The organism is Stenotrophomonas sp. STEN046 (assembly GCF_056759755.1).
In genome coordinates this window covers 1-41623 of sequence record NZ_JBRRDR010000041.1, presented here as the reverse complement: position 1 = coordinate 41623, position 41623 = coordinate 1, and the positions used below count along the sequence as shown (strand labels likewise).

The following is a 41623-nucleotide window of genomic DNA, read 5'->3' as shown; positions in this document are numbered from 1 at the left end:
CCCCCCCCCCCCCCCCCCCCCCCCCCCCCCCCCCCCCCCCCCCCCCCCCCCCCCGGGGGCGGCCCGCGGCCGGCGCGCGCCCCCCCCCCCCCCCCCCCCCGGCCCAACCCAGCACGTAGAAACACCGAGCCATGACCCGCTGTTGCTGTTGCTGTTGCTTCAGGCGTTGCTCGTCAGCAGTAGCGGCCGCAGGCCGCGCGGAACCTACAAATGCCGCAGTTCCTGCTTCAGCGTCGCCACGCACCGACGACTGACTTCCAGCGGCTGCTTGCCATGCCGCAGTACCGCCTGCACCTGGCCACCCGTGCCCCGTCGCAGCTCCACCAGCTCGTGCCGCGCCACCAGGCAGTTGCGATGGATGCGCACGAAGCGGCTGGCGAATTCTTCCTCCAGCGATTTCAGCGATTCCTCGATCAGGTCTTCGCCGCGTGCGTGGTGCACCACCACGTACTTTTCCTCGGCCTGCAGGTAGTGGATGTCATCCAGCGGAATCAGGCGCAGGCTGCCGCGCAACCGCGCGCACAGCATGCTGCGGGCCTGGCCGCCGGTGTGCTGCGGTTGGCCATCACGGCCGGCCAGGAAGGTGCGCGCACGCGCAATGGCAGCGGCCAGGCGTTCGGCGCGTACCGGCTTCATCAGATAGTCGATGGCCGCCGCCTCGAACGCGGACAGCGCATGTGCATCGTAGGCGGTGCAGAACACCACCGCCGGGCGCGGCTCGAAGCTGGCCAGGTGGCGCGCGGCCTCCAGTCCATCCAGGCCGGGCATGGCGATGTCCAGCAGGACCAGATCCGGCTGCAGCTCGGCGCAGGCATGCAGGGCCTGCTCGCCGTTGCCGGCCTCGGCCACCACGTCCACGCCGTCCTGCGCGGCCAGCAGGCTGCGCAGGCGCTCGCGCGCCAACGGTTCGTCATCGGCGATGACTACCCTCACGATCATTCCCTCACTGGATCGGCACCGTCACCTGGCAGGCATAGTAGCCCTCGCTCCAGCCAGCCGTCATCCGTGCGGCACGACCGAAGCGCCAGGCCAGGCGATGGCCGATGCTGTGCTGTGCATGGCCGGCGCCCTGCGCCAGGGCAAGCCCGGGCACCTGCGGGTCCGGCGCGGGATTGCGCACCCGGATCAGCAGCTCATTGCCCACGCAGGCCAGCTGCAGTTCGATGATGCCGCCTTCGGGCAGCCGCGAGATGCCGTGCAGCACCGCGTTTTCCACCAGCGGCTGCAGCACCAGGCGCGGCATCGGCAGGCCCCACGGCAGCGGCTCGTCACGCTGCCAGCGCACCTGCAGGCGCTCGCCCAGGCGCAGCGATTCAATGGACAGGTAGCGCTCGGCCAGTTCGCATTCGTCGCGCAGGGTGGAATCGCCTTCGCCTGCACCCAATGCAGCGCGGAACAGATCGGACAGGTCGAGCACGGCGCGCTCGGCCACCGCTGGATCGCGATGCAGCAGGCTGGCGATCAGGTTCATGCTGTTGAACAGGAAATGCGGGCGGATGCGCGCCTGCAGGGCGTCGGCCTGCGCACGCGCATTGGCCTGCACCTGTGCCGCCCAGCGATCGCTTACGTAGAAGTAGCGCAGCGCCAACGCGGTGATCAGCGCCGTGGTGGCGGCACTGCCCAGGGTGAACCGCCAGAAGCCGATGCCGCGTGCGAAGTTGTCACCCAGCACCGCATACAAGGCATGGATGATGCCGGCACACAGCACCGCGATCAGCGCAGCAAGGCCCACCGCGGCCAGGGCGCCAAGCGCCTGCGGCAGCGTCGACAGTGCCCGCCGCAGCAGGCACAGGCTGGCGGTGACAGCCAGCGCCAGCCACAGCGCGAAGCCGCTGGCCGATGCCAGTTCGCCCACGGTCCAGTGACGGCTGCCATCGGGTGCCAACGCCAGCACCACCACCACCAGTTCGGCCAGGCCAAACATCGCCGCCAACCGTGGCAGGCGGCACAGTTCCGGCATCCACGGGGTGGCGGTGCCTGCAGTCATGGCTCAGGCGGTGCCCAGCCGCGCCTGCAACCAGTCACCCAGTGCCTGGATCTCCTCGGCACAGACCTGGTGGGCCATCGGGTAGCTCTGCCACTGCACATCCAGGCCCAGGTTGCGCAGCACCTCGGCACTGTGTGCGGCCACGGCCTGCGGAATCACCGGGTCGCCGCTGCCGTGGGCCATGAACACCGGCACCTGCACGGCACCGTCAACGCGGGTGGCGCGCTCGGCGTCGGGCAGGTAGGTGGACAGTGCGATCAGGCCCGCCAGCGGCGCAGTACGCGCCAGTGCCGCGCTGAGGATCACCGCCCCGCCCTGCGAGAAGCCCGCCAGGAAGATCTGCTCGGCGGCGACACCGCGTTCGATCTCGCGTGCGATCAATGCATCCAGCTGTGCGACCGACTCCTGCACGCCGGCCATGTCGGCGCGCGAGCGGAAGTCCATGCCGACGATGTCGTACCAGCCGCGCATCGGTACGCCGTTGTTGATCGTGATCGGCCGCACCGGTGCGTGCGGGAAGACGAAGCGCAGCGCCGGCCAGTGCGGGCGCACCAGTTCGGGCACGATCGGCGCGAAGTCATGGCCGTCGGCGCCCAGCCCGTGCAGCCAGATCACCGACCACTGCGGCGAGGCGCCGGTCTCCTGTTCCACCGTTTGCAACATGTTGCGGCTCCTGTACGTTCGAGCCGCATTATGCCGCTGGCACGCCGCAATCAGTACATCGGCGGCTGCTCGGCCGCTTCCCGGCGCAGCTGCGCAGCACGCACCAGCACCGGCGGCGGGATGTTCTCTTCGGGGATATCGAGCAGGCCAAGGCGATGCAGGAAGGCGCCCGGCCCACGCAGCGAGGTCAGCGCCACCACCGGCACCGCCAGCACCATGCCGATCACCACCGGCGCCATCCAGGCCGCCAGCGACGGCGACACCGCCCACGCCAGCAGCCCCATGAAGGCACCAAACACGCCCAGGCCGCCGTAGCCGCGCAACAGGGCCATCCAGGAGATGCCACCGTCGTCGCGCTGCTGCGCATCCCAGCCCGAATCGCGGCCGGACAGCACCTCGGCCACGCCGCGCGACTGCACGTACATCACCACCGGTGCCATCAGCGCGGCCAGCACCGTTTCCACCAGCATCGACAGAAATGCGCGCACGGCGCCACCGCAACCGCGGCGTTCGACCGGGTCGAGCAGCATCGCAAGGTAGCCCAGCACCTTGGGCATCAGCAGTACGGCCATGGTGGCGGCGAACAGGCGCACCACCTGCTCTTCGTCCTGTGCGCGCCAATACACGCTGGGCGACAGATGCAGCAGCGCGTTGAAATCGATGCCTTCCTGGAACAGCGGAATGGCGATGCCGATCAGCATCAGCATTGCCCACATCGGGGCGGTGAAGTAGTGGCCGATGCCGATCAGCATGTGCACGCGGCTGATCCAGTGCAGGCCACGGCTGCCGACCACCTTGCCGTGCTGCAGGTTGCCCTGGCACCAGCGGCGGTCACGCACCAGCAGATCGGTCAGGGTCGGCGGGCCTTCTTCGTAGCTGCCCCCCAGGTACGGCACCATGTGCGCGGCCCAGCCACCGCGGCGCATCAGCGCCGCTTCCACGAAATCATGGCTCAGCACGTGGCCGCCGAACGGCTTGCGCCCCGGCAGTTCCGGCAGGCCGGCGTGGTCGGCGAAGGCCCGGGTGCGGATGATCGCGTTGTGCCCCCAGTAGTTGCTTTCGGCACCATGCCACCAGGCCACGCCACGGGCGATCACCGGCCCGTAGACGCGCCCGCCGAACTGCTGCATGCGCGAGAACAGGGTGCGGCCGCCAATCACCGATGGCAGGGTCTGGATCAGGCCGACGTCGGCGTTGTGCTCCATGCCGGCCACCAGGCGCACGATGCTGTCGCCGGTCATCAGGCTGTCGGCATCCAGGATCAGCATCTGCGGGTAGGCGCCACCGAAGCGGCGTACCCAGTCGGCGATGTTGCCGGCCTTGCGTGCGCTGTTGTCGCCACGCCTGCGGTAGAACAGCCGCGCCCGCCCATCGGGCACCAGCTCGCGCAGTTCGGCGAACACCTGCTCTTCGGCGCGGGCGATGTCTTCCCGCCGGGTGTCGCTGAGCACGAAGAAATCGAAGCGCTGCAGTTGCCCGGTGGCGGCCACCGACTCGTAGATCGCGCGCAGGCCGGCCAGCAGCCGCCGCGGGTCTTCGTTGTAGGTGGGCATCAGCAGCGCGGTGCGGCTGTGCACGGTGGGCAGCGGCTTGTCCGGGTCGATGCCCAGACGGTAGCCACGGTCGAACACGGCCGTCAGGAAGCCGGCCACGGCACTGGCAAAGGACAGCGCGATCCAGGCGAACAGGCCGACGAACAGCACCAGCAGGCAGGCTTCCAGCACGCTGATGCCATTGCCGGACAGCACCCGCCACATCATGCGGGTGGCCACGGCGGTCATCGCCACGGTGCCCCCCAGGATGTACAGGCGGCGCAGGCCGATCATGCGCGGCGAGGTGCGATGGCGGCGCACCTTCAGGCGGCCTTCGCGCAACGTCTGTTCCGGCATCACCAGCGGTGATTCGGCCGGTAGCAGGGCCCAGCCCGCGTCAGGACCGGTCGCAGCCGGTCCCGCGTCGGTCGGGTCCGCGTCGATGGTTTGATTCCCCATGGCCGCCTATTCCGCGCAGGCCGCAGGACCGGCCATCCGGGCCGGGCTGCATGCGCCAAGGTTCCTGGCACGCATTCCCGGCGTCCGCACTTGTCCTGTCTGCCACGGCGTCATGCCGCGCAGTCGATGTCTGTCACTACCGGAACCCACACGATCTCCAACGGGGCGGAATCGAAAAATGCGGCTCAGTCTATGGGGCTGAATGTAAGCCGGGTGCGAAGGTCTACGCCGGGAATTGTCCCCATTCAGCAATCAGCAGGCGAACCGCGTCACGGGCGTGGCGGATGTCGCTTGATCGCAGGAAGTACTGGATCGTAACAAACGAGAACGGTTATCATTCCGTTAACCAGGCAGGTCAACGCGCGCAGCGCTGCGGACCCACCCAGCTGCGCCGGACCGTCCGCGCGCCCGACGACCCAGGGAAGGGGGGGCTGCCTGCTGTCTGCGTGCGCCTGCTGCTTCCCCCGGGTCTCTCCTCTCCCTTGGAAGCCGTCATGTCCCCTCTCCGTTCCGCGCGCCTGTCGCGCACCCGCCTGGCCAGTGCCCTGGCCACCGCCTGCCTGCTGGCACTGCCCGCCCTCGCTGCCGCTGAAGCCAGCGCCGATGCCTCGACCAAGGACCTGGACACCGTGGTGGTTACCGCCTCGGGCAACCAGCAGTGGATCAAGGATGCCCCGGCCAGCATCAGCGTGATCAGCCGCGAAGACATCGAACGCCAGCCGGTGCACGACCTGGCTGCCCTGCTCAGCCGCATTCCCGGTGTTACCGGCGGGCTCAGCGCCAGCGGCGAGCAGTCCAAGATCAAGCTGCGCGGCATGCCGTCCAACTACACGCTGGTGCTGGTGGACGGCAAGCGCATGGGCAGTTCGGCCTCGACCAACTACCGCCCCGACCTGGGCCGGCAGGACCTGAACTGGATCGCCCCGGACCAGATCGAGCGCATTGAAGTGGTGCGCGGCCCGATGTCTTCGCTGTACGGCTCGGACGCGATGGGCGGTGTGATCAACATCATCACCAAGCGCATCGGCGATACCTGGAACGGCAGCGCCACCCACAGCTACACCCGCCCGCAGGATGGCAAGCGCGGTGATACCCAGCAGATCGGCGCGACGTTCTCCGGCCCGCTGGGCGAACGCTTCGGCCTGCGCATCGGCGCCAACAGCATGCGCCGCGACTCTGACCGCGACAACGGCGGGGTGTATGGCAACGCCTACGCCGGCGAGAAGGACCGCAACGTCGATGCACTGCTGAACTGGAAGCTGAGCGAGGCGCAGGAGGTTTCGCTGGAAGCCGGCCACGGCGTGCAGCAGGCCTTCATCGCCAAGGCACTGGAAAACCAGGACGAGGGCGCGTGGGGCGCCAGCGAGCTCAAGCGCAGTTCGCTGGCGTTGAACCACGATGGCAAGTGGGACTTCGGTACCTCCAAGTTGAGCGCGTACTGGACCGAGTACAAGAACGATATCGGTGCCACCGGCCGTTCCGAAGCCACCGATACCATCATCGAGGGCAGCCTGAGCACGCCGTTCACCCTGGGCGTTGACCACCAGTTCGCGGTGGGCGGCCAGTGGAAGCGCCAGGAGCTGACCAACACCGACACCATCGGCCAGGCACCGATCGACTACGCTGGCAAGCCGGTGGTCGGTTCCAGCCTGGAAGTGGATACCTGGGCCCTGTTCGTGGAGGACGAGCTGAAGCTGCACAGCACGCTGGCCCTGACCCTGGGTGCCCGCCTGGACCACCATGAGCAGTTCGGCAGCCATGTCAGTCCGCGCGCCTACCTGGTCTGGCACCCGGGCGAGCAGTGGACGATCCGTGGCGGTGTATCCAAGGGCTTCCGCGCCCCCAGCCTGACCGAGAACTCGCCCAGCGCGGCGACCCAGTCCGGCGGCCGCGGCTGCACCTCGCTGATCCCGCTGGGCTACACCCGCGGCGGCTGCTACATGGCCGGCAACCCCGACCTGGCCCCGGAAACCAGCACCAACCGCGAGATCGGCGTCAGCTTCGACAATGATCTGGTCGATGCCGGGCTGACCTACTTCCATACCGACTTCAAGAACAAGATCGAGTACGAAGCACTCGGCTTCTTCAACGGTTACTGGTGGACGCGCATGAGCAACGTGCAGCGCGCGCGCACCAGCGGCATGGAAGGCAACCTCAACTTCCGCTTCGGTGATCACTGGCGCTGGCGCACCTCGGCCACCTGGATGAAGGAGGCCAAGAACCTGACCACCGGCCGCAACCTGATCGACACACCGGAATTCTCCGGCTATTCGTCGCTGGACTGGACGCCGAACACGGTGTTTTCCAGCAGCCTGTCGGCGCAGTACACCGGCAAGCAGACCGGCATGGTCAACACCTTCCTGAAGGCATACACGCTGTATGACCTGACCGCTGCCTGGAACGTCAACGAGGTGCTGACCCTGCGCGGCGGTGTCAGCAACCTGGCCGACAAGAAGCTGTACGCCGAGGGCTCCACCGACTACTTCGTGGCCGGGCGCAGCTACTTCCTCAGCATGACCGCACGCTTCTGACGCGCACTGCGATCGCGCTGGCGACCGGCCAGCGCGATCGTGGGACCGTCGGGTTCAGTCGTTTTCCAGCACGGCCGGCGCGGCATCGCGGCTGGCCGCCTTGCGTGCACGGTCCATCGCCACCGCCAGTTGCTGGCGGGCGAGCAGTTGTTGTGCCTGCACCACTTCGGGTGTTGGCAGGAGCACCGGTCCGGGTGCGTTTTCCGGTGTAGCTGGTGTGGTCATGCAACCTCCATGGACATTCCGCCGTTGCCCGTAAAGCGCGTGGGGCGGCGGCGGACTGCGCACCCTATCCTAAAAAGAAGACGGGTGGGTGACGTGCGACGCCCGGACGCAAGCCCCTGTCCGTAGATCCGTCACATTTTTGACGGTCGGGACTGGAAGGCTGAATGCGGCACATTTATCATGTAAACGTTTTCCCACAGGGACGTCCCTACCTACATGAACGCCGTCGACCTTTCCCGTTTCAGCCCCAAGTGGCAGTTCCGCTTCAATTTCTTCCAGCAGCACGGCGCCCCCAAGGAGCCGGGTTTCAAGCAGGCCTGGAAGGCGCTGTCCTTCGGCGACCGCCTGAAGATCAACCTCAACTTCTTCGCCTTCTTCTTCGGCGCGATCTACCTGTTCATCCTGGGCATGTGGCGCAAGGCCCTGGTGGTGATCGGCATCAACATCGCGCTGGTCGTGGTCACCATGTTCCTGCCGGACATCGTCGCCCGCGCGCTGTTCATTGCCATGAACTTCCTGGTGGCCTCCAGCACCAACTACGCCTATTACCTGGAACAGGTGAAGGGCAACACCAGCTGGAACCCCTTCGAAGGCATGTTCTAAGCCTGCCTGGCTGCCGGGCATTGCCCGGCAGTACCAGCGGTTGCCCGTTGCATCGACGCCCGGCCCTGGCCGGGCGTCGTCATTTGCAGCGTGGCTCAGGCCGCGCGCAATGCCGCCGGCGCCGTTGACTCGGCCTGCAGGCGGAAACGCGACACCGCGATCGCCAGCTGCTCGGCCTGCTCTTCCATCGCCCGCGCGGCGGCCGTTGCTTCTTCCACCAGTGCCGCGTTCTGCTGGGTGGTCTCGTCCATCTGCACCACGGTCTGGTTGACCTGCTCGATGCCGGCCGACTGTTCGCGCGAGGCCGCCGAAATTTCGGCCATGATCTCGTTGACCCGGCCGACCTGGCCGACGATTTCCTGCATCGTGCGCCCGGCACCATGCACCAGCTGCGCACCGGCACCGACATGGCCGACCGACGCGTCGATCAGTTCCTTGATCTCCTTGGCCGCTGCCGCCGAGCGCTGTGCCAGCGCGCGTACTTCGCTGGCAACCACGGCAAACCCACGGCCCTGCTCGCCCGCACGCGCCGCTTCCACGGCTGCGTTCAGCGCCAGGATGTTGGTCTGGAAGGCGATGCCATCGATCACCGAGATGATCTCGGCAATACGCTGCGAGGAGGTCTCGATCTGCTCCATGGTCTGCACCACCTGGCTGACCACCTGCCCGCCCTCGCTGGCCACGCCTGCAGCCGATGCCGCCAGCTTGTTGGCCTGCAGGGCATGATCGGCGTTCTGGCGCACGGTGGAGGTGAGCTCCTCCATCGATGCGGCGGTTTCTTCCAGGTTGGCGGCCTGCTGCTCGGTGCGGCGCGACAGATCGCTGTTGCCCGAGGCGATTTCACCGGCCGCCAGGCGGATGCTGGATGCCGATTGCTGGATCTGGCCGACGATCTGGGTCAACTGCTGCACGGTGCTGTTGGCATCATCACGCATCACCGCAAACACGCCGTGGAAATCACCGTGCATGCGCGTGCTCAGGTCACCGGCGGCGATGGCCCGCAGCAGCGTCGACAGGGCCGCCAGGTTGTGATCGCTGACCTGCATCATGGTGTTGAGCGTTTCCACCATGCGGCGGAAATCATGTTCGAAGCGCTGCGCATCGCCGCGCACGGCGAAGTCACCTGCGGCGGCCGCGGCGGCCAGCTGCTGGATCTGCTCGTTGATGGCCGCCAGGTTGGTCTTGGTGGTCGCCATGGCGGCGGTGAACACGGCCTTTTCGCCCGGCAGCGCTTCCATGTCCACGCTGAGGTCACCCACCGCATAACGCTGCATGACCTCGACCAGGCGCTGGGTGACCGCCGTACTGCCGGCCACCAGCTGGTTGCTGTCGGCCACCATCCGCCCATACTCGCCCGGGAACACCGAGGCATCCATGCGGTAGCTGATCTCGCCGGCATCATGGCGCCGCGCCATCTCCGCCTGCGCCAGCATCACCGCCTGCAGCTGTCCGCGCATACCCTGCATGGCCTCCAGCAGGCGGCCCACTTCGTCGTTGCCCAGCGCGGGCATTGCCGTATCCAGCTTGCCAGCCGCCACGTCGCCGGCGATACGCACCGCCTGCGCCAACGGTCGCACCGCCAGCCGCTGCAGCAGCAGGTAAACGCCACCACTGAGCACCAGTGCGGCCACCACGCCCACCAGCAGGATGATCCACAGCAGTTCGCGGGCCTGGGCCACGATCACTGCGTGCGGCACCACCACACCCAGTGCGAAACGCTGCGGGGCATCGCCCACCTGCAACGGCACATACAGGCGCACATTGCCTGCCGCGTCGGGTTCAAAGGCTTCGAATGTCCGGTCCGCCGCGATCTGCGCCAGCATGCCGACAGTGGCCGCATCGGTGCGCGGCTTGCCGATCTCGGCGGCGTCGGCCGAGGCCAGCACCACGCCCTTGGGCGAGAGCAGCTCAACGCGCCCGGCCCCCATCGGCTTCAGCGTGGCCAGATGCTTCTGCAGCGCAGCCAGCGAGAAGTCCACGGTGAACACGCCCAGGAACGTGCCGTTTTCCACGATCGGCGTGCTCAGCGTGCTCATCAGCACCTGCTGCCCGCCGATATCGTAGGCGTAGGGCTCGCTGACCATCGGCAGCTTGTCGCGGCTGGGCTGCATGTACCAGTTGCCCGACCCGCTGGCCGTGTCGGTGTAATCGGTCATCGGCGACTGCTGCGGCTTGCCGTCCTGCCAGGCCCAGTAGCTCATGTAGCGGCCGGTGGCGTCGTGCGCTTCGGTGTCGACGAACGCGGCGTCCTTGCCGTCAAAGGCATCGGCCTCCCACATGGTGCTCTTGCCCAGCCATTCCGGATGCGCATGCAGCTGCTGGCCGATGACGTTGGCCAGGGCGGCGCGATCCGGGGCGTCGCCACGGGCGCGCTGGGCCAGCACGGTTTCCACCATCGCATCGTTGCTGGCGAAGGCGGTGCCCAGATCGGCAGCCACCTGGCGCGCTTCGGCGCGGGCTTCGCTGGCCATGGTCTGCCGCGAGGATGACACCAGCGCCGAACTGGCCTGGTGGTAGATCAGGAACGCAGTGGCACCAAAGCACAGCAAGGCGATCAGTGCGGTGCCCAGCATCAGCTTATGGGCGATGCTGCCGGGGCGGCGGGCAGCGACGGAACGGGAAGAAGACATGGCAGGATCCGCAGGCAGTTCAGGTCGACCGGCGCCACGACGGCACCGCGCAGATGCGCGATCCGTCGCGCGGGCCGCCTGTCCCACCGGTTCGGAAGCCGGCACGGAAAAGGCGCGCACCGGGTTAGCGGCCGCTGCCGGACGAGGTTGAGGCGCGGAACCCGCACAAAACTGAACCGGCTCAGCTGCCGATCACTCCGTATCGGGCACCACGGCACGCTCGAACACACGCTCACCGATCCACGGCGTACGCGGCAGCACTTCGATGCTGCCGGCCGCGTACTGCTGCAGCACGCCTTCCGGGCCGAAGCGCGGTTGCCAGCCCAGCGTCTGCCGCATCCGGCTGCTGTCGTAGACCCGATCGATGCTGAGCGGCAGCGGCCAGCCGCGGCGTTCGAACTCGGCCAGCAGCTGCGGCGCACGCCGGGCCAGCACCTGGCGTGGGTCGGCGGCCAGCTGCAGGCAGTCGCTGCGCTGGAACGGCGTCGGTGCGCAGGCGATGAAGCGCTGGAACGCCGGGCCGACGTCGTCCACCAGCGCGGCGTGCGCGCTGGCCACGTCGCGTGCGTCGATGCCCCGGTGCAGGCGGAACATGGCCATCCGCTCCGGCGCTTCGGGAAAGCAGCGCGCCATGCGCAGCACGCGCACCTGGAACGCATCGCAGGCAGCGCCCTCGGCCAGCGCTTCGGCCTGCAGCTTGGTGCGGTGATAGATGGTGCGCGGCAGCGGCTCGGTGTCCTCGTCGATCCAGCGGCAGCCACCCGATACCACGGCGTGGCCATACAGCGCGGTGGTACTGGTCAGCACGAAACGCTTCACGCCGGCCTCGCGTGCCAGCTGCAGCAGGTTCGCAGTGGCATCCACGTTGATCTGCTGGAACACCGCGTCGGGTACCAGGTCCACGTGCGGCGCATGCAGCGCAGCGGTGTGGATCACCGCATCCACACCCTGTACCGCGCGCTGCAGCGCCTGGCGGTTGGTCACATCGGCAATGATGCGGGTGGTGGCGAACGGGCTGCGGTCCAGGCCCAGCACTTCATGATCGGCCGCCAGCGCGCCGAAGATGGCACGGCCGATCCGCCCGGAACTTCCGGTCAACAGAATCTTCATTGAATCCATTCACTCGACAACGCCCGGGAGCTACCGGGATGCTTCGATTCTAGGCATGCAACGTGGCGACGGCGATAGGAATCGGCCGCAATCCCGGGTTCAACGTGACGGACGTGGCGTTGCCAACAACTGGCGGGCGACGAACAACGGATCATCGCCTCCCGCCACATCCGGAATGACACCACTGCGTTCCCAGTTGCCTCCGGTGGTCAGGTTCAGCGGCCGCCGATCAGGAATGCTGATCTGATAGCCGCCCGGCAGTGGCACCGGATCGCCGAACATGTGGGCTGCACCGCCGCTGCGGCTGCCTACCACGCGGGCGCGACCGAGCGCCTGCAGCGAATAGGCGACGAACTCCGCAGCCGAACCGGTGCGGCGGTCCACCAGTACCACCAGCGGCTGCGTGTAGGCCGGCAGGCCCGGGGGAGGCAGCAGCACCGGCGTGCGCGTACCGCGCTGCTCGAGTTGCTGCACCGAGGTGATCCTGGGGTCCAGGAAGGCGCGCACCAGCAGATCCGCGCTGCCATCATCGCCGCCGCCGTTCTGGCGCAGGTCCAGCACCAGCCCCGCCGTGTCATCGAGCAGGGTGAACGCTGCCGCCAGCTTCTGCCGTGTCAGCTGCAACGGATAGAAGGTGCTCAGGCGCAGGTAACCGATGTTGCCCTCCAGCACCCGCACCTCGCGCACGCCGGCGCCGTTGCTGCGCGCATCATTGCGCCAGGCCATCAACCAGTCTTCCTGTCCGGCGGACGCCTCCACGTGCTCGACGTGGAAGTGGCCATCGAACACCCCCAGGTCCTGGTTGAGGCGCGCGGCGAAGGCCGAAGGCGTGCTGCAGCTGTCGGCATAGCGCCGTTGCTGTGACCAGGACTGCACCGCATCGGCGATGCGCGCGCCCTCAGCCACATCCAGGTACTGCGTGCGAACGGCCTCTGCAGCCGCCTGCAGTACCGGCTGCTGCGCCGGGCATGCCGCCGCCAGCACTGCCCCCCATAGCCAGGAAACCGCCATGACTGCCCTCGTCTTGTAGATATATAAGCACTTATATATCATCGCCCGCATGGATCTCCAACATGCGACCCTCGGCACCCTGCTGCGCGCCCTGCTCGACCAGCTCGATCCCGCCGTCGAACAGGCCTATCGCGGTCTGCAACTGGACTACCGGCCGCGTTATACCCCGGTGCTGCGCACGTTGATGGCGCAGGGGCCCTGCCGGATCAAGGATCTGGCCGAGGCCTGTGGCTTGAGCCATTCCGCACTGAGCCAGACCGTGGCGACGATGGTGCGCGAGGGCTGGCTGCTGGCTGGCAGCGGCGAGGATGGCCGCGAGCGGATCCTGCAATTGAGTGAGCGTGCCGAGCAGGCGTTGCCGGCGCTGCAGGCGCAGTGGCAGGCGACGGCGGCGGCCGCACGGAGTCTCGACGCCGACCTGGGGCAGCCGTTGGCACCGGTGCTGAGGCAAGCGCTGCAGGCACTGCAGCAACGCCCGTTCGCGCAGCGCCTGCAGCAGGCGCGCGGCGGCTGAGGGGGACGCAACGATCAGCCGTCGCTGCGGGCCGACACCAGACGCAGGAAAGCGTCGTGCTGGTAGCGGCTCATCCGCAGCTGCTGGCCATTGTCCAGGGTCAGCACGTGGTGGCCATTGAACCAGGGATGCAGGGTCTTGACCCGTGCGATGTTGACGATCGCCGAGCGGTGCACGCGTGCAAAGTGACGCGGGTCAAGTCGCTCGGCCAGGCTGTTCATGGTTTCCCGCAGTTCGTGCACCCGATCGGCCAGGTGCAGCAGCACGGTGTTGCGGTTGGCGCGCACCCAGAGGATGTCCTCCACCGGCAGCAGCAGCACCGCTTCACCGTCGCGCACGGCGATCCGCTGCAGGTAGTCTTCGCGCTTGCGCAGCACATCCAGTGCTTGCAGAAGACGGCTGTTGTCGGCCGCTCCGGCGGCCTGTGCCAGCCGCGTCTTGGCCCGCTGCAGGGTGGCCGCAAAGCGCTCGCGACTGAACGGCTTGACCAGGTAATCCACCGCATTCGATTCGAAGGCACGCACCGCATAGTGCTCGTAGGCCGTAACGAATACCGTGGCCGGCATGCGGGCCGCGCCGATGGTGGCCAGTACATCCAGACCGGTGATACCGGGCATCTGCACATCCAGAAAAACCAGGTCCGGTGACTGCGCGCGTATCGCCGCCACCGCCGACACACCGTCGCCACATTCGGCCACGCTGTCGATGTCAGGATCACCCTGCAACAGGCGCAGCACCGCGCGGCGCGCGATCGGCTCGTCGTCCACCACCAGCACGCTGAGCTTCATGGCATGCCGCCGTGCGCGACGAATTCGGGTGCCTCATCGGCATCCTCCAGCGCGCGGAACGGCAGCCGCACCCGGCAGGCCACGCCCTGCGGCCACAGCAGTTCCAGCCGGACTTCGGCCGCGTCTCCATACAGCTCGCGCAGGCGCAGGCGGGTATTGGACAGGCCGATGCCGTGACCACCGGATGCACCGGGCTGCTGCAACGTACTGTTGTGGTTGCGCACCTCGATACACAGCACATCACCGTCGCGCCGCGCTTCGATCTCCAGAATGTCCTGCCCGACGTTGCGGCCGATGCCGTGACGCAATGCGTTCTCCACCAGCGGCTGCAGGATCAGGCTCGGCACGGCACCATCCAGCAGTTCCGGCGCCACGTAGATGCGGCTCTGCAGGCGATCCTTGAAGCGCGTGCGCTGGATACCCAGGTACAGCTCGATCAGGTCCAGCTCCTGGCGCAGGGTGATTTCCTGGCCGTCGTAGTCCTCAAGGAAGGCGCGCAGCAGTTCGCTCAGGCGTAGCAGCATGTCTTCGGCGCCGGCTTTGTCCTCATCCAGCAGGGTGACGATGGCGTGCAGCGTGTTGAACAGGAAATGCGGCTGCAACTGCGATTTCAGCGCCAGCAGCCGCGACTGCGCCAGCTCGGTTGCCAGACGGCCCGCTTCCACCTCGCGCCGGGTCTTTTCCTGCTGGAAGTGCAGCGCCTGCTGGATCGCAAACAGCGCCCAGTAGGTCAGCAGGCCGATGGCGAAATGCTGGGCGATGAAGTACCAAAACTGTTCACCGAAGCCGCTCGGTTCGAACACGGTGGAAACCATTGCGCCCAGCACCATTGCCAGCAGGGTGACGGCGAAACTTGCAAGCAGCTGCATGCCCAGCCCCCCCAGCCTGCGCTGCGGCTGCAGTGGATAGCGCTCGCCCAGACGGAACACCAGCGGTGCCAGTGCGGCCCAGGTGAACCACTGGATCAATGCCCAGCGCAGGTAGTCCTCGAAGGGAAAACTGGCACCCGTCAGGCTGTGGGTCAGCACCCGTTGCAGGGTGAAGGCCACGGCCACCGCCAGCCACAGCAGCAGATAACGGAACACATCGATATGGGTGCTGCCAAGGCGGATCTTCATCGGAGCATCCGAAGCGCCCGGACCGGGCCTGCGCCATCTTAGGCAGAGGCCGGCGACGAGAGAAGCACGGCGTAGGCGCAGTGCGATTGGTCCCGCCGCCACGACGATTGGTCCCGGATCGGTTGCCGGCCAGGAGCCGTCACGCACAGATGGCGTGTCCCCAACACAAGGCCCGACCATGCATCCGCTCACCCGAATGGCGACTGCCGCCCTGCTCTGCCTTGCCCCCACCACACAGGCCGCGCCGCTGCATTACCTCACCCTGATCAACCGTGCGCACGCCGCGGCTTCCACAGTGGAGGTCGCAGAGCACGGTAGCGAGGACTTCCATGCACTGGTGCTGGCGGGGCCCATCGAGGGTGGCGGCGGCCAGGCCACGGTCGCCCTGCGCGAAACCGGCTGCCGCCTTGATCTACGATTCCAGTTCAGTGATGGACGGCGTGCGCGGTATAGCGACACCAATGTATGTCGCGGCGATGCACTGGTGATTGCACCATTGCCTGCCCGGTAATCCAGCGTCAAGCGCGCGCGCAGGCCGGGTGATTGGCTGCCGTCGATTGTCGACCCGGCGTTAGCGGGGCGCGTGCAGCATGGACCCGTCGTCGTCGTCGACGGCGAGGCACATTCCTGCAGACGGAGATCCGACATGGCCAACCCACGCCCAGACAGCCGCCGCCGCGGCTTTGCCGCGATGGACGAAGACAGGCAGCGCGAGATAGCGGCCAAGGGCGGGCGCGCCGCGCACGCTTCGGGCAATGCCCACGAGTTCAGTTCCGCCGAAGCACGGCTGGCAGGTCGCAAGGGCGGCGAGGCCATCAGCAGGGATCGACAGCATATGGCCACGATCGGTCGTGAAGGTGGACACGCGCGCCACGCCAATGCTCAACAACAGCAACAGCAACAGCAACAGCAACAGCCTGCCGCAGTGCCGCGCGGGCGCGGGCAGCAACACTGAGTTGCAGCACGACTCAGCGCGCCTGCTGGCGATGCAGTGCCAGCGCGGTAAGCTTTGCCAAGCCGCCGGCAACCGCCACGCGTGGGGGCTAGGCGTGGGCGAGGATATTGAGCAGGCGTCCAAAGGGATCGCGTACGAAGAAGCGTCGCACGCCCCATGGTTCATCGACCGGGCCATACTCCAGCGCGATGCCGGCCCGCTGCAGACGCGCCAGTACCTCATCCAGGTTGTCCACCTCGATCGAGAGGTCCGGCACCGGCGTGCCGGAGCCGCCTTGGCTGGCGATGCTGAGCTGCGCCAGCGCCGTGCCTGCGCCGCCGTAGGTCACGATCCAGCCGTGGTCCATCACGATCTCCATGCCAAGGACCCCGGCGTAGAACGCGGCCGCCTTTGCAGGGTCGGTACTGGCGATATTGGCAACAATGCGTTTGACGGCCATGCGGACTCCAGGCGATCAAGGCTGCTGTCGGGCAGCCTCAGGGCAAGGGAAGCATCTCGACGCGACGGGACGGTGTCTGCCGTACCTGCTCGATGAGCCGGCGTACCACCGGCGACGTCTCCTGTTTACGGTACAGCGCAGCGAGGGTCGAGGCGATGATCGGCCCGGCGATCGGCAGATAGACCACGCCCGGCAGGATCAGTGTCTGCTGCAGCACCGAAGGCACGATCGCCACCACGTCATCGCCCACCGAAACCTGCGCGAGCACGGCAGCAAGAGAGCCGGGACGGAAGCGGACGTCAGGTACGAATTCGCCCCGGCGGGCGACTTCCAATGCTCCGGCAGGCTGCTCGGGCATGACGAACGCCGCCTTCGCCAGCTGTGCCGGTTGCACCGGCAACGCCGCACGGGCCAGTGGATGCAACGCCGGCAGCGCCACGCAGAACGGGTCTTCAACCAGGATGTGCGAGCCCAGCGCATCGGGAACCTGCATCGGCAGCCGGCAGAACGCAACATCCACGCGCCCCTCCAGCAACAGCTCCGGCAGGTCGGTCATCGGCCATTCGCCAACCTGCAGATCGACATCGGGCCAGGCACTGCGGAACCGCTGCAGCTGCTCCTGCAATGCACCGGCATAGACCGCCGAGCCCACGTACCCGATCTCGATCCTGCCGATCTCACCGCGCCCGGCGCGCCGTCCCACTGCTTCGGCCTGGTCGAACTGGCGCAGCACGCTGCGCGCTTCGGCCAGGAAAATCGAACCGGCCGAGGTCAACGTCACTTCACGCCGGCTGCGATCGAACAATGGCGTGCCCAGGCGCCGCTCGATGTCCTGGATCTGCACGCTCAACGTCGGCGTGGCGATCCCCAGGCGCAGCGCGGCACGTCCGAAATGCAGCTCCTCGGCCAGCGTCACGTAGTACTGCAGGTGTCGACGGTCCATGCACGCCCCTTCGTTAGCTTCAACCTAACGTACTGAAAAAACACCGGCAATGAAACAAACACGACGAGTTGCTTGAATGAGTGCCCCTCCCTCACCCGAGCCGCCGGTGCCCGCCTCTCCCTCCCGCCGCCGTACCCCGCCCAACTGGATCCTGATCATCGCCTCGCTGGGCTGCACGATGACGGTGCTGGAAACCAATGCCGTGGCCGTTGCATTGCCCTCCATTGCACGCGATCTGCACGCTGACTTTGCCGACATTGAATGGGTCATCAGCTGTTACATCCTGTCCTTCACCTCGCTGCTTCTGCCTGCCGGTGCCGTGGCCGATCGTCACGGCCGGCGGCGCGTGCTGCTGGTGGGCATCGCACTGTTCGCCATCGCATCGCTGACCTGCGCGCTGGCGCCCACGGCCAGCGCCCTGTATGTCGCCCGGGCCTTCCAGGGCATCGGTGCGGCCTTCCTGCTGGCACCGTCGCTGTCGATCATCGGCCACGCATTCCACGAAGGCCAGGAGCGGGACAACGCGTGGGCCTTCTGGGGAACGGCCATGGGCATGATGATGGTGCTCTCGCCGCTGATCGGAGGCCTGCTGTCCTCACTGTGGGGATGGCGCTCGGTGTTCATCGCGATCCTGCCGTTCCTCGCCTTCCTGGCCTACGGGGCGATCCGCTGGGTGCCAGATTCCGCAGACAGTGTCGTCCGTCCGCTGGATCCACCCGGCATCATCACTTTCAGCCTGGCGATCTTCGGCGTTGTGTTCTTCCTCGTGGAAGGCCTCGCCGAAGGATGGGGTTCGGCGGTGGCACTGGCCGGGCTCGGCCTGGGCATCGCGATGGGCGTGCTGTTTGCCTGCATTGAACTGAAGCGCCAGCATCCGATGGTCGACCTTCGCCTGCTGGCCAGTCCACGCTTTGTCGGCGCACTCATCGCCATGACCGGCTACGCGGTCAGCGCACAGGTGATGGCCTCGATGCTGCCGCAGTACCTGCAGAACGGCGTCGGCCTGAGCGCCTTGGCCACGGGCGCCGGCATGCTGCCCTTCGCTGCTGCCATGCTGCTGTTCCCCCGGGTCGGCAGGCGCCTGGGCCGCCACTTCAGCAGCGGGAACGTGCTGGCCATCGGCCTGTGCATCACCGCCGTCGGCAATGCGCTGGCCGGTTTCGGTGCCTGGCACAACAGGCCAGGGGTGGCGCTGCTGGCGATGGTCATCATCGGCGCGGGAGGAGGCATCCTCAACGGCGAGACATCCAAGGCCATCATCGGATCGGCGCCGCGCGACCGTGCGGGGATGGCCTCAGGCATCAGTGCGACAACCCGCTTCGTGGGCATCCTGCTCGGATTCACCCTGCTCTCCGGCGCGTTGACCGTCGGCATCCGCGCCGGCCTGTCGGCGCAGATGCCCGGTGCAGACGTGATGCGTCTGGCCGATGGTATTGCTACCGGCGCGTTGAACCATGGAACCCCGGCTGCACTGGCGCGGATGATCTACAGCCAGGGTTTTGCCGCATCACTGTGGATGGCGGCCGCGGCAGCGACGCTGGCGAGCTTCACTGTTGCCGTGCTCAGCCGACGTGCACCGCTACTACGTCAGGCCCACGCAGGTGACCGCAAATAGACAGTCGGACGCAGAAACGCCCGGGGCAGCTCAAGGCTGCCCCGGGCGCGGCGATGTGGGGGAATCGCCAGATGCGATCAGGCAGCCTTCATCGCATGCTTGCGAGCGCGCATCACGTTGTGGCATTCCTGCACTTCCGGCAGCCACTGGGTCACTTCCTGGCGAACGGCCGGCGGCAGGTCGTTGTCGTTCAAAACGTCCTTGAAGGCGGCCAGCAGGCGATCCTCGGACTCCTCCAGCTCGGCCACGTAGCCGTAGTTGGTATCACCGAAGGCAGCGCGTACCTTGCCGTAGAACTGCTGCATGGAACCGACCATGGTGCCGTGCTCGGCCGGCTTGCCGCCGGTGGCCGCCACCGACGTACTGAGCGAGGACACGATGCGTGCCTTCACCCCGGCAATGCGGGTGAACAGCGCCGAGAGCTCGACATCCTTCACCTTGGTCGCGGCTTCTTCGTAGAACGACTTGCCGTCGCGGGCGATTTCGATCAGATCGTTGAGGCGGTGTTCGATGGTGGACTGGGTGCTCATGGATAGTCTCCTCAGTGGGAAAGGGACAACAGTGATATCCGTTGTCTGCGAACCCAGACTGACCAACCCGGTGTGGTTCGCGGGTGAGCACCGATTGATGCCGCACTCATGCAACCCAACGACACCCTACCCGCTCACACCGGGCAGGCAATCTCTTCACTGCACGTGAATCCCGCGGCCGTCGCGCGGCCTTGTGGCAACGCTCAATCCACCGCTACCCGCACGACATGGCTGATGCCACGATGGAACATCTTCGCGTAGGGGCACACACGCTCGGTAGTGCGCACCAGTTCGGCCGCACGTATCCGGTCCATGCCGGGCAGGCACACCACGATCTCGGCCGACAGCAGATAAAAACCGTCCACCGGATCGCGTGCGAACGTAACGGCCACTTCGATGCTGGGATCGACAAGTACCAGCCCAGCGCGTGCGGCCACCAGCACCATCGCGCCATGGAAGCAGCCTGCGTAGCCTGCCGCCAGCAGCTGTTCGGGGTTGGTGCCACCACCGGCGCCGCCCAGTTCGTTGGGCAACCGCAGATCCACTGCCAGCGCACCGTCATCGGATCGCACCACACCGGACGCACGCCCATGCTGCGCCTGCCCGCCACTGACGCGCACCCGACCGGTGTACAGCGGCCGCGCCTGATCGCCGTGGTACTTGTCCAGCACGCTGGGCGGCGGGGGCTGCAGCCCGGTCATCGCAGACACCTGCAGGAAGCAGGGGGCATCGGAGGTGCCGCTGCCATCGATCAGGCCGACTGGCCCTGACGCAGTCCCGACTGCTGCAGCCAGCGCTCGAACCCCACCGTGCCCAGCCATGCCTGCCCTGCCGGCACCAGGGTGTCCTGCTGCAGCTGCGCACCGAAGTAGCCTGCCTGCGCATCGCCGATCACCTCGCGCGCGTCGCCGGTTTCCTGCAGGAAGCGCTGCGCCAGTACGGCCATCGATTCACGTTCCGGGCCGGCAATTTCCACCACGCCATTGGCCGGTGCCTGCAGCGCGATGCGGGCAACCGCGTCGGCCACATCCTCGGCGGCGATCGGTTGTACTGCTGCGGTCGGCAGATGCAGTGTCTGCCCGTCGCCTGCCGACTGGATGATGCCCGGCAGGAACTCGAAGAACTGCGTGGAGTGGATGATCGTGTAAGCCAGGCCGGAATCACGGATCAAGCGCTCCTGTGCGATCTTGCCGCGGAAGTAGCCGCTGGCGGCCAGCTTGTCGGTGCCTACCACCGACAGCGCGACGTGATGGCGCACGCCGGCCTGTGCGGCGGCGGCCAGGATGTTGTGGCCGGCAACCATGAAGAACGACAACACGGCCGCGTCTTCGAACGAAGGTGAGTTGGCCAGGTCCACCACCACCTCGGTGCCGGCCATCGCCGCAGACAGCCCCTCGCCACTGAGCACATCGATGCCGGTCGACGGCGCAGCGACGACAATCTCATGGCCTGCCGCCCGCAGCCGGTCAACCACCTTGCTGCCGATGCGGCCGGTGCCGCCAATCACAAGGATCTTCATGACATGTCTCCTGAAACGTGGAAGGAAGGGCAATGGCCGCATCCTAGGCAGGGGCTGTCGGCCGCAGTAGATCCGCAGCGGTACGCGCACTGTTGCCGCAACGGCACCAATGCGCTCAGGCCCATGCCAGCGCCACGTTCTGCTGCGCGGCCTGCTGCCGGGCTTCCCAGTGCGAGAACACGTCCAGATCAAGTGCCCGCACGCGCTGGGTGCTGAAATCGATGAAGGCGCGGATCCGCTTGGGCAACTGGCGCCGGCTGAGATAGCACAGGTAGTGGCCCCGATCATGCGGCGCATGGTGGTCCAGGCAGGTCAGTACCGTGCCGGCGCGCAACGCCCCGCTCACCTGGTAGCTGGGCAACTGGGCGATGCCCATGCCGTCGATCACCGCCTGCAGCACCAGGTCGGCGTCGTTGAACACCACGCCTGCCGGCGGCTGCGCACTCGCTTCTTCCCCATCCACGCGGAAATCCCAGCGCTGCAGGCGGCCGCCGGGCAGGCGTTGGCCGATGCAGGCATGCGCGGACAGCGCCTCGACGGTCTGCGGCCGGCCATGCAGCTGCAGATACCCCGGCGATGCGCAGCAGACCAGCTGCATCGGCACCAGTTGCTTGGCGATCACCTGGCTGTCTTCCAGCACGCCATCGCGGAAGGCCACATCGATACGATCAGCGGCGAGGTCCGGCGCCTGCTCGTCCAGCAGCAGCTCCACCGATACCTGCGGATATTCAGCGCGGAACGACGACAGCAAGGGTGCGATCACACGCCGGCCGAAGCCATGCGTGGCGCTGATCCGCAGGTGCCCGCGCGGTGGCCCCTCGCGCAGATCACGCATCTCATCCAGCGCCTGCAGAATGCGGGTGACGCCCGGGCTGCACCCCTCCAGGAACAACTCGCCCTCGCTTGTAAGCGTGGTGGAGCGCGTGGTGCGCAGGAACAAGCGCACGCCCAGCTGGCCCTCCAGCTTCTGCACACTGCGGCTGACGGCCGAGCGGCCGATGCCAAGTCGATCACCGGCGCGTGCAAAGCTGCCTTCAGCGGCCACGGCGATGAACGCCAGCACGCCGGCATAGCTGGAGGAAAAGGATGCATTGAGTGAATCGCGCCCGTCGCGAGCCAGGCAGGACGGCGGCAGGGCATTCATGGTGTTCCAGACTCCAGAGGGTCGCTTCGCGCGAGCAGGTGGGCGCGCGCCATTTCCAGGCGCTGCCGGCAGGCCGGCAGGTCCAGTCCCAGCAGCGGCACGATGTCGTCCAGTCCGGCCCCCAGCACGTCGTGCAGCAACAGCACCGCCCGCGCATCCGCTGGCAGTTCACGCAGCGCGGCAAGAAAGGCCTGCCAGACCCGCTCACTGGCGGCACAGGGTGCATTGCGCGGGTTGGATGAGGTGTCCATGCCCGGCAGACGGCCGAGCGTCGGCGCCTGTGACAGGCCATTGGTGTTTTTCGCGCAACACCGTGCGGCCCCGCCCTCGCCTACCGGCCTGCACGGGGCGGACGTAGCCTCGCTGCGTCCCTCAACCACCTTCGGAAACCCCATCATGAGCCAACGTCTGGATTACGCCGCACAGTCACCCGAGCTGTTCCGGAAGCTCGGTACGTTCTCCCACGCCGTGCACAACAGCGCGATCGAAGCGTCAATCATCCATCTGGTCAACATCCGTGCCTCGCAGCTGAATGGCTGTGGCTTCTGCCTGGACATGCACGTAAAGCAGGCCGCGATCAGTGGCGAGCGTGCGTTGCGCCTGCACCACCTTGCCGCGTGGCGTGAGTCCAACCTGTTCAGCCCACGCGAGCGTGCCTGCCTGGCATGGACCGACGTACTGACCCAGCTGCCCGCACAGGGTGTTCCCGATGACCTCTACGAACGCGTGCGGGGACAGCTGTCCGAACAGGAAATCGTCGACCTGACCTATGCGGTGATGGCCATCAATGCATGGAACCGCGCCAACGTGGCCTTCCGTACGATCCCCGGCACCCAGGACAAGGCATTCGGCCTGGACAAGGCCGGCCTGTCCTGAGCATCCGCCACGTGCTTCACTACTGGAGACCTGCCATGCGTTCCCTCTGCTCCCTGGTTCTGGTCGCGCTGATGCCATTGGTCAGCAGTGCCGCCACACCCCCTGCCAACGCGCCTGAACCCATCGTGCGCGACGTCATGCGCCGGCCGCTGCCGGAACAACCCGGCAAGGAGGCACTGATCCTGACCGTACAGTACCCGCCGGGCGGCGCCGACCCGGTACACCGTCACGATGCGCATGGCTTTGTCTATGTGCTGGAAGGCCACATCGTGATGGGCGTGGCTGGCGGGCCGGAGGTTAACCTCGGCCCCGGTGAAGCCTTCCACGAAGGCCCCGAGGACCTGCATACGGTGGGTCGCAACGCCAGCCAGACCGAGCCGGCGAAATTCGTGGTGTTCCTGATCAAGGACATCGGCAAGCCCGCCGTGCTGCCCCCGCACTGATCGCCCACGGCAGCGATGCAGGCCACACGGCAGGTTCCCCGGTGTCACAATCGGGGAACCTGTCCCGTCTCTGCTGGCATGGACGATCCCACCGCACTGTTCACCCAACTCCGTCCGCGCCTGTTCGGCGTGGCCTACCGCATGCTCGGTTCCTCGCACGAGGCCGAGGATGTCGTGCAGGACGTGTGGCTGCGCTGGCATGGCACCGACCAGCAGCAGATCGAGAACCCCGAGGCCTGGCTGGTCGCGGCAACCACCCGGCGCGCCATCGATGGGTTGCGCCTGGCGCGGCGCACGCGCGAGCACTATGTCGGCATGTGGCTGCCCGAACCGTTGCTCACCGATGACACCGCCACGCCGGAATACCTGCTGGAAAGCGCCAGCGATCTGTCGGTCGCCTTTCTCAACGTGCTGGAGCGCCTGGCGCCCGACGCGCGCGCCGCGTTCCTGCTGCACGATGTGTTCGACCAGGACTACGACGTCGTTGCACGCACACTGGGCAAGAGCGAGGCCGCGTGCCGCCAGATCGTGCACCGGGCACGCCTGCAGTTGCGGCAGGAACGCCCGCGCTACAACGTGCCGCAGGACGTTCACCAGAAACTGATGCGACGCTTTGCCGAAGCCATCTCAAACGGTGATTTCAGAACCATGAAGACGCTGATGGCCGAGTCGGCGGTGCTGATCGGCGACGGCGGCGGCATCGTCACCAGCTTCCCGAAACCGATGGTGGGCGGTGCCCGCATCGCACAGCTGCTGTATGCCCCGAATCTACGCCGCCGGGACCAGCTGCGCATGGTGCCGACCATGATCAACGGCCGGTTGGGACTGCTGCGCTACTTCGATGGCGTGCTTGAAGCAGCGATGGCACTGGACACCAATGGCGAACAGATCATCGAGATCCTGGTGCAGCGCAATCCGCACAAGCTGCAGGGCCTGGCGCAGCAGGCCCGTATCCAGTAGCTCCACACCCTGCGTGGGTGCGGTCAACCTCACTGCTGCAGGAACGCCAGCAGGTCCTGGTTGACCTTGTCCTTGTGGGTCTCGGTCAGGCCATGCGGTGCACCCGGGTACACGATCAATCGGGCGCCCTTGATCAGCTTGGCGGACATCCGCCCGGCAACATCAATGGGCACGATCTGATCATCGTCGCCGTGGATCACCAGCGTCGGCACATCGAACTTCTTCAGGTCATCGCGGAAATCGGTAGCCGAGAACGCGGCGATCGAGTCATAGGTGTTCTTCTGCCCACCCAGCATGCCCTGCGCCCACCACGCGTCAACCATGGCCTGGTTGAGCTTCGCGCCGGGGCGGTTGAAGCCATAGAACGGGCCCGACGGAATGTCCTTGTACAGCTGCGAACGATTCTCCAGCTGTGCCTTGCGCAGGCCATCGAACACCGCGATCGGCACGCCACCGGGGTTGTCGGCGGTCTTCAGCATGAACGGCGGCACTGAGCTGATCAGCACGGCCTTCTTCACCCGGCCGGTACCATGGCGGCCGATGTAGCGCGCCACTTCACCGCCGCCGGTGGAGAAGCCCACCAGGGTCACTTCATGCAGGTCCAGCGTGTTGATCACCGTCGCCAGGTCGTCGGCGTAGTGGTCCATGTCGTTGCCTTCCCACGGCTGGCTTGAGCGGCCATGGCCCCGACGGTCGTGCGCGATCACGCGGTAACCGTGGTCGGCCAGGAACATCATCTGCGATTCCCAGCTGTCCGAATCCAGTGGCCAGCCATGGCTGAAGGTCACCACCGGTCCATTCTTCGGGCCCCAGTCCTTGTAGTACAGCTGCACGCCATCGGCGGTGGTGATCGTGCTGGCGGTGCGCGCGATGGCCGCATGCGGGGCCGGGTGCGCCGTCTCGGCGGCCTGGACAGGCAGGCCTGCCTGCACCGACAACGCCAGGACAGTGGCAGCGAGCGTACGGGTAACGGTATTCATGGGGGAAGCTCCTGAGCAGAGGTGGATGGTTTCGACAGGGGCTACTGTGCGCCCCTGGCGAAGACCCCTGGTGACGTCAAATCCTGAAAACTTGATCAGAAATCCCAGAACGCAGGCACCCAGCGGTAGGCGTCACCCTCGCGCGATACCCGGCCCACCGAGGGGAACGGCAGATGGGTGGCCACCAGCATTTCGCCGGTACCGGCCAGCTCGTCCAGCAGCTTGATGCGCACGCGCGCCGACTCTTCCGGGTCGTGCTCGAAGCCGTTGTGCCAGTTCGGCTGATCAAAGCCCACCGCGAACACCGCATCACCGGCGAAGGTCAGCGCCTGGTCGCCGGAGGCTACCCGCACCACGCAGTGGCCCGGTGTGTGGCCGCCGGTGCGACGTGCGGTCACGCCCGGCGCGATCTGCTGTTCGTCCTCGAAGGTCTGCATCATGCCGCCGTACTCGGCCCAGAAGTGCTTGGCGGTCGCCCGCAGCGCATCCGGGAAGCCCTGCGGCATGTTGGTGCGGCTGAAGTCCGGCGATTTCCAGAACGCCACCTCCGATGCGGCCACATGGATCTTCAGGTCCGGGCGCAGCTGTGCCTTCACGCCCTCCACCAGCAGGCCGCCGATGTGATCCATGTGCATGTGGGTGATCACCACGTCGGTGATCTCGCCCAGGTCGATGCCGGCCGCACCCAGCCGACGGATCAACTGCCCGGCGCGCGGCAACTGCAGGTCGGGGTCCATCCCCAGCCCGGCGTCGATCAGGATGGTGCGATCACCGCTGTGCACCACCATCACGTTCAACGCCCAATCAAACGCATCCTGCGGCAGGTACATCTCTTCAAACCACTCGGCGCGGTCGGACGCCGGTACGTTGTGGCCCAGCATCTGTGTCGGCAGCGGCAGTACGCCGTCACTGACCACAAGCACATCGATGTCCCCCACTTTCAGCGCATAGCGCGAAGGAACAAGCTCGTCGAGCGCGGGCGCGACGGGGGCAATGGTGTTTTCCAGGCTGAACATGAGGCGATCTCCACGAAGGTTGGCTGGCGGGCAGCGATGCAGGCTGGCGCGAACGATTCCGGGCACACCGTCGAGCGAACCGGGCACGGCGTTGCCCGGGCGGTATGCCCGGCAGCACGGTACGGTGCGGTTCGATTGAAGGTGAGTCCCGGAGCACGGCAGGGCACCGTGCGCGATCAGCGTAGAAAACCCGCAGCCATCGCAGTAGATCCGTCGGCGGGCACGCGCTGTTGCCTTCCGGGAAGCAGTCGCGGCCAGCGCCCGATCAGGGCGGCAGCAACGCCACGATCATGCGCGGCAGCCACAATGCAGCAGCAACAGCAGTGGCCAGGATCAGTGCCACCTTGACGGTCAGCGGGCGACGACGGCGATGGCTGAGATGCAGCTGCAGATCGCGTATTTCCGTCGCCATTGCACGCTGTTGCCCCGCATCCTGTGGTGGCGTCCTGGCCAGCTGCTGCTCAAGTGCCCGTAGCCGCGCCATCAACAGGCGCGGCGGCGTTGCATCAAGGATCTGCCGCCTGATCGTCACAACACGGTCTGACCACGGCTTCAAGGCATCGGCAAACTGTTCGGCGGGCACCTGCTGTGCGATCAACCGCGCAGCCTGCCCGGCAAGCTCGGCCTCCAGCACGGCGTGCTGTGCCTGCAGCTGTTGCAGTGATTGCCTGCGCATGTTCGCGCCCCGGGCTCAGGCGTCCTTGCCCATCAACCATCGGATGGCCTGCGGGAACGAGGTCTGCCAGTCGTCCGGGTAGCTGTGGCCACCGCCATGGGTACGCGACTTCAACGTGTTGCCCTCGCCGAACAGCGCGCGGAAATCAGCACTCATCTTCTGGTTTGCCGGTCCTTCCTGCTCGCCATTGATGACGAACACGCGCTTGCCGCGCGCCGCGCTCACAGACGGCACCGGCTGGCGCCAGCCGCCCGGCGACACCAGCAATGCGCCGGCGTAGTCCTTGGGGTGCTGCGCCAGCAGCGCGCCGGCATGCTGCGAGCCCTGCGAGAAGCCCATCAGATAGACCTGCGCGCGGTCGATGCACTGGCGTGCGGCCAGTTCATCCAGGCCCTTCTGCACCACCTTGTGCGTGCCCTCGTAGGGGCCGGTCCAGCTGAAGCTGTCCAACGACTCGCGCATTTCCGTACCGTTGATGCCCAGCAGCACCACACCGGCATCGGCCAACGGCTGGTCGCTGTCATCCAGATAGCCGTTGATGCCATAGCCGTGCAGCCACACCAGCACCGGTGCGCACGCGGGCATCGCCACGCCCTTGGAGGGCTGCAGCACGGAAATGGCACCGACCTTGCCTGCCGATACCTGCGCATAACGTGCCTGGGTATTGGTCAGCACACGCTTGAAGAACGGCGCATCGCGCAGATCCTTGAAATCATCGTCCTCGGCCAGCACCGGCGCGAACCACATGCCGCGCTCGTCGGCCTCCTCCAGGTAGCGCTCGGCCAGTTCATCATCGCCACGCCGGGCAAACAACGCCGCTGCATGGTACGAGGCCTGCGAGAGCTCGGGATTTTCCCGCGCCGCCGCCAGGTACAGCGCCAGCGACTGCAGCAGCGTCAGCTCATCATCCTCGGCCTTCTCCATCAGCTCCTGTGCATCGTCAGCGTTGATCAACGCATTCAGCACCGGGCTCACCGCCTTGAAGGTGATGGTGCTGGCACTGTCCTCGTCGGCCGCGAAGGCCATCGGCGCACACAGCGCCAGGGCCGTGGAAAGGGCGAGAGCAGACAGACGACGCATGACGATCTTCCTTGATGCAACGATAAGCGGAGGCGGATTCTAGCAGCGCCCGTTGTCCGCCGGGCGGGCCAGATGCCGTTGAAGGTGCAGATGTCGATTCCCGCTGCCGCGAATCGTCGAATGAGGAAAGCAGCCCGTCCGCCCACCCTGATGGAGTTCCCATGCAACCGACCCTGACCGCCTTTGCCACCTCCCCCGACCGCGGTCAGGGCCTGGCCCGCGACATGCGCGTGCGCTGGGCGCTGGAAGAGCTGGGTCTGCCTTACAGCGTGCGCCTGCTGTCCTTCGCCGAAATGAAGCAACCGGCGCATCTCGCCCTGCACCCGTTCGGGCAGATTCCCACTTACGAAGAAGGCGATCTCGTGTTGTTCGAATCCGGCGCGATCATTCTGCATCTGGCCGAACAGCATCCAGGCACACTGCTACCCACCCGTGCTGATGAGCGCATGCGTGCAATCGCCTGGATGTTCGCGGCGTTGAACACCGTCGAACCGCCCATTGTCGAACGCTCGATGGCATGGGTGCTGGAGCGTGATCAGCCGTGGTACGCAGAGCGGTTGGTGATGCTGGATGGGCGCGTACGGCAGCGCCTCGGGCAGTTGTCCGCGCGACTGGGAGAGGCGCAGTGGCTGGACGGTTCCTTCAGCGCTGGCGATCTGCTGATGGTGTCGGTGCTGCTGCGGCTGCACAGCAGCGGCATCGTGAATGAGTACCCACGGCTCGCCGCCTACGTCGCCCGCGCAACCGCCCGCCCGGCCTACCAGCGCGCATTCGCTGCGCAACTGGCGGTGTTCCAGAACCAGTAGCTACACGCCATGCGTGGAGAGCGCCATCAACGCCCGACAACCATTCCCCAGCGAATGGTGAACACCCCCTAAAACAGCCGTCGCGCGGCACGCCCCTGGCCAACCACCATCACCTACGCTCCAGTCTCGCCCTCGCCCGGAACCGGATCATGCCCCTCGTTGCCATCGCGCTTGCCTCCGCACTCTCCGCCCTTCCCGACATCACCTGGGAACGCGAGCGATCCGAAGATGCGCACCAGCTGACGCTGTGCCAGATCCATCGTGACCAGTTGATGGACCGCAAAGAGAGCTCGGACAGCTACAGCAAAGCCAAAGCGGTCTGCGATCTGCTGGCACGCGAGTACCGGCAGAAGTGGGATTTCGATGCGCACGATGCACTGGCCGCACAGGCCGTGGATTTCGATGAACTGATCCGGCGAGGTGATGCCGTGGCCGTTCCTGCCGAAGAAGCGCAACGGGCCTTTGACTGAGCGCGCCTGCGCTCTATACACCAGCTTCACCTGCAATCGGCTCCGATCGCTGTTGCCATGCCCGGCGACGGGTACGGGAGTGGTAATGGCCCGCCAATGCCCGCCCACCTGAGGACGCCGATGTGAGCACTTCACAGCACTCCCTTGCCTACCTCGCCGCACGCGTACTGCTGATGCTGCTGTTCCTGGTCTCCGGGCTGGGCAAGCTCGGCAATCTGGCCGGCACGCAGAGCTACATGGAAGCCACCGGTGTGCCCGGCATCTTGCTGTGGCCGACCATCGCCTTCGAGATCCTCAGCGGGCTGTGCATCCTGTTCGGCTTCCAGACCCGCGCCGTCGCCATCGTGCTGGCAGGCTTCAGTCTGGTCACCGCCGTTGTGTTCCACCACAACCTGGCCGACCAGACCCAGCAGATCATGTTCCTGAAGAACATGGGCCTGGCCGGTGGATTCCTGCTGCTGGCATGCACCGGCGCGGGGCGCTACAGCCTGGATGGCCGGCGCCGCCGGTAGCAGTCAGCGCGTAGTGCTCAGCGCGTTGTTCGCCGGCACGCGGCCTGCACCAGCATCAGCTGCGCCACCATCAGCAGCATCGCGCCGCCCGACAACAGCCACGGGTCGATGTACCACTGCTCGTTGAGGCTGAAGCTGCCGGCGGAGATGCGTTTCCAACCGTTGAAGTGCTGCATCGCTGCCACCACGAACGCGAAGCCACCGCTGGTGTACGCAAGCCAAGGCACTACGATCCCACCTGGCCGCGCGAACAGGGTCAGCACACCCAACACCCCGATGACCGTGCGCTGCACGCGGCAATACGGGCACACGTAGGCCAGCCCGCTCCATTCCACCGACCACGCCAACAGGCTGATCAGCATCGCTGCCGCCCCTGCGATGTAGAGCGTCCTGGTCATGCTGCCGTGGTGTGTCATCGCGTTCTCCGTTCCTGTGCGGGCACGGGCAGGGTAGCGTGAAGTGAGCCGCGATGAAGCGGCTACAGGACGATGGCAGCAAACAGCGCCAGAATGGCCGTGGTCGTCAGCAGGAAGGACACCATCACAGAGGCAAGCGCACGCAGCGCCGATCCTCCATTCAAGGCGACGAATGCCCGCGTACGGGCCCACAGGTACCAGATCACCGCCAGCGCCCCGATGGTGGGGGCGGTGAACGGGCCGGTCTGGGCCGGAGAGGACGCCGCCGCCTGCTCCAACGCCAGGCCCACCACGAAGGGGCAGGCAATGAAGGCCTGGATGGAGAAGGGCTCGCGCAGGGTCTCGCGATTGACCGGCAAGCGCTGGCGACGCAGCGTGCCCAGCGCCGCACCCAGCGCATACACGCAGAACACCGCCGAACGTGTCAGCAGCAGTCCCTGCTCGCTGTCGAAGAGCAGTTGCCCCACCGGGGTGGTGAGCTTGGGCGATGCCATGCGCAGCGTCATTTCCAGTGCATGGGCGAGGGCCACCGAGAGGATCAACATCAACACGGGGCTGATCGCATCGGAGAACCGCTGGTCCGGGTCCTTGCCGAGCTCGCTGCGGACATACACAGCAACCTGGCCTGGGTGGACCAGAACGCGCCAGAAGGTCCTGGGGTAGAAAACGAGCCAACCGACCAGCTCGTACAGGAATTCTTCCAGCGATCGCAGCAGTCGTATGAGGTCCATGCCCGCAGTGGATAGCCTGCAAAGCGTGAAGCCCGGATCACGGCGGGGGGCCGGCACCGGTGATGCCCCAGGTGTCCCCCTGACTTCTGGCAGTCACTGCCCGCCGATGCTTCTCGTAGCGTGCGGGCGGCCCACCTTCTGGGCCTGTGCGGGTACCGGACATGGCAACGGAACGTGCAATCAGCCGCAGCGCGGAGGCGGTCTACCTGCTGGTGGTGGTCACCGGCATCTTCAGCCTGGGCTATGTGCCTGCACAGCTGCGCGTGGTGGGTGAGCCGCAGGCGATGCTGGGCAACCTGGTTGCCCACCAGCAGCTGTTCCAGTGGGGCGTTGCCGCCTTCGTGGTCGAGCAGGTCGCCTTCCTGCTGCTGCCCCTGATCCTGTTCCGCCTGCTGCAGCACGTGCATCGCCCCATGGCGGTGGCGATGGTTGCCTTTGCTGTCACCGCCGTACCCATCGCACTGGTAGCGGCGAGCCATCGGCTGGATGCGTTGGCCGTACTGACCGATACGCGTTTCAGCGCACTGGTTGGCCCCGACGTGCGCAATGCGATGGCCCTGCAGTCGCTGTAATCCTGGAGCAACGGCATCCACATCGCATCATTGTTCTGGGGGCTGTGGCTGCTGCCGTTCGGCTGGCTGGTCTTCAAATCCGGCGTGCTGCCGAAGGTCTTTGGGGTACTGCTGATGCTGGGTTGCCTGGGCTATGCGGCCAATGTGTTTGGCAAACTGCTGATTCCCGGCTATGCCGGGATGGCCGTCTCCAACTATGCCACCGCGCCCGCGTCGTTGGGCGAAATTGGCATCTGCCTGTGGCTGCTGGTGGTCGGTGTGCGTACACGCGTGCGCACGACGATCTGACGCTCTCTTCCGAGGACTTCCCGATGGCATCCGGCGCGCTGCACGACATCCGCATCCACGTCCGTTTCAGGCTGTCCGCGCTGTGGGCGGCACTGATGTTCTGCTACATCTACGGCGATTACTTCGGCCTGTACGTGCCCGGCAAACTGCAGGGCATGATCAATGGCGCAGGCCCGATTGGCCCGGTCAGCGAGAGCACGCTGGTTGCCACGGCGCTGATGCTGGCCATCCCCGGTCTGATGGTGGCGGTATCGCTGCTCGCACCGGCGCGGCTGACGCGGTGGCTGAACATCCTGTTCGGCCTGTTCTACACCGCGATCATGGTGCTGACCATGCCGGGCGCCTGGTGGTTCTACATCACGCTGGGGGTGATCGAAATCGGGCTTACGCTGGCCATCTGCCTAGTGGCGTGGCGGTGGCCGCGGGAGTGACATTCACGTTGGCCCTGGTGCCGCCGCCAGCTGACAGGCGCCTGCCTTGAACCCGTCTTACGAATCGGGCTGTCGCAGCCAACCGGTCATTGCCTGCACATGTTCGGCAAGCCCCAGCTGACGCCGGGTCCGCGTGATCATGCTGGCGATCTCTGCTTCGAATTCAGCCTCGTTCTGCAGACTGCAGCGAAGCGCCTCGCATCGGTGCTTGAGGTTGATCGCCCACGGCGCGTCGTCCGGATTGGCGATCACCTGTCCGAACAGGTGCCTGCTCTGGTCGATCGCACCTGAAACGCCTGCCGCAACTGCAGCGTGGTAGAGATTCCATATCGACTGGCCTGCATTGGCCGCCATCCAAGCCTGCACATGCGAGGCCAATGCGAAGCGCTCCCGCAATGCGAGTACCTCCTGCCCCGCGCGTTCGGCCAGGAACGTCGCCGCCACCGCGAACTGCGCGTCACTGGTGAATTCGTGGAAACCCTCGACCCTGTGGCCGGCATCGAATGACAGGAAGTCCTTCTCATTCCAGAGGAAGCACGCCCCAACGTTCAGATAGCTTCCTTTGCTCCACGAAGACGGCTGGAATTCAACCACGCCAAGCCACCAGCCCTGATCGTCCAGCCAGATTCTGGAGCGCCCTTTCTGCACACAGCCCAGGGGGCGGAGATGGGTTCTGGCCGCTGCGGTGATCAAGCGCGAATGTGCGGGTGCCGGCATTGCATGCGTCCTTGCGTTGCGGAATCTACCGGGAAGCGTACGTCAGCGTGGTGCGCATCAAGTAGGGGTCCGGCACTATTGGCAGTGAATCACTGCAAACCCAAGGAAGGTACATGTCCATTCACCAGACAAACATCTGCGGTCCCGCGCAGATGCTCCGGCAATGACGGACAGTTCACCGTGATACGTCTGGGGCAAAGCGTGAAGTCCAATAGCATCTATTCCGCCGATTCAGAGGAACGGTGGCACCGGCAACGGTAGCTGCTCCCTAAGCCTCCACGCTTGACCCTATCCTGCGATAACGACATAACATCTGAGAATGGAAACGACATACGAAATCAAGGACCTGTCAGAAGCCCTTAGCCAAGCAACGGTCGATCATATGGAGAAGCTCTCCGCTGCACTGCTGGCCAAGGATAAGAAGGCATGGCGGCAGAATGAGCACAGGAATCCCAACGAAATCGCTGCGGACCGAAAAAACAATGACGATTTCAGGTCCGGCTTGATGCAGAGGGATCTGCGCGTTGTTGCGTGGAAGGCCAAGCCCTACAAACAGCCGCGCTGGCAGATCTTCAAGGAGTATCGCTTCGAGCCCATACCCGTGGTGTGGGTAGATATCGACCTGGCCAGTGAATCTGGCAACCACAAAGACGATATTTTTGTCGCCCTGGGCCTGTCTGAAAACGGGGAACTCAAGGAATGCTATTACGTGCCCAAGGACTAGATCTTTTGGCCAGGCGTCCCTGGCAAATGGAAGCCACTCATGCGCGCGCGCATAGAGCGGCAACCCCATCGTTCATTCTCTAATGGCGGATGGTGGGCCCACCAGGATTCGAACCTGGAACCAAGGGATTATGAGTCCCCTGCTCTAACCGTTGAGCTATAGGCCCGGCGCAGCTGCACAGTGTAGTGGAGCCCGCCCCCGCACGGCTACTCAGCCTGCCAGCGCCCTCGCCACACGCTCCAACCGCGCCTCTGCAATTTCAGCAAAGTGTGCCATCTGCTGCAGGTGCGCCTGGAACAGCGCAACCGCACGTCGGGCTCCCTCCAATCCCGGCTGGTTTCCCCCGCAAAAACCTTCCACCAGCCCCGCACCAGACTGGGTAAGAACCGCGAAGGTGGCGCGCCGGGCGAACCCCAGCCGATCCTCCCGTTCGTCCTGCATCACTTCATCCCAGTCCAGCAGCGCTGGAAAGTCGGGAAGGGTGCTACCTGCTACATCGTGTCCAACATCATTCATGGCGAAGCTCCAGATGCACAACCGATCCATGCAGCAAGGCGCACGTCGTACACGTGGCCTGCTGCGCGCCTGCATCGATGCCGGTGTTGCCCGGCTCGCCTACGAGATGTGTTGAGCACCTGCGCGGCCAGAGTGCGGCGGCTGCAGGAAGAATTCAAACGGCAGATGCGTCATCGGGCAGACCCATCGGGCATGCCCCGGAAGCCCCAAAGAAAAACCCCGCCGAAGCGGGGTTTTTCCAGACAGAAGCAGTTGCCGAGCATGGCTCGGCACTACCTGGCGATCAGTCGATATCCAGGAAGCTGCGCAGCTGCTCCGAACGGCTCGGGTGACGCAGCTTGCGCAGGGCCTTCGCTTCGATCTGGCGGATGCGCTCGCGGGTCACGTCGAACTGCTTGCCGACTTCCTCAAGGGTGTGGTCGGTGTTCATGTCGATGCCGAAGCGCATGCGCAGCACCTTGGCTTCCCTCGGGGTGAGGCCAGCCAGCACGTCGCGCACGGTTTCAGACAAGTTGATGTTGGTGGTGTTCTCGATCGGGGACTCCACATTGGTGTCCTCGATGAAGTCGCCCAGATGGGAATCCTCGTCGTCGCCGATCGGGGTTTCCATCGAGATCGGCTCCTTGGCGATCTTCATCACCTTGCGGATCTTGTCTTCCGGCATGTCCATTTCCTTGGCCAGCTCCTCCGGCGTAGCCTCGCGGCCGTACTGCTGGAGCATCTGGCGGGAAATGCGGTTCAACTTGTTGATCGTTTCGATCATGTGCACCGGAATACGGATGGTGCGCGCCTGGTCGGCGATCGAACGGGTGATGGCCTGGCGGATCCACCAGGTCGCATACGTGGAGAACTTGTAACCGCGACGGTATTCGAACTTGTCCACCGCCTTCATCAGGCCGATGTTGCCTTCCTGGATCAGGTCCAGGAACTGCAGGCCGCGGTTGGTGTACTTCTTGGCAATGGAGATGACCAGGCGCAGGTTGGCCTCGACCATTTCCTTCTTGGCCTTGCGCGCCTTGGCTTCACCATAGGCCATGGCACGGCTGAGTTCCTTCAGCTCGTCCAGGTCCAGCAGGGTCACCTTCTCGATATCGATGGTGGCCTGCTGCTCGGACACGATCTGGTCCTTCACCTCACGCAGCGCCGAGGACCACTTCTGCTTGCGCTTCAGTGCGTCTTCCACCCATTCCAGGTTGGTCTGGTTGCCTTCCCAGGAACGGATGAAGTCCTTGCGCGGCATACGTGCAGTGACGGTGGCCAGGTTCAGCACGCGACGCTCGTGGGCCTTGACGCTGCCCATGGTGTCGCGCAGCTGCTTGGTCAGCACGTCGGTCAGCGGCAGCGGCAGCTTCAGGGTGACGAACACCGCCGACATCTCCTCGCGGAGCTTGGCCAGCTGCTTCTTGTCGCCCTTGGCAACAGCCTTCTTGAACGCGGCCAGAGCGTCGCTCAGCGCCAGCATGCGCGCTGCGACTTCCTCCGGATCCGGACCGGTCGGGCCGGCTTCTTCTTCACCGCCGTCGACGTCGTCATCTTCCTCGTCGGCATCGTCATCGCTGTCGTCGGCGTCATCGGCCACGGCAGCCGCCGGGGCCGGCACTTCTTCAGACAGATCGTTGAAGCCGACGATCACTTCGGCAAGGCGCTTGCGGCCTTCCTTGTGCGCTTCGTAATCGGACAGCAGCGATTCGACCGACACCGGGAACTGGCCGAGTGCGGCCTGGACCTGGGACAGGCCTTCTTCGATGCGCTTGGCGATGGCGATTTCGCCTTCGCGGGTCAGCAGCTCGACGGTGCCCATTTCGCGCATGTACATGCGCACCGGGTCGGTGGTACGGCCACCTTCGGTATCGAGCGCGCTCAGCGCGGCGGCAGCTTCTTCGGCTGCAGTGTCGTCGACCTCACGGTTGCCCGTGTTGCCGTCGTTGAGAAGCAGGGTTTCCACATCCGGAGCAACTTCATGGACATCAATGCCCATGCCGTTGATCATGCCGATGATGTCTTCGATCTGTTCCGGGTCGACCATGTCGTCGGGCAGATGGTCATTGACTTCGGCATAGGTCAGGTAGCCCTGTTCCAGGCCCTTGCTGATCAGTTGCTTGATTTCGGATTGGGCAGGACGTTCGTTGGCCATGTAGTGCTCGCGCCACCGGCTAGGGGGAAATAGGGAACGTAGCATTATACCAGCCCGGGGCCCGGCCTGCCGGGCGGTGGTCCCGGCGGCCTAGGGCCTGAGGAGGAAGGTCACGGGACCGTCATTGACCAGGCTGACGACCATATGGGCACCGAATCGGCCCGTTTCCACCCCCGCTGCATGATTTTCACGACAGATACCGACAAATCGATTGAACCCGCGTTCAGCCTCGTCCGGCGCGGCGGCGCTGGTGAAGCTGGGCCGCATGCCCGAACGGGTGTCCGCCGCCAGGGTGAACTGGCTGACCAGCAGCAGCCCACCACCGGTGTCACGCAGTGAGCGGTTCATCCGGCCGGCCTCATCTGCAAATACACGGTAGCCAAGCACGCGTTCGGCCATGCGCTGCAGGTTCGCCTCGGTATCGCCGGGTTCCATGCCCACCAGGGCCAGCAGCCCGGGGCCGATCTGCCCCACCACTTCGTCGTCCACCCGCACGGCGGCCTGGCTGACACGTTGAATCAGGACGAGCATCGGCAGGCTTCCAGGCAAGGGCCGGCCACGATAGCAGCGCCCTTGGCTAAACTGGGGCCGATGAATCCACACCGCAAAGCCCGGCTGGTCTACCGCGCCACCACCCTGTTCGCCCGTCTGCCCTGGCCGTTGCTGCGGGGGTTCGCGCATGCCCTGGCGTGGACCTGGGTCCGCCTGGACGCCCGCGAGGCCCGCGTCACCCGCCGCAATCTGGAACTGGCCTACCCCGAACTGGATGGCCCTGCACGCGAGCGCCTGCAGCGCGAGCTGCTGCGCTCCACCGCGCTGCAGGCCATCGAGACCCTGCGCCTGTGGAGCCGCTCGCCGGCCGACAACCTGCGCCTGCACCTGAAGCAGCAGCATGGCCAGGCGCTGTACGACGCGGCCCTGGCCAGTGGTCGGGGCGTGATCGTGGCGGCCCCGCACTTCGGCAACTGGGAACTGCTGAACCAGTGGCTGGCCTCGCGCGGGCAGATCGCCATCGTCTACAAGCCGCCGGAAGACGAAGCCAGCGACGCCTTCCTGCAGATCGTGCGCGGCGGCCAGAACGTGCAGCAGGTGCGCGCCGAAGGCCCGGCGGTGCGCCAGCTGTTCAAGGTGCTCAAGGACGGCGGCGCCACCGGCATCCTGCCCGACCAGCAGCCCAAGGCCGGCGACGGCGTGTTCGTCCCGTTCTTCGGCGTGCAGGCGCTGACCATGACCCTGGTCAACCGCCTGGCCGAGCGCACCGGCGCCATCGTGCTGTACGGCTGGTGCGAGCGGATCGGCCCGGACATGGAATTCGCCCTGCACATCGAACCGACCGACCCGGCCGTGGCCGACCCGGACCCGCAGGTGGCCGCCACCGCGCTCAATGCCGGCATCGAACGCATCGCCCGCCGCGACCCCACCCAGTACCAGTGGACCTACAAGCGCTATACGCTGCGGCCACCGGGCAGCGGCGAGGAAGACCCGTACGCGACCGAAGAACACCCGCACTGACCGCTTTGCCCGGCCTGCGACAGACCGCCGCAGCACGTTGAATACGACGCTGGCGCCCCCATAGAGACACCGATGTCCGCCTCCCCCGGTCCTGCCATGTCTGCTTCTCTCCTGTTCGGTGATCCGGCCGCGATCCGTTGCGAGCGCGCGGTCGCCGAACTGCGTGCCGGTCGCCCGGTGCTGCTCCACGATGGCCACGGCCAGCGCCTGGCGGTGATCGCACTGGACAGTGCCACCGCCAGCGGCTTCGCCGCCTTCGCCAGCGCCGCACGCCAGCGCCATTACCTGTATCTCACCGCCACCCGCGCCCGCGTGCTGGGCGTGGAAGCGCCCGACGGCGCGCGGCTGCCGTTGGCCGGCATCGCCTTCGATACCCTGCCCTCGCTCGGCTACCTGCGCGAACCCGGGCCGATGCCTGCCGGCTGGAGTGCAGGCGATGCCTTCGATGCCGGCGCGGTCGAACTGGCCCGGCTGGGCCTGCTGCTGCCAGCGATGGTGGCCGTGCGGCTGGAGGCTGACGATGCCACCTTCGAGGGTGCCAGCGAGGTCGGCCTCTGCGATCTGGCCGAAGGTGCCGCCCATGCCGCGCACGATTACGAGCTGGTGGCGCGCTCGCCGGTGCCGCTGCGCGATGTCGGCATGACCACCTTCGCGGTGTTCCGTGGCGGCGTGGCCCAGCGTGACCAGGTCGCGATCATCGTCGGCGAACCGGATCTGTCTGCCGTGGTGCCGGTGCGCGTGCATTCGTCCTGCCTCACCGGCGACCTGTTCGGTTCACTCAAGTGCGACTGCGGCGACCAGCTGCGGCGCGGCCTGCGCAAGCTGAAGGAACTCGGCGGCGGTGTGCTGCTGTACCTGGACCAGGAAGGCCGCGGCACCGGCATCGCCGCGAAGATGCGCGCCTATGGCTACCAGCACGACGGCCTGGACACCATCGACGCCGATGCGCAGCTGGGCTTCGGTGCCGATGAGCGGCGTTACGGCAGTGCGGTGGCGATGCTGCGCGGGCTGGGTGTGTCGCGGGTCGCGCTGCTCAGCAACAACCCGACCAAGGCGCAGCGCCTGCGCAACGCCGGTATCGAAGTGCTGGACTGCATTCCGGTGACCGGCGAGATCACCGCCGAGAACGAGCATTACCTGCGCACCAAGGCCGACCGTGCAGGCCACCTGCTGGATGTCGACGCGCTGATCCAGGCCGCCCAGTAAGCCGGCCGACCTGCTAACGTCTGCGCGGTGCGGTCACCACCGCGCCTGCCCGCCCTGCTGCCTGACGGACGCCCGCGTGACCGAACTGCCCTTGCCTGCTGCTGCCACCGAAGTTTCCCTCGACCTCTGGCAGCCCTTGCCACGGCGCGCCGCCCGGCTGGCGGCACTGGAGGGTGCGTTTGGCGGGCTGTTCATTCCCGGCACGCCGCTGGCGGCGGCCTGGTGGTTCTTCGATCTTCCCGGCGGCCTGTGGGGCGCGGCATTGGGTCTGCTGGCCGGCCTGGCCTTCGGCGGCTGGATCGGCCACCGTCGCACCTCGCGCACGCGCTGGCGACTTGACGCACAGGGCCTGGGCCTGCGCCGCGACCTGATGTGGCAACTGGAAACCCGCATTCCCATTTCGCGCGTGCAGCACCTGGACCTGCGCCGCGGGCCGCTGGAACGACGCGCGCGGCTGGCCACGCTGATCGTGCATACCGCCGGCACCCGCCTCAGCGCGGTCACCGTCAACGGGCTGGACGAAGCTGACGCCGAACGCCTGCGTGACACCCTGGCCCATCAGCTCGACCAGGACGCCGACGCCCTGTGAGCCAGCCGCCGCCCCTGCCGCCCGCACTGCCCGATGGCGGCCAAGAGCACCGCCTGCATCCGTGGTCGTGGCTGTTCGTACTGCTCATGCAGTTGCGCCACTATTTCCTGCCTCTGGTCGCACTGCTGGTGTTTGGCCAACGCAGTGACCGCGACCCGATGTGGGCGCAGCTGATCCCGTTGGGCGCCATCGCCGCGCTGGTGCTGGTGTCGGTGCTGCAGTACCTCAGTTACCGCTATCGCATCGGCAGCGATGCGATCACCGTGCGCAGCGGCCTGCTGGCGCGCAACCGGCGCGAGATTCCGTTCGCCCGCATCCACAACGTGGAAGTACGACAGAACCCGCTGCATCGCCTGTTCGGTGTTGCCGAACTGCGCCTGGAATCGGCCGGTGGCGTGCGTCCGGAAGCGGAGATGCGCGTGCTGCGGCTGGACCAGGCGCTGGCCCTGGAACAGCTGGTGCGCCAGCGCGGACAGGCGCCACAGGCGGTTGCCGCCGCCGATGACGCGGTGGCGTCCCCTGGCGCGGATGACAACGAACAGGTGCTGCTGCGCCTGTCCGGCTGGGACGTGTTGCGCATGGGCCTGCTGTCCAACCGCGGCTGGGCGCTGGCGATCGCCGCCTTCGGCGTCCTGTTCCAGACGGTGCCACGGCCGGTGATGGACGACGCCATCCAGCGCGGCGGGCGCGAAGCCTTCGGCTATGCCAGCCATCTGCACATGGGGATGACCGGCGGCCTGGTGTTGCTGGCCGCGGCCCTGCTGCTGGGTTGGCTGGCCCTGCGCGTGCTCTCGGTGGTCCTGACCCTGCTGCGTTACCACGGCTTCACCCTCAGCGAGCGCGAGCGGCGGCTGACCGTGTCCACCGGCCTGCTCAGCCGCACCCGCAGCAGCGTGGCACGGCGCCGCATCCAGGCCTGGACGCTGCGCGAAAGTACCCTGCAGCGCTGGTTCGGGCTGCGCCAGCTGCGCATCGACAGCGCAGCCGGCGGCCCCTCCCGCGACGATGACCGCGCCCTACGCGAACTGGCACCACTGGCCGCGGCCAGCACCTGCGAAGGGCTGGTGCAACGCCTGCTGCCGCAGGTGCAGTGGCCACCCGCGCACTGGCAGGCCATCCCCCAGCGCGGCTGGTGGCGCCTGTGCATGGGCTCATTGCTGCTGGTACCGCTGCTGAGCGTGGCCATGTATTGGCGCTGGGGCCCGTGGGGCACCCTCGTCCTGGCCTGGTTGCCGATCAGCCTGCTGATCGCACACCGGCAGATGGCGCGCATCGGCTGGCACCTGGATGGCCAGTTCGTGGCCGTGCGTGGCGGTTGGTGGAAACGCTGGTGGCGCTGGGCCGAGCTGGACAAAGTGCAGGGCCTGCGCCTGCAGCGATCACCGCTGGACAGGCTGCTGGGCACCGCCAGCCTGCAGCTGGACACCGCCGGTGCGCATGGCGATGTGGCGCTGGCGCTACACTATCTGCCCGTTGCACAGGCGCACGCGGTGATGGGCGAACTGGCCACCGCGCTGGCGCGGCGCAAGCTGCGCTGGTGAGGCGTGGTTGGCTCCGGCCGTGATGCGGGTAGTGGCCCGCCCCCCGCCCCGCGACCGCGCCGATTAGAGGAAGTCCCCCCCCACGGCGCCCCCCACCCCACCAAAGCACAG

Annotated in this window: 45 protein-coding genes, 1 tRNA gene and 1 pseudogene; 19 read left to right on the top strand and 28 right to left on the bottom strand. The window is 66.4% G+C overall.

Translation table 11 applies throughout. The annotated features are described in order from the left end of the window. Positions 1–204 precede the first annotated feature (204 nt). The 4 genes from ACVOLJ_RS16740 to mdoH are packed head-to-tail and all read right to left on the bottom strand — an operon-like array spanning position 205 to position 4641. Complete coding sequence (locus tag ACVOLJ_RS16740; RefSeq protein WP_481564651.1) at positions 205–939, bottom strand: LytR/AlgR family response regulator transcription factor; 735 nt, start codon at positions 937–939, stop codon at positions 205–207. A gap of 4 nt (positions 940–943) precedes the next feature. Then, positions 944–1960: a sensor histidine kinase gene (locus ACVOLJ_RS16735; protein ID WP_481564652.1), complete on the bottom strand. Its 1017-nt coding sequence runs from the start codon at positions 1958–1960 to the stop codon at positions 944–946. A gap of 30 nt (positions 1961–1990) precedes the next feature. Then, positions 1991–2650 (bottom strand): alpha/beta hydrolase, encoded by a 660-nt coding sequence (locus ACVOLJ_RS16730; RefSeq protein WP_481564650.1) that lies wholly within the window; start codon positions 2648–2650, stop codon positions 1991–1993. A gap of 50 nt (positions 2651–2700) precedes the next feature. Beyond that, entirely contained in the window at positions 2701–4641 is a 1941-nt protein-coding gene (mdoH, locus tag ACVOLJ_RS16725; RefSeq protein WP_481564649.1) for a glucans biosynthesis glucosyltransferase MdoH, read from the bottom strand. A gap of 494 nt (positions 4642–5135) precedes the next feature. On the opposite strand from mdoH, the gene ACVOLJ_RS16720 reads away from it, so the two are divergent. Then, complete coding sequence (locus ACVOLJ_RS16720; RefSeq protein WP_481564648.1) at positions 5136–7172, top strand: TonB-dependent receptor domain-containing protein; 2037 nt, start codon at positions 5136–5138, stop codon at positions 7170–7172. Between the two features lie 54 nt (positions 7173–7226). Here the strand turns inward: ACVOLJ_RS16720 and ACVOLJ_RS16715 are convergent, their stop codons facing one another. Beyond that, entirely contained in the window at positions 7227–7397 is a 171-nt protein-coding gene (locus ACVOLJ_RS16715; RefSeq protein WP_481564647.1) for a hypothetical protein, read from the bottom strand. A gap of 216 nt (positions 7398–7613) precedes the next feature. Between ACVOLJ_RS16715 and ACVOLJ_RS16710 the strand changes: the two genes are divergently transcribed. After that, entirely contained in the window at positions 7614–8000 is a 387-nt protein-coding gene (locus ACVOLJ_RS16710; protein ID WP_475278410.1) for a DUF2628 domain-containing protein, read from the top strand. A 95-nt stretch (positions 8001–8095) separates the two neighbouring features. On the opposite strand, the gene ACVOLJ_RS16705 is transcribed toward ACVOLJ_RS16710, so the two are convergent. The 3 genes from ACVOLJ_RS16705 to ACVOLJ_RS16695 all read right to left on the bottom strand — a co-directional run bounded on the left by ACVOLJ_RS16705 (position 8096) and on the right by ACVOLJ_RS16695 (position 12751). After that, positions 8096–10630, bottom strand: a complete 2535-nt coding sequence (locus ACVOLJ_RS16705; protein ID WP_481564646.1) for a methyl-accepting chemotaxis protein — start codon at positions 10628–10630, stop codon at positions 8096–8098. A 192-nt stretch (positions 10631–10822) separates the two neighbouring features. After that, complete coding sequence (locus tag ACVOLJ_RS16700) at positions 10823–11740, bottom strand: NAD-dependent epimerase/dehydratase family protein (protein WP_475278412.1); 918 nt, start codon at positions 11738–11740, stop codon at positions 10823–10825. 99 nt (positions 11741–11839) lie between these two features. Then, a complete protein-coding gene (locus ACVOLJ_RS16695) occupies positions 11840–12751 on the bottom strand; it encodes a S41 family peptidase (RefSeq protein WP_481564645.1) in 912 nt (303 codons plus the stop codon). 49 nt (positions 12752–12800) lie between these two features. Here ACVOLJ_RS16695 and ACVOLJ_RS16690 point away from each other — a divergent pair, with 49 nt between their 5' ends. After that, on the top strand, positions 12801–13265 hold the full coding sequence (locus ACVOLJ_RS16690; RefSeq protein ID WP_481564644.1) for a MarR family winged helix-turn-helix transcriptional regulator: 465 nt from the start codon (positions 12801–12803) through the stop codon (positions 13263–13265). Positions 13266–13279: 14 nt separating this feature from the next. On the opposite strand, the gene ACVOLJ_RS16685 is transcribed toward ACVOLJ_RS16690, so the two are convergent. Beyond that, positions 13280–14053 (bottom strand): LytR/AlgR family response regulator transcription factor, encoded by a 774-nt coding sequence (locus tag ACVOLJ_RS16685; protein WP_475278416.1) that lies wholly within the window; start codon positions 14051–14053, stop codon positions 13280–13282. Next, positions 14050–15171, bottom strand: a complete 1122-nt coding sequence (locus ACVOLJ_RS16680; protein WP_481564643.1) for a sensor histidine kinase — start codon at positions 15169–15171, stop codon at positions 14050–14052. Before ACVOLJ_RS16680 ends, ACVOLJ_RS16685 begins: the two co-directional genes overlap by 4 nt. Positions 15172–15349: 178 nt before the next feature. On the opposite strand from ACVOLJ_RS16680, the gene ACVOLJ_RS16675 reads away from it, so the two are divergent. Next, positions 15350–15682, top strand: a complete 333-nt coding sequence (locus ACVOLJ_RS16675; RefSeq protein ID WP_481564642.1) for a hypothetical protein — start codon at positions 15350–15352, stop codon at positions 15680–15682. Positions 15683–15817: 135 nt separating this feature from the next. Continuing rightward, entirely contained in the window at positions 15818–16126 is a 309-nt protein-coding gene (locus ACVOLJ_RS16670) for a KGG domain-containing protein (protein ID WP_481564641.1), read from the top strand. 88 nt (positions 16127–16214) lie between these two features. Here the strand turns inward: ACVOLJ_RS16670 and ACVOLJ_RS16665 are convergent, their stop codons facing one another. Beyond that, entirely contained in the window at positions 16215–16565 is a 351-nt protein-coding gene (locus ACVOLJ_RS16665; protein WP_475278420.1) for a VOC family protein, read from the bottom strand. 37 nt (positions 16566–16602) lie between these two features. Further along, positions 16603–17508 carry a LysR substrate-binding domain-containing protein gene (locus tag ACVOLJ_RS16660; protein ID WP_481564640.1) on the bottom strand — a complete coding sequence of 302 codons (906 nt, stop codon included), beginning with the start codon at positions 17506–17508 and terminating at the stop codon, positions 16603–16605. Between the two features lie 76 nt (positions 17509–17584). Here ACVOLJ_RS16660 and ACVOLJ_RS16655 point away from each other — a divergent pair, with 76 nt between their 5' ends. Further along, entirely contained in the window at positions 17585–19123 is a 1539-nt protein-coding gene (locus tag ACVOLJ_RS16655) for an MFS transporter (RefSeq protein ID WP_481564639.1), read from the top strand. A 77-nt stretch (positions 19124–19200) separates the two neighbouring features. Here the strand turns inward: ACVOLJ_RS16655 and ACVOLJ_RS16650 are convergent, their stop codons facing one another. From ACVOLJ_RS16650 to ACVOLJ_RS16630, 5 genes are all read right to left on the bottom strand, one after another. Next, positions 19201–19653, bottom strand: coding sequence for a PA2169 family four-helix-bundle protein (locus tag ACVOLJ_RS16650; protein ID WP_475278423.1), 453 nt, complete (start codon positions 19651–19653; stop codon positions 19201–19203). Between the two features lie 203 nt (positions 19654–19856). Next, on the bottom strand, positions 19857–20354 hold the full coding sequence (locus ACVOLJ_RS16645; protein ID WP_475278424.1) for an Ohr family peroxiredoxin: 498 nt from the start codon (positions 20352–20354) through the stop codon (positions 19857–19859). Between the two features lie 50 nt (positions 20355–20404). Beyond that, positions 20405–21172: an SDR family oxidoreductase gene (locus ACVOLJ_RS16640; RefSeq protein WP_481564638.1), complete on the bottom strand. Its 768-nt coding sequence runs from the start codon at positions 21170–21172 to the stop codon at positions 20405–20407. A gap of 115 nt (positions 21173–21287) precedes the next feature. Continuing rightward, complete coding sequence (locus tag ACVOLJ_RS16635; protein ID WP_475278426.1) at positions 21288–22316, bottom strand: LysR family transcriptional regulator; 1029 nt, start codon at positions 22314–22316, stop codon at positions 21288–21290. After that, entirely contained in the window at positions 22313–22567 is a 255-nt protein-coding gene (locus tag ACVOLJ_RS16630; RefSeq protein ID WP_475278427.1) for a sigma factor-like helix-turn-helix DNA-binding protein, read from the bottom strand. Before ACVOLJ_RS16630 ends, ACVOLJ_RS16635 begins: the two co-directional genes overlap by 4 nt. A gap of 145 nt (positions 22568–22712) precedes the next feature. Between ACVOLJ_RS16630 and ACVOLJ_RS16625 the strand changes: the two genes are divergently transcribed. From ACVOLJ_RS16625 to ACVOLJ_RS16615, 3 genes are all read left to right on the top strand, one after another. Further along, positions 22713–23192 (top strand): carboxymuconolactone decarboxylase family protein, encoded by a 480-nt coding sequence (locus ACVOLJ_RS16625; protein WP_475278428.1) that lies wholly within the window; start codon positions 22713–22715, stop codon positions 23190–23192. A gap of 35 nt (positions 23193–23227) precedes the next feature. Beyond that, positions 23228–23635 (top strand): cupin domain-containing protein, encoded by a 408-nt coding sequence (locus ACVOLJ_RS16620; RefSeq protein ID WP_481564637.1) that lies wholly within the window; start codon positions 23228–23230, stop codon positions 23633–23635. 78 nt (positions 23636–23713) lie between these two features. After that, a complete protein-coding gene (locus ACVOLJ_RS16615) occupies positions 23714–24595 on the top strand; it encodes an RNA polymerase sigma-70 factor (protein WP_475278430.1) in 882 nt (293 codons plus the stop codon). A 29-nt stretch (positions 24596–24624) separates the two neighbouring features. Here the strand turns inward: ACVOLJ_RS16615 and ACVOLJ_RS16610 are convergent, their stop codons facing one another. The 4 genes from ACVOLJ_RS16610 to ACVOLJ_RS16595 all read right to left on the bottom strand — a co-directional run bounded on the left by ACVOLJ_RS16610 (position 24625) and on the right by ACVOLJ_RS16595 (position 28347). Continuing rightward, positions 24625–25575: an alpha/beta fold hydrolase gene (locus ACVOLJ_RS16610; RefSeq protein WP_475278431.1), complete on the bottom strand. Its 951-nt coding sequence runs from the start codon at positions 25573–25575 to the stop codon at positions 24625–24627. 95 nt (positions 25576–25670) lie between these two features. After that, on the bottom strand, positions 25671–26591 hold the full coding sequence (locus ACVOLJ_RS16605) for an MBL fold metallo-hydrolase (RefSeq protein WP_475278432.1): 921 nt from the start codon (positions 26589–26591) through the stop codon (positions 25671–25673). A gap of 265 nt (positions 26592–26856) precedes the next feature. Further along, a complete protein-coding gene (locus ACVOLJ_RS16600) occupies positions 26857–27267 on the bottom strand; it encodes a hypothetical protein (protein WP_481564636.1) in 411 nt (136 codons plus the stop codon). Between the two features lie 15 nt (positions 27268–27282). Further along, positions 27283–28347: an alpha/beta hydrolase gene (locus ACVOLJ_RS16595; RefSeq protein WP_481564635.1), complete on the bottom strand. Its 1065-nt coding sequence runs from the start codon at positions 28345–28347 to the stop codon at positions 27283–27285. Positions 28348–28508: 161 nt separating this feature from the next. Here ACVOLJ_RS16595 and ACVOLJ_RS16590 point away from each other — a divergent pair, with 161 nt between their 5' ends. The 3 genes from ACVOLJ_RS16590 (at position 28509) to ACVOLJ_RS16580 (ending at position 30135) form a co-directional block, all read left to right on the top strand. Beyond that, a complete protein-coding gene (locus tag ACVOLJ_RS16590) occupies positions 28509–29153 on the top strand; it encodes a glutathione S-transferase family protein (protein WP_481564634.1) in 645 nt (214 codons plus the stop codon). 149 nt (positions 29154–29302) lie between these two features. Further along, positions 29303–29623 carry a hypothetical protein gene (locus ACVOLJ_RS16585; RefSeq protein WP_481564633.1) on the top strand — a complete coding sequence of 107 codons (321 nt, stop codon included), beginning with the start codon at positions 29303–29305 and terminating at the stop codon, positions 29621–29623. A 122-nt stretch (positions 29624–29745) separates the two neighbouring features. After that, a complete protein-coding gene (locus ACVOLJ_RS16580) occupies positions 29746–30135 on the top strand; it encodes a DoxX family protein (RefSeq protein ID WP_481564632.1) in 390 nt (129 codons plus the stop codon). 17 nt (positions 30136–30152) lie between these two features. Here ACVOLJ_RS16580 and ACVOLJ_RS16575 read toward each other — a convergent pair whose 3' ends face one another. After that, positions 30153–30551, bottom strand: a complete 399-nt coding sequence (locus ACVOLJ_RS16575) for a hypothetical protein (RefSeq protein ID WP_481564631.1) — start codon at positions 30549–30551, stop codon at positions 30153–30155. Between the two features lie 62 nt (positions 30552–30613). Beyond that, positions 30614–31282 carry a hypothetical protein gene (locus ACVOLJ_RS16570; protein ID WP_481564630.1) on the bottom strand — a complete coding sequence of 223 codons (669 nt, stop codon included), beginning with the start codon at positions 31280–31282 and terminating at the stop codon, positions 30614–30616. A gap of 161 nt (positions 31283–31443) precedes the next feature. Here ACVOLJ_RS16570 and ACVOLJ_RS16565 point away from each other — a divergent pair. Further along, positions 31444–32142 (top strand): annotated as a pseudogene (locus ACVOLJ_RS16565) (DUF4386 domain-containing protein). A gap of 23 nt (positions 32143–32165) precedes the next feature. Further along, positions 32166–32573 (top strand): DUF6326 family protein, encoded by a 408-nt coding sequence (locus ACVOLJ_RS16560; protein WP_481564629.1) that lies wholly within the window; start codon positions 32166–32168, stop codon positions 32571–32573. 57 nt (positions 32574–32630) lie between these two features. On the opposite strand, the gene ACVOLJ_RS16555 is transcribed toward ACVOLJ_RS16560, so the two are convergent. Continuing rightward, positions 32631–33290, bottom strand: a complete 660-nt coding sequence (locus ACVOLJ_RS16555; RefSeq protein WP_481564628.1) for a hypothetical protein — start codon at positions 33288–33290, stop codon at positions 32631–32633. 319 nt (positions 33291–33609) lie between these two features. Between ACVOLJ_RS16555 and ACVOLJ_RS16550 the strand changes: the two genes are divergently transcribed. Continuing rightward, the gene (locus tag ACVOLJ_RS16550) at positions 33610–34014 is read left to right on the top strand and encodes a hypothetical protein (protein WP_481564627.1); all 405 of its coding nucleotides are present in this window, start codon (positions 33610–33612) and stop codon (positions 34012–34014) included. A 90-nt stretch (positions 34015–34104) separates the two neighbouring features. On the opposite strand, the gene ACVOLJ_RS16545 is transcribed toward ACVOLJ_RS16550, so the two are convergent. The 4 genes from ACVOLJ_RS16545 to dtd form a co-directional block, all read right to left on the bottom strand. Then, positions 34105–34180: transfer RNA gene (locus ACVOLJ_RS16545), tRNA-Ile, on the bottom strand. 44 nt (positions 34181–34224) lie between these two features. Continuing rightward, a complete protein-coding gene (locus tag ACVOLJ_RS16540; protein ID WP_481564626.1) occupies positions 34225–34530 on the bottom strand; it encodes a hypothetical protein in 306 nt (101 codons plus the stop codon). 283 nt (positions 34531–34813) lie between these two features. Next, on the bottom strand, positions 34814–36664 hold the full coding sequence (gene rpoD, locus ACVOLJ_RS16535) for an RNA polymerase sigma factor RpoD (protein WP_481564625.1): 1851 nt from the start codon (positions 36662–36664) through the stop codon (positions 34814–34816). Between the two features lie 90 nt (positions 36665–36754). Continuing rightward, positions 36755–37195 carry a D-aminoacyl-tRNA deacylase gene (dtd, locus tag ACVOLJ_RS16530; RefSeq protein WP_481564624.1) on the bottom strand — a complete coding sequence of 147 codons (441 nt, stop codon included), beginning with the start codon at positions 37193–37195 and terminating at the stop codon, positions 36755–36757. Between the two features lie 60 nt (positions 37196–37255). Here dtd and ACVOLJ_RS16525 point away from each other — a divergent pair, with 60 nt between their 5' ends. From ACVOLJ_RS16525 to ACVOLJ_RS16510, 4 genes are all read left to right on the top strand, one after another. Continuing rightward, complete coding sequence (locus tag ACVOLJ_RS16525; RefSeq protein WP_481564623.1) at positions 37256–38176, top strand: lauroyl acyltransferase; 921 nt, start codon at positions 37256–37258, stop codon at positions 38174–38176. A 72-nt stretch (positions 38177–38248) separates the two neighbouring features. Then, positions 38249–39382, top strand: coding sequence for a GTP cyclohydrolase II RibA (ribA, locus tag ACVOLJ_RS16520; protein WP_481564622.1), 1134 nt, complete (start codon positions 38249–38251; stop codon positions 39380–39382). A 76-nt stretch (positions 39383–39458) separates the two neighbouring features. Further along, entirely contained in the window at positions 39459–39971 is a 513-nt protein-coding gene (locus tag ACVOLJ_RS16515) for a PH domain-containing protein (RefSeq protein ID WP_475278449.1), read from the top strand. Continuing rightward, positions 39968–41512 carry a PH domain-containing protein gene (locus ACVOLJ_RS16510; protein WP_475278450.1) on the top strand — a complete coding sequence of 515 codons (1545 nt, stop codon included), beginning with the start codon at positions 39968–39970 and terminating at the stop codon, positions 41510–41512. Before ACVOLJ_RS16515 ends, ACVOLJ_RS16510 begins: the two co-directional genes overlap by 4 nt. Positions 41513–41623: the final 111 nt, after the last annotated feature.

Bases quoted from the DNA above. Each gene is read 5' to 3' on its own strand.
- ACVOLJ_RS16635 (WP_475278426.1), bottom strand. From the start codon at position 22,316: ATGAATGCCCTGCCGCCGTCCTGCCTGGCTCGCGACGGGCGCGATTCA.
- ACVOLJ_RS16615 (WP_475278430.1), top strand. From the start codon at position 23,714: ATGGACGATCCCACCGCACTGTTCACCCAACTCCGTCCGCGCCTGTTC.
- ACVOLJ_RS16570 (WP_481564630.1), bottom strand. From the start codon at position 31,282: ATGGACCTCATACGACTGCTGCGATCGCTGGAAGAATTCCTGTACGAG.
- ACVOLJ_RS16540 (WP_481564626.1), bottom strand. From the start codon at position 34,530: ATGAATGATGTTGGACACGATGTAGCAGGTAGCACCCTTCCCGACTTT.
- ACVOLJ_RS16525 (WP_481564623.1), top strand. From the start codon at position 37,256: ATGAATCCACACCGCAAAGCCCGGCTGGTCTACCGCGCCACCACCCTG.
- ACVOLJ_RS16735 (WP_481564652.1), bottom strand. From the start codon at position 1,960: ATGCCGGAACTGTGCCGCCTGCCACGGTTGGCGGCGATGTTTGGCCTG.
- ACVOLJ_RS16555 (WP_481564628.1), bottom strand. From the start codon at position 33,290: ATGCCGGCACCCGCACATTCGCGCTTGATCACCGCAGCGGCCAGAACC.
- ACVOLJ_RS16655 (WP_481564639.1), top strand. From the start codon at position 17,585: ATGAGTGCCCCTCCCTCACCCGAGCCGCCGGTGCCCGCCTCTCCCTCC.
- ACVOLJ_RS16740 (WP_481564651.1), bottom strand. From the start codon at position 939: ATGATCGTGAGGGTAGTCATCGCCGATGACGAACCGTTGGCGCGCGAG.
- ACVOLJ_RS16695 (WP_481564645.1), bottom strand. From the start codon at position 12,751: ATGGCGGTTTCCTGGCTATGGGGGGCAGTGCTGGCGGCGGCATGCCCG.
- ACVOLJ_RS16590 (WP_481564634.1), top strand. From the start codon at position 28,509: ATGCAACCGACCCTGACCGCCTTTGCCACCTCCCCCGACCGCGGTCAG.
- ACVOLJ_RS16715 (WP_481564647.1), bottom strand. From the start codon at position 7,397: ATGACCACACCAGCTACACCGGAAAACGCACCCGGACCGGTGCTCCTG.
- ACVOLJ_RS16645 (WP_475278424.1), bottom strand. From the start codon at position 20,354: ATGACCGGGCTGCAGCCCCCGCCGCCCAGCGTGCTGGACAAGTACCAC.
- ACVOLJ_RS16575 (WP_481564631.1), bottom strand. From the start codon at position 30,551: ATGACACACCACGGCAGCATGACCAGGACGCTCTACATCGCAGGGGCG.
- ACVOLJ_RS16605 (WP_475278432.1), bottom strand. From the start codon at position 26,591: ATGTTCAGCCTGGAAAACACCATTGCCCCCGTCGCGCCCGCGCTCGAC.
- dtd (WP_481564624.1), bottom strand. From the start codon at position 37,195: ATGCTCGTCCTGATTCAACGTGTCAGCCAGGCCGCCGTGCGGGTGGAC.
- ACVOLJ_RS16620 (WP_481564637.1), top strand. From the start codon at position 23,228: ATGCGTTCCCTCTGCTCCCTGGTTCTGGTCGCGCTGATGCCATTGGTC.
- ACVOLJ_RS16595 (WP_481564635.1), bottom strand. From the start codon at position 28,347: ATGCGTCGTCTGTCTGCTCTCGCCCTTTCCACGGCCCTGGCGCTGTGT.
- ACVOLJ_RS16550 (WP_481564627.1), top strand. From the start codon at position 33,610: ATGGAAACGACATACGAAATCAAGGACCTGTCAGAAGCCCTTAGCCAA.
- ACVOLJ_RS16700 (WP_475278412.1), bottom strand. From the start codon at position 11,740: ATGAAGATTCTGTTGACCGGAAGTTCCGGGCGGATCGGCCGTGCCATC.
- ACVOLJ_RS16625 (WP_475278428.1), top strand. From the start codon at position 22,713: ATGAGCCAACGTCTGGATTACGCCGCACAGTCACCCGAGCTGTTCCGG.
- ribA (WP_481564622.1), top strand. From the start codon at position 38,249: ATGTCCGCCTCCCCCGGTCCTGCCATGTCTGCTTCTCTCCTGTTCGGT.
- ACVOLJ_RS16730 (WP_481564650.1), bottom strand. From the start codon at position 2,650: ATGTTGCAAACGGTGGAACAGGAGACCGGCGCCTCGCCGCAGTGGTCG.
- ACVOLJ_RS16610 (WP_475278431.1), bottom strand. From the start codon at position 25,575: ATGAATACCGTTACCCGTACGCTCGCTGCCACTGTCCTGGCGTTGTCG.
- ACVOLJ_RS16690 (WP_481564644.1), top strand. From the start codon at position 12,801: ATGGATCTCCAACATGCGACCCTCGGCACCCTGCTGCGCGCCCTGCTC.
- ACVOLJ_RS16560 (WP_481564629.1), top strand. From the start codon at position 32,166: ATGGCATCCGGCGCGCTGCACGACATCCGCATCCACGTCCGTTTCAGG.
- ACVOLJ_RS16680 (WP_481564643.1), bottom strand. From the start codon at position 15,171: ATGAAGATCCGCCTTGGCAGCACCCATATCGATGTGTTCCGTTATCTG.
- ACVOLJ_RS16660 (WP_481564640.1), bottom strand. From the start codon at position 17,508: ATGGACCGTCGACACCTGCAGTACTACGTGACGCTGGCCGAGGAGCTG.
- ACVOLJ_RS16640 (WP_481564638.1), bottom strand. From the start codon at position 21,172: ATGAAGATCCTTGTGATTGGCGGCACCGGCCGCATCGGCAGCAAGGTG.
- ACVOLJ_RS16670 (WP_481564641.1), top strand. From the start codon at position 15,818: ATGGCCAACCCACGCCCAGACAGCCGCCGCCGCGGCTTTGCCGCGATG.
- ACVOLJ_RS16720 (WP_481564648.1), top strand. From the start codon at position 5,136: ATGTCCCCTCTCCGTTCCGCGCGCCTGTCGCGCACCCGCCTGGCCAGT.
- ACVOLJ_RS16600 (WP_481564636.1), bottom strand. From the start codon at position 27,267: ATGCGCAGGCAATCACTGCAACAGCTGCAGGCACAGCACGCCGTGCTG.
- ACVOLJ_RS16705 (WP_481564646.1), bottom strand. From the start codon at position 10,630: ATGTCTTCTTCCCGTTCCGTCGCTGCCCGCCGCCCCGGCAGCATCGCC.
- ACVOLJ_RS16710 (WP_475278410.1), top strand. From the start codon at position 7,614: ATGAACGCCGTCGACCTTTCCCGTTTCAGCCCCAAGTGGCAGTTCCGC.
- ACVOLJ_RS16650 (WP_475278423.1), bottom strand. From the start codon at position 19,653: ATGAGCACCCAGTCCACCATCGAACACCGCCTCAACGATCTGATCGAA.
- ACVOLJ_RS16665 (WP_475278420.1), bottom strand. From the start codon at position 16,565: ATGGCCGTCAAACGCATTGTTGCCAATATCGCCAGTACCGACCCTGCA.
- rpoD (WP_481564625.1), bottom strand. From the start codon at position 36,664: ATGGCCAACGAACGTCCTGCCCAATCCGAAATCAAGCAACTGATCAGC.
- ACVOLJ_RS16685 (WP_475278416.1), bottom strand. From the start codon at position 14,053: ATGAAGCTCAGCGTGCTGGTGGTGGACGACGAGCCGATCGCGCGCCGC.
- ACVOLJ_RS16585 (WP_481564633.1), top strand. From the start codon at position 29,303: ATGCCCCTCGTTGCCATCGCGCTTGCCTCCGCACTCTCCGCCCTTCCC.
- ACVOLJ_RS16630 (WP_475278427.1), bottom strand. From the start codon at position 22,567: ATGGACACCTCATCCAACCCGCGCAATGCACCCTGTGCCGCCAGTGAG.
- mdoH (WP_481564649.1), bottom strand. From the start codon at position 4,641: ATGGGGAATCAAACCATCGACGCGGACCCGACCGACGCGGGACCGGCT.
- ACVOLJ_RS16675 (WP_481564642.1), top strand. From the start codon at position 15,350: ATGCATCCGCTCACCCGAATGGCGACTGCCGCCCTGCTCTGCCTTGCC.